At 69.5% G+C, this 55,664-nt stretch carries 55 protein-coding genes (1 of these 55 running past the window's edge); 25 read left to right on the top strand and 30 right to left on the bottom strand.

Features of this window, described 5'->3' with window-relative positions; translation table 11 throughout:
• On the top strand, positions 1-710 hold the 3' end of the coding sequence (locus BLW84_RS00275) for a Na+/H+ antiporter NhaC family protein (RefSeq protein ID WP_143060822.1). Its footprint begins 724 nt before the window's first position; only the last 710 of its 1,434 coding nucleotides appear in the window; its start codon lies beyond the left edge, outside the window; it ends in the stop codon at positions 708-710.
• A 17-nt stretch (positions 711-727) separates the two neighbouring features.
• Positions 728-2,290: an N-acyl-D-amino-acid deacylase family protein gene (locus BLW84_RS00270; RefSeq protein ID WP_093259936.1), complete on the top strand. Its 1,563-nt coding sequence runs from the start codon at positions 728-730 to the stop codon at positions 2,288-2,290.
• Here BLW84_RS00270 and BLW84_RS00265 read toward each other — a convergent pair whose 3' ends face one another.
• A complete protein-coding gene (locus BLW84_RS00265; protein ID WP_093259934.1) occupies positions 2,291-3,100 on the bottom strand; it encodes an SAM-dependent methyltransferase in 810 nt (269 codons plus the stop codon).
• Positions 3,101-3,194: 94 nt separating this feature from the next.
• Complete coding sequence (locus tag BLW84_RS00260) at positions 3,195-4,406, bottom strand: multidrug effflux MFS transporter (protein WP_245760842.1); 1,212 nt, start codon at positions 4,404-4,406, stop codon at positions 3,195-3,197.
• Between the two features lie 499 nt (positions 4,407-4,905).
• On the opposite strand from BLW84_RS00260, the gene BLW84_RS00255 reads away from it, so the two are divergent.
• Positions 4,906-5,187 carry a metal-sensitive transcriptional regulator gene (locus BLW84_RS00255; protein WP_093259932.1) on the top strand — a complete coding sequence of 94 codons (282 nt, stop codon included), beginning with the start codon at positions 4,906-4,908 and terminating at the stop codon, positions 5,185-5,187.
• A gap of 82 nt (positions 5,188-5,269) precedes the next feature.
• Here BLW84_RS00255 and BLW84_RS00250 read toward each other — a convergent pair whose 3' ends face one another.
• The 4 genes from BLW84_RS00250 to BLW84_RS00235 all read right to left on the bottom strand — a co-directional run bounded on the left by BLW84_RS00250 (position 5,270) and on the right by BLW84_RS00235 (position 6,932).
• Positions 5,270-5,890 carry a DUF305 domain-containing protein gene (locus tag BLW84_RS00250; RefSeq protein WP_093259930.1) on the bottom strand — a complete coding sequence of 207 codons (621 nt, stop codon included), beginning with the start codon at positions 5,888-5,890 and terminating at the stop codon, positions 5,270-5,272.
• Positions 5,891-5,970: 80 nt separating this feature from the next.
• Positions 5,971-6,330, bottom strand: coding sequence for a hypothetical protein (locus BLW84_RS00245; RefSeq protein ID WP_143060821.1), 360 nt, complete (start codon positions 6,328-6,330; stop codon positions 5,971-5,973).
• Positions 6,331-6,356: 26 nt separating this feature from the next.
• On the bottom strand, positions 6,357-6,638 hold the full coding sequence (locus BLW84_RS00240; RefSeq protein WP_093259926.1) for a metal-sensitive transcriptional regulator: 282 nt from the start codon (positions 6,636-6,638) through the stop codon (positions 6,357-6,359).
• A gap of 63 nt (positions 6,639-6,701) precedes the next feature.
• On the bottom strand, positions 6,702-6,932 hold the full coding sequence (locus tag BLW84_RS00235; protein WP_093259924.1) for a hypothetical protein: 231 nt from the start codon (positions 6,930-6,932) through the stop codon (positions 6,702-6,704).
• 144 nt (positions 6,933-7,076) lie between these two features.
• On the opposite strand from BLW84_RS00235, the gene BLW84_RS00230 reads away from it, so the two are divergent.
• Positions 7,077-7,595 carry a helix-turn-helix domain-containing protein gene (locus tag BLW84_RS00230; protein ID WP_177226185.1) on the top strand — a complete coding sequence of 173 codons (519 nt, stop codon included), beginning with the start codon at positions 7,077-7,079 and terminating at the stop codon, positions 7,593-7,595.
• Entirely contained in the window at positions 7,592-7,936 is a 345-nt protein-coding gene (locus BLW84_RS00225) for a HepT-like ribonuclease domain-containing protein (protein ID WP_093259920.1), read from the top strand. The genes BLW84_RS00230 and BLW84_RS00225 overlap by 4 nt, the downstream gene beginning before the upstream one ends.
• Positions 7,937-7,998: 62 nt before the next feature.
• Here BLW84_RS00225 and BLW84_RS00220 read toward each other — a convergent pair whose 3' ends face one another.
• Both BLW84_RS00220 and BLW84_RS00215 read right to left on the bottom strand, forming a co-directional pair.
• Complete coding sequence (locus tag BLW84_RS00220) at positions 7,999-8,757, bottom strand: SDR family NAD(P)-dependent oxidoreductase (protein WP_093259918.1); 759 nt, start codon at positions 8,755-8,757, stop codon at positions 7,999-8,001.
• Between the two features lie 68 nt (positions 8,758-8,825).
• The gene (locus BLW84_RS00215; RefSeq protein ID WP_093259916.1) at positions 8,826-9,401 is read right to left on the bottom strand and encodes a TetR/AcrR family transcriptional regulator; all 576 of its coding nucleotides are present in this window, start codon (positions 9,399-9,401) and stop codon (positions 8,826-8,828) included.
• Positions 9,402-9,535: 134 nt separating this feature from the next.
• On the opposite strand from BLW84_RS00215, the gene BLW84_RS00210 reads away from it, so the two are divergent.
• Together BLW84_RS00210 and BLW84_RS00205 are read left to right on the top strand one after the other, a co-directional pair.
• On the top strand, positions 9,536-10,459 hold the full coding sequence (locus BLW84_RS00210; RefSeq protein WP_093259914.1) for an oxygenase MpaB family protein: 924 nt from the start codon (positions 9,536-9,538) through the stop codon (positions 10,457-10,459).
• A 92-nt stretch (positions 10,460-10,551) separates the two neighbouring features.
• Positions 10,552-11,574: a PQQ-dependent sugar dehydrogenase gene (locus BLW84_RS00205; RefSeq protein WP_093259913.1), complete on the top strand. Its 1,023-nt coding sequence runs from the start codon at positions 10,552-10,554 to the stop codon at positions 11,572-11,574.
• A 126-nt stretch (positions 11,575-11,700) separates the two neighbouring features.
• Here the strand turns inward: BLW84_RS00205 and BLW84_RS00200 are convergent, their stop codons facing one another.
• Positions 11,701-12,171, bottom strand: coding sequence for a hypothetical protein (locus BLW84_RS00200; protein WP_245760841.1), 471 nt, complete (start codon positions 12,169-12,171; stop codon positions 11,701-11,703).
• Entirely contained in the window at positions 12,158-12,397 is a 240-nt protein-coding gene (locus BLW84_RS00195; RefSeq protein WP_093259911.1) for an HC3 family zinc finger protein, read from the bottom strand. The genes BLW84_RS00200 and BLW84_RS00195 overlap by 14 nt, the downstream gene beginning before the upstream one ends.
• Positions 12,398-12,480: 83 nt before the next feature.
• Here BLW84_RS00195 and BLW84_RS00190 point away from each other — a divergent pair, with 83 nt between their 5' ends.
• Positions 12,481-13,680, top strand: coding sequence for a helix-turn-helix domain-containing protein (locus BLW84_RS00190; RefSeq protein WP_093259909.1), 1,200 nt, complete (start codon positions 12,481-12,483; stop codon positions 13,678-13,680).
• Between the two features lie 85 nt (positions 13,681-13,765).
• Here BLW84_RS00190 and BLW84_RS00185 read toward each other — a convergent pair whose 3' ends face one another.
• The 6 genes from BLW84_RS00185 to BLW84_RS00160 all read right to left on the bottom strand — a co-directional run bounded on the left by BLW84_RS00185 (position 13,766) and on the right by BLW84_RS00160 (position 20,061).
• Positions 13,766-14,509, bottom strand: a complete 744-nt coding sequence (locus tag BLW84_RS00185) for a ThuA domain-containing protein (protein ID WP_093259907.1) — start codon at positions 14,507-14,509, stop codon at positions 13,766-13,768.
• Complete coding sequence (locus BLW84_RS00180; protein ID WP_093259905.1) at positions 14,506-15,591, bottom strand: Gfo/Idh/MocA family protein; 1,086 nt, start codon at positions 15,589-15,591, stop codon at positions 14,506-14,508. The genes BLW84_RS00185 and BLW84_RS00180 overlap by 4 nt, the downstream gene beginning before the upstream one ends.
• Positions 15,592-15,623: 32 nt before the next feature.
• On the bottom strand, positions 15,624-16,421 hold the full coding sequence (locus tag BLW84_RS00175; protein WP_177226211.1) for a carbohydrate ABC transporter permease: 798 nt from the start codon (positions 16,419-16,421) through the stop codon (positions 15,624-15,626).
• Positions 16,422-16,516: 95 nt separating this feature from the next.
• Entirely contained in the window at positions 16,517-17,437 is a 921-nt protein-coding gene (locus BLW84_RS00170) for a carbohydrate ABC transporter permease (protein WP_093259901.1), read from the bottom strand.
• A 9-nt stretch (positions 17,438-17,446) separates the two neighbouring features.
• Positions 17,447-18,730, bottom strand: coding sequence for an ABC transporter substrate-binding protein (locus BLW84_RS00165; protein WP_093259899.1), 1,284 nt, complete (start codon positions 18,728-18,730; stop codon positions 17,447-17,449).
• Between the two features lie 95 nt (positions 18,731-18,825).
• Entirely contained in the window at positions 18,826-20,061 is a 1,236-nt protein-coding gene (locus BLW84_RS00160) for an ROK family transcriptional regulator (RefSeq protein ID WP_093259896.1), read from the bottom strand.
• Positions 20,062-20,221: 160 nt separating this feature from the next.
• Here BLW84_RS00160 and BLW84_RS00155 point away from each other — a divergent pair, with 160 nt between their 5' ends.
• The 3 genes from BLW84_RS00155 to BLW84_RS00145 are packed head-to-tail and all read left to right on the top strand — an operon-like array spanning position 20,222 to position 23,074.
• The gene (locus BLW84_RS00155) at positions 20,222-21,352 is read left to right on the top strand and encodes a Gfo/Idh/MocA family protein (protein WP_093259894.1); all 1,131 of its coding nucleotides are present in this window, start codon (positions 20,222-20,224) and stop codon (positions 21,350-21,352) included.
• Positions 21,353-21,354: 2 nt separating this feature from the next.
• Complete coding sequence (locus BLW84_RS00150) at positions 21,355-22,275, top strand: sugar phosphate isomerase/epimerase family protein (RefSeq protein WP_093260485.1); 921 nt, start codon at positions 21,355-21,357, stop codon at positions 22,273-22,275.
• A 7-nt stretch (positions 22,276-22,282) separates the two neighbouring features.
• Positions 22,283-23,074 carry a sugar phosphate isomerase/epimerase family protein gene (locus BLW84_RS00145; protein ID WP_093259892.1) on the top strand — a complete coding sequence of 264 codons (792 nt, stop codon included), beginning with the start codon at positions 22,283-22,285 and terminating at the stop codon, positions 23,072-23,074.
• Positions 23,075-23,123: 49 nt separating this feature from the next.
• Here BLW84_RS00145 and BLW84_RS00140 read toward each other — a convergent pair whose 3' ends face one another.
• Together BLW84_RS00140 and BLW84_RS00135 are read right to left on the bottom strand one after the other, a co-directional pair.
• On the bottom strand, positions 23,124-24,281 hold the full coding sequence (locus BLW84_RS00140; protein WP_093259890.1) for a M20 family metallopeptidase: 1,158 nt from the start codon (positions 24,279-24,281) through the stop codon (positions 23,124-23,126).
• Between the two features lie 29 nt (positions 24,282-24,310).
• On the bottom strand, positions 24,311-25,813 hold the full coding sequence (locus tag BLW84_RS00135) for an AbgT family transporter (RefSeq protein ID WP_245760864.1): 1,503 nt from the start codon (positions 25,811-25,813) through the stop codon (positions 24,311-24,313).
• 158 nt (positions 25,814-25,971) lie between these two features.
• Here BLW84_RS00135 and BLW84_RS00130 point away from each other — a divergent pair, with 158 nt between their 5' ends.
• Entirely contained in the window at positions 25,972-26,991 is a 1,020-nt protein-coding gene (locus BLW84_RS00130; RefSeq protein ID WP_093259888.1) for an Lrp/AsnC family transcriptional regulator, read from the top strand.
• 162 nt (positions 26,992-27,153) lie between these two features.
• Here the strand turns inward: BLW84_RS00130 and BLW84_RS00125 are convergent, their stop codons facing one another.
• Positions 27,154-29,409 (bottom strand): ATP-binding protein, encoded by a 2,256-nt coding sequence (locus BLW84_RS00125; protein ID WP_093259886.1) that lies wholly within the window; start codon positions 29,407-29,409, stop codon positions 27,154-27,156.
• A 419-nt stretch (positions 29,410-29,828) separates the two neighbouring features.
• Between BLW84_RS00125 and BLW84_RS00120 the strand changes: the two genes are divergently transcribed.
• A complete protein-coding gene (locus BLW84_RS00120) occupies positions 29,829-30,488 on the top strand; it encodes a hypothetical protein (RefSeq protein WP_093259884.1) in 660 nt (219 codons plus the stop codon).
• Between the two features lie 186 nt (positions 30,489-30,674).
• On the opposite strand, the gene BLW84_RS00115 is transcribed toward BLW84_RS00120, so the two are convergent.
• A complete protein-coding gene (locus BLW84_RS00115) occupies positions 30,675-31,439 on the bottom strand; it encodes an SDR family NAD(P)-dependent oxidoreductase (RefSeq protein WP_093260481.1) in 765 nt (254 codons plus the stop codon).
• A gap of 60 nt (positions 31,440-31,499) precedes the next feature.
• On the bottom strand, positions 31,500-33,050 hold the full coding sequence (locus BLW84_RS00110) for a PucR family transcriptional regulator (protein WP_093259882.1): 1,551 nt from the start codon (positions 33,048-33,050) through the stop codon (positions 31,500-31,502).
• Positions 33,051-33,171: 121 nt separating this feature from the next.
• On the opposite strand from BLW84_RS00110, the gene BLW84_RS00105 reads away from it, so the two are divergent.
• The 3 genes from BLW84_RS00105 to BLW84_RS00095 all read left to right on the top strand — a co-directional run bounded on the left by BLW84_RS00105 (position 33,172) and on the right by BLW84_RS00095 (position 37,891).
• Positions 33,172-34,479 carry an MFS transporter gene (locus tag BLW84_RS00105; protein ID WP_093259879.1) on the top strand — a complete coding sequence of 436 codons (1,308 nt, stop codon included), beginning with the start codon at positions 33,172-33,174 and terminating at the stop codon, positions 34,477-34,479.
• 248 nt (positions 34,480-34,727) lie between these two features.
• Entirely contained in the window at positions 34,728-36,341 is a 1,614-nt protein-coding gene (locus tag BLW84_RS00100) for an amidohydrolase (RefSeq protein WP_093259877.1), read from the top strand.
• Positions 36,338-37,891 carry a zinc-binding metallopeptidase family protein gene (locus BLW84_RS00095; RefSeq protein ID WP_093259875.1) on the top strand — a complete coding sequence of 518 codons (1,554 nt, stop codon included), beginning with the start codon at positions 36,338-36,340 and terminating at the stop codon, positions 37,889-37,891. Before BLW84_RS00100 ends, BLW84_RS00095 begins: the two co-directional genes overlap by 4 nt.
• 4 nt (positions 37,892-37,895) lie before the next feature.
• Here the strand turns inward: BLW84_RS00095 and BLW84_RS00090 are convergent, their stop codons facing one another.
• The 3 genes from BLW84_RS00090 to BLW84_RS00080 all read right to left on the bottom strand — a co-directional run bounded on the left by BLW84_RS00090 (position 37,896) and on the right by BLW84_RS00080 (position 40,440).
• A complete protein-coding gene (locus BLW84_RS00090; RefSeq protein WP_093259873.1) occupies positions 37,896-38,699 on the bottom strand; it encodes an IclR family transcriptional regulator in 804 nt (267 codons plus the stop codon).
• Positions 38,700-38,833: 134 nt separating this feature from the next.
• Positions 38,834-39,580 carry an NAD-dependent epimerase/dehydratase family protein gene (locus BLW84_RS00085; RefSeq protein ID WP_245760863.1) on the bottom strand — a complete coding sequence of 249 codons (747 nt, stop codon included), beginning with the start codon at positions 39,578-39,580 and terminating at the stop codon, positions 38,834-38,836.
• Between the two features lie 71 nt (positions 39,581-39,651).
• Positions 39,652-40,440: an IclR family transcriptional regulator gene (locus tag BLW84_RS00080; protein WP_093259871.1), complete on the bottom strand. Its 789-nt coding sequence runs from the start codon at positions 40,438-40,440 to the stop codon at positions 39,652-39,654.
• A gap of 146 nt (positions 40,441-40,586) precedes the next feature.
• Here BLW84_RS00080 and BLW84_RS00075 point away from each other — a divergent pair, with 146 nt between their 5' ends.
• Together BLW84_RS00075 and BLW84_RS00070 are read left to right on the top strand one after the other, a co-directional pair.
• Positions 40,587-42,080: a sodium:solute symporter family protein gene (locus BLW84_RS00075; RefSeq protein ID WP_093259869.1), complete on the top strand. Its 1,494-nt coding sequence runs from the start codon at positions 40,587-40,589 to the stop codon at positions 42,078-42,080.
• Between the two features lie 144 nt (positions 42,081-42,224).
• Positions 42,225-43,364: a hypothetical protein gene (locus tag BLW84_RS00070; RefSeq protein WP_093259867.1), complete on the top strand. Its 1,140-nt coding sequence runs from the start codon at positions 42,225-42,227 to the stop codon at positions 43,362-43,364.
• 169 nt (positions 43,365-43,533) lie between these two features.
• On the opposite strand, the gene BLW84_RS00065 is transcribed toward BLW84_RS00070, so the two are convergent.
• Complete coding sequence (locus BLW84_RS00065) at positions 43,534-44,370, bottom strand: polysaccharide lyase (protein WP_245760840.1); 837 nt, start codon at positions 44,368-44,370, stop codon at positions 43,534-43,536.
• Positions 44,371-44,655: 285 nt separating this feature from the next.
• On the opposite strand from BLW84_RS00065, the gene BLW84_RS00060 reads away from it, so the two are divergent.
• The 5 genes from BLW84_RS00060 to BLW84_RS00040 all read left to right on the top strand — a co-directional run bounded on the left by BLW84_RS00060 (position 44,656) and on the right by BLW84_RS00040 (position 49,324).
• Complete coding sequence (locus BLW84_RS00060) at positions 44,656-44,859, top strand: hypothetical protein (protein ID WP_093259865.1); 204 nt, start codon at positions 44,656-44,658, stop codon at positions 44,857-44,859.
• 519 nt (positions 44,860-45,378) lie between these two features.
• Positions 45,379-47,880 (top strand): sensor histidine kinase, encoded by a 2,502-nt coding sequence (locus tag BLW84_RS00055; protein ID WP_143060820.1) that lies wholly within the window; start codon positions 45,379-45,381, stop codon positions 47,878-47,880.
• A 37-nt stretch (positions 47,881-47,917) separates the two neighbouring features.
• Positions 47,918-48,334, top strand: a complete 417-nt coding sequence (locus tag BLW84_RS00050; protein ID WP_093259861.1) for a roadblock/LC7 domain-containing protein — start codon at positions 47,918-47,920, stop codon at positions 48,332-48,334.
• A gap of 2 nt (positions 48,335-48,336) precedes the next feature.
• Positions 48,337-48,696: a DUF742 domain-containing protein gene (locus BLW84_RS00045; RefSeq protein WP_093259859.1), complete on the top strand. Its 360-nt coding sequence runs from the start codon at positions 48,337-48,339 to the stop codon at positions 48,694-48,696.
• Between the two features lie 79 nt (positions 48,697-48,775).
• Positions 48,776-49,324, top strand: a complete 549-nt coding sequence (locus BLW84_RS00040) for a GTP-binding protein (protein WP_245760862.1) — start codon at positions 48,776-48,778, stop codon at positions 49,322-49,324.
• A gap of 62 nt (positions 49,325-49,386) precedes the next feature.
• Here the strand turns inward: BLW84_RS00040 and BLW84_RS00035 are convergent, their stop codons facing one another.
• From BLW84_RS00035 to BLW84_RS00025, 3 genes are all read right to left on the bottom strand, one after another.
• Complete coding sequence (locus tag BLW84_RS00035; protein ID WP_093259854.1) at positions 49,387-50,763, bottom strand: tryptophanase; 1,377 nt, start codon at positions 50,761-50,763, stop codon at positions 49,387-49,389.
• 35 nt (positions 50,764-50,798) lie between these two features.
• Positions 50,799-51,779: a tryptophan dimethylallyltransferase family protein gene (locus BLW84_RS00030; RefSeq protein ID WP_245760839.1), complete on the bottom strand. Its 981-nt coding sequence runs from the start codon at positions 51,777-51,779 to the stop codon at positions 50,799-50,801.
• Positions 51,780-52,313: 534 nt separating this feature from the next.
• The gene (locus tag BLW84_RS00025; RefSeq protein WP_093259850.1) at positions 52,314-53,048 is read right to left on the bottom strand and encodes an SDR family NAD(P)-dependent oxidoreductase; all 735 of its coding nucleotides are present in this window, start codon (positions 53,046-53,048) and stop codon (positions 52,314-52,316) included.
• 85 nt (positions 53,049-53,133) lie between these two features.
• Between BLW84_RS00025 and BLW84_RS00020 the strand changes: the two genes are divergently transcribed.
• A complete protein-coding gene (locus BLW84_RS00020) occupies positions 53,134-53,628 on the top strand; it encodes a MarR family winged helix-turn-helix transcriptional regulator (protein ID WP_093259848.1) in 495 nt (164 codons plus the stop codon).
• Between the two features lie 7 nt (positions 53,629-53,635).
• Here the strand turns inward: BLW84_RS00020 and BLW84_RS00015 are convergent, their stop codons facing one another.
• Entirely contained in the window at positions 53,636-54,217 is a 582-nt protein-coding gene (locus tag BLW84_RS00015; RefSeq protein ID WP_093259846.1) for a peroxidase-related enzyme, read from the bottom strand.
• 111 nt (positions 54,218-54,328) lie between these two features.
• Here BLW84_RS00015 and BLW84_RS00010 point away from each other — a divergent pair, with 111 nt between their 5' ends.
• Positions 54,329-54,754, top strand: coding sequence for a hypothetical protein (locus BLW84_RS00010; protein ID WP_093259844.1), 426 nt, complete (start codon positions 54,329-54,331; stop codon positions 54,752-54,754).
• A 391-nt stretch (positions 54,755-55,145) separates the two neighbouring features.
• On the opposite strand, the gene BLW84_RS00005 is transcribed toward BLW84_RS00010, so the two are convergent.
• Positions 55,146-55,664 (bottom strand): HNH endonuclease signature motif containing protein (locus tag BLW84_RS00005; protein WP_143060819.1); only part of this gene is annotated, 519 nt, incomplete at its 5' end.

Below are 55,664 nucleotides of genomic sequence, written 5' to 3'. Positions count from 1 at the left end.
TCGTGCCGTGGATGCAGCGGCGCACCGAGGGCACCGGCGACGAGTACGACGCCGCCGATCTCGGGGCCACCGACGAGAAGCCGGTGCGTGGCAGCGGTCGCGCGACCGCTGCGTTCGGCATCGTCCTGGTCGCCAGCGTCGCGTACGCGATCGTCTCGGGCGCGGGCACCACCTTCCCGCTGCTCGCGCTGCCGGTGCTGGGCATCGTGGCCGGGCTGGCCGGCGGGCTCGGACCGGTGGAGATCGCCACCCAGATGTACCGGGGCGCGGCGCGGCTGGTGAACGTGTTCCTGCTGTTCTGGCTGCTGGCGGTGCTGTTCGCCGCGATCGACGAGCTGCAGCCGTTCCAGGTCGTCCTCGACACCTACGGCGCCGACCTGCGGGGCCTGCCGCCGTTCGTGTTCGCGTTGGTGATCGCCGCGCTCGGCTGGGTCGGCGTGCCCGGCGCCACCGCCGCGCAGGTGGTGTTGCTGGACAAGGTCTTCGGCGAGCTCGCGGCCAGCGTCGGCGTCACCACCGGCGCCTGGGTCGTGGTGCTGCTGTTCGCGTCCAAGGCGGACACCTACGGGCCGTTCCCCAACGCCAACATGGTCAGCGCGATGAGCCTGGCGCGTTCCACCAACCTGAAGAACACGCTGCTGACCGGCTTCGCGCTGCTCGTGCCGTGCTGCCTGATGTACGCCGCGATCCTGTTCTTCGAAACCAGCTGACCGGGAGAGGTTTCCCCATGTTCGACATCGTGATCAACGGCGGTGACCTCGTCGATGGGACCGGCGCGCCGCGCCGGCGCGGCAACGTGGGCGTCGTCGGCGACCGGATCGCCGAGGTCAGCACCGAGAAGCTGGCCGGGAAGCGGGAGATCGACGCCACCGGGCAGGTCGTCGCGCCGGGTTTCATCGACCTGCACTCGCACGCCGACTACACCCTCGAAGGACATCCCGGCGCCGCCACGCAGATCCACCAGGGCGTCACGACGCTGATCACCGGCAACTGCGGGCACTCGCCGTTCCCGTTCACCGACCTGGGCCTGATCCGCCGGGCGAGCATCATCGACGACCGCGCGCTGAGCTGGAACTGGCGCGACGCGGCCGGTTTCCGCGAGATCGTCGACGGCGCGGCCCTCAATGTCGGGCTCCAGGTCGGGCACAACGCGGTGCGCCTCGCGGTGCTCGGCGACGTCGACCGCGCACCGGACGAGGACGAGCTGGCACGGATGTGCGAGCTGGTGAAAACCGCCGCGCGGCAAGGAGTCGTGGGCTTCTCCACCGGCCTGATCTACGCGCCGGGGGTGTTCGCCGACGCCGCCGAGGTGCGCGCGCTGGTCGCCGCGGCGGCATCGGCCGGCCTGCTGTACTCGACGCACATGCGCAACGAGGCGGCGACGTTGCTCGACGCGGTGCGCGAAGCGATCAAGGCCGCGGAGCTTTCCGGTGCGCGGCTGGAGATCTCGCACCTCAAGGCGATGGGGCCGGAGAACCACGGCAAGGTCGCCGAAGCCCTCGCGCTCATCGATGCGGCACGCGGGCGGGGCGTGGACGTCGCCGCCGACGTCTACCCGTACACCGCCTCCAGCACCTCGCTGGTGTCCCGGCTGTCGGCGTGGGCGGTCGACGGCGGCAAGGACGCGCTCCTGGTGCGGCTCGCCGACGCCGCCGTCCGCGAGCGCATCGCCGCCGAGCTGCGCGCGAGGTTCGGCCGCGACATCGATCCGGAAGGCGTGATCATCGCCGACCTGCCGATCGGCGCGGAAAGCCCGCACATGGGGTTGTCGATCGCGGAGATCGGCCGGCGAGCGGGCACCGATCCCGCCGAGGCGGCGCTGCGGGTGCTGGAGGAGCACGCGGCGAACGTGGCGATCGTGAATCACGCGATGAGCGAGGCGGACGTCGAAACGGTGCTCCGGCATCCGCAGGTGTCGGTGGCCAGCGACGGCTGGACCCTGACCGAGCGGGGCGAGGGCCGTCCGCACCCGCGCAGCTTCGGCACGTACGCGCGGGTGCTCGGGCGCTATGTGCGCGAGCGCGGGGTGCTGACCGTCGAGGAGGCGGTGCGGAAGATGACCGCCCTGCCCGCCTCCCGCGCCCGGCTGACCGACCGGGGCGTGCTGGCGGCGGGCAAGGCCGCCGACATCGCCGTGTTCGATCCCGATGCGATCATCGACAACTCCACCTTCGAGCAGCCGTGGCGACTGGCGACGGGCTGTTCGACGGTGCTGGTCAACGGCGTGCCGGCGCTGCTCGACGGCAGTGCGACCGGCCGTCGCGGCGGAGCGGTGCTGTCGCCGGAGTGATCAGGGCTTGCGGCCGACGCCGGCGAGGCCGGTGAAGCGCTCAGGGTGCTCGTCGACGTCCGCCTCGGCGGCCGGACGCCACAGCGGCAGCGGCACGACGCCCGGCTCCAGCAGGTCGAAGCCCGCGAAGAACGCCTTGACGTCGGCCTTGTGGCGCATGGTCATCGGGGTCGCCGTGCGCTGGCGGTAGAGGTCTTCGTGGGACGACGCCACGTCGGGCCGGCCCTCGGGGGCCGCGTGCGAGAGGACCAGGAAGCTGCCGGGCGCGAGCGCGTCCCGGTACCTGGCGACGATCTCGTACGGCCGGGCCTCGTCGCCGACGAAGTGCAGCACCGCGACCATCATCAGCGCCACCGGCCGGCTGAGGTCGAGCTGTTCGGCGACCTCGGGGGAGTCGAGCACCGCCCCCGGGTCGCGCAGGTCCGCGCGGATGATCGAGGCATTCGGGTTGTCCCGCAGCAAGTTCTTGCTGTAGGCCACCGCGACCGGATCGGTGTCCACGTAGACCACCTGGGAGCCCGGCGCCGCCTGCTGGGCGACCTCGTGCACGTTGCCGACCGTCGGGATGCCCGAACCGAGGTCGAGGAACTGGCGGATGCCCTGGTCCGCGCAGTGCTGGACGGCCCGCCGCAGGAACGCGCGGTTGGCCTGCATGATCAGCGGCAGCTCCGGCCACATCCGGATGGCCTCCTCGGCCATCTGGCGGTCGATCGCGAAGTTGTGGTTGCCGCCGAGGTAGTAGTCGTAGACCCGAGCCGCGTTGGGCTTCTCGAGATCGATGCTCTCCGGTTCGGTCGGCGTCTGCGGCATCCGGTCCTCCTCACGGCTGGGTGATGACTCCCATCGCCCAGCCGTGATGCTAGCCCCGTCCGTTATGTCCTGTCTCCAAGGGCGGCCGCGGAGATCACGCCACGGCTTCGGCGCCCCGGTCGAGCTTGACCACCACGCCGAGGGCCACCAGGGCGACCGCCGCGCCGCCGGTCATGGTGATCGCCATCGCCGGGCCGTCGTTGCCGAGGACGCCGACCAGCGGCGCGATCAGCGCGCCGAGGCCGAACTGCCCGGCGCCGAGCAGCGCGGCGGCTGTCCCGGCGGCCTCGCCGTGCCGGGACAGCGCGAGCGCCGGGGCGTTCGGCAGCACGAAGCCCATCGCGCCCAGCACCAGCCACAGCGGCACGATGAACCCGTACAGCCCGCCGGTCCCGGTGGTGGTCAGCGCTGTGAGCACCAGGCCGGCGACGGTCGCGGCCATCAGCGCGCCGGTGACGATCTGCTTCGGCGTGTACCGGTTGAGCAGCACGACGTTGAACTGGGACGCCCCGATGAGCGCCACCGCGCCGACGCCGAAGACCAGCCCGAACGCCTGCTGGTTCAGGCCGAACTGCTCTTGCAGCACGAACGACGAACCGGAGATGTAGGAGAACAGCGCCGACATCGCCAGCGCCGCAACGATCGCCAGCAGCACGAAGTCGCGGTCGGTGAGCAGCGTCCGGTAGGTGCGCAGCACCGGCCGGAACTGCGCGACCTGGCGGCGCTCCGGCGGCAGCGTCTCCTTCAGCGCGAACACGGCGACGGCCAGCAGGCCCGCGCCGATGATCGCCAGCGCGCCGAACACGCCGCGCCACGACCCGGCCAGCAGGATGGCGCCGCCCAGCGTCGGCGCGAGGATCGGCGCCACGCCCATCACCAGCATCAGGCGGGACATCGCGGTGGCCGCGGCGCGCCCGGAGAACAGGTCGCGCACCACGGCCAGCGCGACGACCATCGTGGCGGCCGCACCGACGCCCTGGAGCGCGCGCAGGACGCCCAGGACCGCCACGTTCGGCGCGAAGAGGCAGGCCACCGACGCCACGATGTGCACGGCAGTGCCCGCGATCAGCGGGATTCGCCGGCCGACGATGTCGGAGAACGGCCCGATCAGCAGCTGGCCGAGGCCGAGCCCGAGCAGCGTGCCGGTGAGGGTGAGCTGCACGGTGGATGCGGAGGCCTGCAGGTCGTTGCCGATCGCCGGCAGTGCCGGCAGGTACATGTCGATGGTCAGGGGGCCGAGGGCGATGAGCGCCCCCAGCACGAGGATCACCCGGAATCGCTCGAATCCGGTCGGCTCTTCGGTCACCGGGCGCGCACGGTGTGCCTCCGGTGGGCTCTGCACCGCAACGTTGTCCATCATTGCCTTTCGAATTCACCGCGGAAGATTTTGGGGAATCTGACGCGGGCTTCAGCGATCACGCCGATCCATTTGTTCCCGCTGTCGCGACGAATTCACTGTGATGCGGGCTACATCGGTCGTGATCAGTGCAGAAGTCGTTGTCCTGTGCCGGATTTCGACCGATTTATGTTAACGTGGCTAAATATCCATTGTGGACGGAAATGCGATTGGGAAAAATGTCAAATGAATTTCCAGGGGCGAAACGGTGTCATAATGCGGGGGCGCTCCGGCGCCGATTTCGCGCGAAACCGACATCCGGGAAGGGTTGATCGAGCAAGAGTCACTTGATCGATCGCGTACCCGGCCAACGGGTCGAGTGTGCACAGTGGACGGTCTCGTCGAGGCGTCCGCTCCACTACCGGTCGGGGGTACTCTCTAGTCCGGACCGGCGGCGATGGGAGCGGCGATGCACGGATACACCGGGGACAAGGACAACTACCTGAAGCGCCTGGCGCGCATCGAGGGGCAGGTCCGCGGCCTGGCCCGGATGATCGAGGAGGACAAGTACTGCATCGACATCCTCACGCAGATCTCCGCGGCCACCAAGGGTCTGCAGGCGGTGTCGCTGCGGCTGCTGGACGAGCACCTCAAGCACTGCGTCGCCGAGGCGCTGTCCGAGGGCGGGAAGAACGCCGACGAGAAGGTGCGCGAGGCGAGCGAGGCGATCGCGCGGCTGGTCAAGTCCTGACCCGAGCCGCCGCCGCGCCGAAGTCGAGTGGTGGGCGAGGGGCACCCGCGACCGGGTCGCGGGTGCCCCTCGCTTCGAGTGGTCAGCCCTGGGAGAGCAGACCGCGCATGGTGTCGATCTCGGCTTGCTGGGTCTCGATGATCTGCTGCGCCATCTGCTTCGCGGCCGGGAACTGACCGCTGTCGAGCTCGGTGCGGGCCATGGTGACCGCGCCCTCGTGGTGCTTGATCATCAGCGTCAGGAACTGCCGGTCGAACTCCGCGCCGCGGGCCTGTTCGAGCTGCTGCATCTCGGTGCCCGACATCATGCCGCCCATGTCGCCGTGACCCATGGCGCCGTGGTCCATGCCGGGCATGGATGCCGGGGCGCCCCAGTCGCGCAGCCAGCCGGTGAGCGTCTGGATCTCCGGGCCCTGCGCGGCTTCGATCTGCCGGGCGAGGTTCTTGACCTCCTCGGACTGGGCCCGCTCCGGTGCCAGGCGCGACATCTCGATCGCCTGCTCGTGGTGCGGGATCATGCCCTGCGCGAACGTGACGTCGGCGGCGTTGTTCGCCGCCTGCGGGCTGGCCCCGGGCTGGGTGGCGCTGGTCGGCGCCGAGTGGCCGGGCATGTTGCTCATGTCGTCACCGCCGCCGCAGCCGGCCAGGACGGCCGCCGCCGCGACCGCGCCGATGGCAGCGGTGAGCACGCGCGTGCGCTTCATGGTGTTGTCCTCGTCTTTCGTGAGCTGAAAAAGGGCGTGCGAAAGCAGGCCACGTGGATCCGTGGCCGCTCAACTGCCGATCAGCGCCGAAGCACGCACAACACCGCTAACCGCCGGGGTACCGGGGTCGGCGGGCGGAAGAGGGTGAACGCCGTTATCGCGAGTGGCTTCGGGTTCTCCGCCGAGGCGCTGGCGATGCGGTGCAGGAGGGGGAGCAGGAGCGCGATGAACCCGGCAGCGATCGCCAGGCACAGGTGCAGCAGGCCGTGGTCCGGCGCTGCGGGCGGTTCGCTGTGCTCGGTGGGCGTCGCGGAATGCATGGCCATCGAGGCCGACGGGTGTGACTGGTGGTGCTGCGCGGGCACGTGGTGCATCAGCACGACGCCGAGCGCGAGGACCACCAGTAGTCCCCATCGCACCAGCCCGGAACGCACCTGCACGACGCCAACCATACCCGGGCTGGGTTTCAGGACCTGACGAGCCGGGCGATCGCGTCGCTGGCCTCGCGGATCTTCTCGTCGGCCTGCCCGCCGCCGTCGGCCACCGCCTCGGCGACGCAGTGCTGGAGGTGCTCGTCCAACAGTCCCAGGGCCACCGCCTGCAGGGCCTTGGTGGTCGCCGAGACCTGGGTCAGCACGTCGATGCAGTACTCGTCGTTGTCGATCATCCGGGCCAGGCCGCGCACCTGGCCCTCGATACGGCGCAGTCGCTTGGCGTAGTCGTCCTTGTTCTGGGTGTAGCCGTGCATCGCGACCTCCTCGGGATCCTCGCCTCCGTTATACCCCCAGGGGGTAATGGTGGCAAGGCGGCATCAGAGGAAGCCGTCGGTCCTGACCGGATCCTTGGCGGACTCCGGGTCGCGGCGCTCGGTGCGCCGCAGCCACAGCACCCCGCCGAGCTGCACCAGCGTGGCGGCGCCGGTCATCACGGCGGCGATGACGGCGAACGACGGCCACTCGTAGATGAAGCCGAGCACCACGGCGGCGACGAAGAAAAGCGCGGTGCGCACCAGCAGCACGCTGAGCCGACTCTTGTTGATCACTCCGGGAACCTTCCTGCAGACGACCGCCCCCCGCGAGTGTAGGCGGCCCGATATGTCCGGCCGTGCCCCGCGTGAGCTCGGGGAGCATCGACTGGGCTGGGTGAAGGCGACGATCTCATAGTCAATGCGTGATAGGATGACCTCATGAGGGCAAGTCCCGGAGAAATGATTCGAGAAGCCCGCCGTCAGGCCCGGTTGTCGCAAACCGATCTGGCCCGGCGTTCCGGGGTTGCCCAGTCTGTGATCAGTGCTTACGAGGCCGACCGCCGTGAACCGGGTCTTCATATGCTGGTGAAGCTCATCGAAGCCACTGGGCACGCGCTTTCGATCGAGCTGGTTTCCCCGCCGGCGAACTGCCTCGGTCTCCCCGATACCAGGCTTGGGCGGCGGTTGCGCCGGAATCGTCGCGCCGTGCTCGGAATGGCGGATCGCCGAGGAGCGCACAACGTGCGCGTGTTCGGCAGCGTCGCGCGAGGTCAGGACAACACGGCCAGCGACATCGACCTGCTCGTCGATCTGGACGACGGGGTTGGCCTCGTGTCGCTGGCGGGGCTGCAAAGGGAGCTAGCGGAGTTGCTCGGCGTCGATGTGGACGTGGTGCCGGCTTCGTCGCTGAAGCCGGCGATTCGCGACGAGGTCATGGCGGAGGCGATCGAGCTATGAGCCGTCGAGACGACAAGCGCCTCGAAGACATCCTGGCGGCTGCAGCCGCCATCGCGGATCACACTCGCCGGGGTGGCCTGGAGGACGGTCTCGTGTTCGATGCCGCTCGGATTCGCCTCATCGAGATCGGTGAAGCGGTCAAGGCGATCGACTCCGATCTGCTGAAGCGCGAACCCGATATTCCGTGGGCCGACGTGGCCGGGATGCGCAACCATCTCGCCCACCGGTACTTCGACACCGCCCACTCGATCCTGCAGTCGACGATCGAGCAAGACCTGCCGCCTCTGGTAGCAGCGGCTGATCGGCTTCTCGCTCATGTCAACGCGCAGGGGACGTTCTGAGCGGGCCTCCAGGCTGCGGATCCGCGGCTCGATGAGCTGCCCGGCGGACGGCCCGTGCCGCGTCAGGCGCTGGCGCCGCCGTCGATGACGAGGTCGTGGCCGACCGTGAAGCCGGATTCGGGGGCGGCCAGCCAGAGCACCGCCGCGGCCGCTTCCGCCAGCGTGCCCACCCGGCCGATGGGTTGCGTCGTCTTCGCCCGCTCCGCGCGGTCCGCCTCGGTTTCGCCCGGCAGCAGGGACATGGTTGTTTCGATCGGGCCCGGGCTGATGGCGTTGATCCGGATGCCCTCGCCGATGTACTCCAGCGCCGCCGTGCGGGTCAGCGCGCTCACCGCCGCCTTGGTCGCCGCGTACGCCCCGGTTCCCGGGAGTCGCCGGTGCGCTCCGAGGTTGGAGGCGGTGTTCACGATGACTCCGCCGCCGTGCTCGCGCATGTGGGCGATCTCGTGCTTCATCGACAGCCAGACCCCGGTGACGTTGATGGCCAGCTGCCTGTCCCAGTCCTGCTCGTCGATGTCGGCGACCGGGCCGGCGGCGAGGACGCCTGCGTTGTTGAACGCCACGTGCAGGCCGCCGTGGCGTTCCACCGCCGTCGCGACGAGGCGCGCGACGTCGTCGGAGTTCGAGACGTCGGCGGTGACCGCGCTGCCCTGGCCGCCCGACGCCTCGATGAGCTCGACCGTCTCGGCCAGCGGCTCCGGGTTGCGGCCGGCGACTACGACGGTGGCGCCTTCGCGCGCGAAGGCCAGGGCCGTGGCCCGGCCGATTCCGGAGCCGCCGCCGGTGACGAGGGCGACCTTGCCGGTGAAGCGGGATGTCATGATGTCCTTCTTTTTGGATCGATCGGTCTTGAATCCGGGCGCGCGAAACCGCTGCGCGTCCGGAGGTTTCAGTGGAGCGAGGCCATGACCTGCTCGGCGGCGTCGCGCAGGCGCCCGGGATCGGGGTCGGTCCGGCCGAGCACCCGGATTCCCTGCAGCACGACCAGGATGAGTCGCGCCGCGGCGCGGGGATCGCAGCTCTCCGGGACTTCGCCCTGCGCGCGAGCCCGCGTCAGCGCCGAGGTCAGGGAGGTTTCCAGTACGTCCCAGCTGGAATGGACGCCGCGTGCCACCTGACGGTCGTGCGGCGCCAGCTCGACCGCCGCGTTGACCACCATGCAGCCGCGCCCGTCGGCCAGCGTCTCGGCGATGTAGGAGTCCAGCAGCTCGCGCAGCGCGGGCAGCGCCGGGCCCGGCTGCGACAGTCGTTCCACGACCTTGGGATCCCGGGACTGGAGATACCGGTCGAGGGCCTTCAGGTAGAGCTCGCGCTTGCCGCCGTAGGTGGCGTAGATGCTCGCCCGCGCGATCCCCAGGTGTGCGACGAGATCCGCCATGGAGGTCGCCTCGTACCCGCGCTCCCAGAACAGCTCCAGTGCGCGCTGGAGCACCGCGTCCGGATCGAATTCTTTGGTCCTCGCCACGGCCGGAACGCTACCCGATTCAAGAATGATCGGTCAAATATGACCTGCCATCCCGGGCCCGGAAGGGACGATTGACGGCCCGCCGGGGCCGCCATATTTTGAATACAGGTGTCCTCAGTTTTGAAGGGAGCACCATGTCCGAGCCGACCCCGCTGGGGCCCGATTCCCTGATGTGGCGCTACTTCGGCGACTGGCGCGGGCTGCTGCTGGCGCTGTGGGCCGGGTCGATGCAGAACATGCACCCGCAGCTCGGCGCGGGCGTCGAGGAGCACTCGCGGTTCTTCGACGAGCGCTGGGAACGGCTCTACCGGTCGCTGTACCCGATCGGCGGCGTGCTCTACGACGGCCCGCGCGCCCAGGAAACGGCCCGCCAGGTGCGCGGCTACCACGACACGATCAAGGGCGTCGACAAGCACGGCCGGCCCTACCACGCGCTGAACCCCGACACCTACTTCTGGGCGCACTCGACGTTCCTGGTGATGCCGATCCTGATCAACGAGCACTTCGGCAAGCCCCTCACCGAGGTGCAGAAGGAGCAGATCTACGCCGAAGGCGTGCAGTGGTACCGGCTCTACGGCATGAGCATGCGCCCGGTGCCGCCGGATTGGGCGAGCTTCCGGCGCTATTGGGACCACATGTGCCGAAACGTGTTGGAGGACAACAAGGCCACCCGCGACGTGCTCGACATCGCGCGCATCGGCAAGCCGCCCACCATGAAGTGGCTGCCGGATCCGCTGTGGAAGCTGGCCCGCATCCCGATCAGCCGCGGCTTCGGCTGGCTCACCGTCGGCGTCTACGATCCCGCGATCCGCGAAAAGCTCGGCTATCGCTGGACTTCCCGCGACGCGCGGCTGCTGCGCGTGCTCGGCCGCGCGCTGGGCCTGGCCTGGAAGCTGGTCCCGTTCGACCTCCGCTACCACCCGCGAGCCCGCGCCGGATGGCGCCGCGAGCGCGGCGAAATCCCCGCAGACGCGCCGCTGGTCGAAACCCCGCCCCACAACCTCCCGCCGCCCGACCGGCGCGACGACCCGAAGCACTATTCGCCGGCGATTGGTTGATACCTCCTCGTGGCGGTATTGCGCGCGGTCGGGGTTTGCTTGGATCGCTGTTGGTGATCCGCCGCCTCACCCCGACAGAAGGAGGCTGCGCGATGATCCGTCGTGCCAGTGCGCTAATCGCCTGCGCCGCAGCAGTGGCGCTGGTGTTCCCGCCGACCGCCTCGGCCGCCGAGGCCACCCCGGTCGCCACCGGGCTCGACATCCCCTGGGGCCTGGCGTTCCTGCCGGACGACTCGGCGCTGTTCACGCAGCGCGACACCGGGCAGATCATGTCCTTGAAGGACGGACAGGTCGCCGAGGTGCAGCGGATCGAGGACTCCCAGCCGACCGACGGCGAGGGCGGCCTGATGGGCATCGCCGCGTCGCCGGACTTCGCCTCGGACCAGACGGTCTTCGTCTTCTACAGCACCAGCGAGGACAACCGGATCGCCAAGCTGCGCCTCGGCGAGGCACCGCAGCCGATCCTGACCGGCATCAAGAAGAACCGGTTCCACAACGGCGGCCGGCTGGCCTTCGGCCCGGACGGGATGCTCTACGCCACCACCGGCGACGCCCAGGACCCGGACAACGCGCAGGACGTGAACTCGCTCAACGGCAAGATCCTGCGCATGACGACCGACGGGAAGCCCGCGCCGGACAACCCGTTCGGCTACTCGGTGGTCTACTCGATGGGCCACCGCAACCCGCAGGGTCTCGCCTGGGATTCGGCCGGCCGGCTGTTCTCGGCGGAGCTGGGCCAGAGCACCTGGGACGAGGTCAACCGCATCGAGGGCGGCAAGAACTACGGCTGGCCGGTGTGCGAGGGCACCTGCGGCAACGACGAGTACGTGGACCCGCTGGTCACCTGGAAGACGTCGGAGGCATCGCCCAGCGGCTTGGCCATCCACCAGGGCAACGTCTACGTCGCGGCGCTGCGCGGCCAGCGCCTGTGGCAGATCCCGCTCGCCGACGACGGCACCTTGGGCGAGCCGAAGGCGCTGTTCCAGGGCGAGTACGGCCGACTGCGCACGCCGGTCGCGGCCCCGGACGGCACCCTCTGGGTGACCACGTCCAACCAGGACAACAACGGCGAGCCCGGCCCGGACGACGACCAGATCCTCAGCGTCACCCCGTGACAACGAGACGAGGGGCCTGACCTCGGCAAGGTTCATGAGCAGCAGGTCGGTGTCGGTGGGGGCACCTTGGTGGGGAGTCGGCCAAGGTGCCCCCACCGCGTCTAGAGCTGCGGCAAGCCCTTAGCGTCAGCGCGCCCTGATTGTTGGTGGGTACGACGGTTCCGACGTCGGTAGCAATCGCTCGACGTCGTCGGCACGGCGTGGCAGTGGCGGCTCGGTGTGCGGCGTCGAGCGAATGGTGACCGGCCGCCGGAGATCAAGAGCCAGGAAGCACAGCGGATCAGGTTTCAGCACCGAGATCGGTGCATGAACATCGCCCGGAGTCGGCAGCGTCAGCACCGCACGCAGCGTCCACGCGGCGGGAGCGTGGTACTGCCACGACACCAGCACAGGAGCGAACACATCCGCTCCCGGCATCGTTGGTGTCCGGTAGGCCGTCGCATCGTCCTCTCCGCGCAGGATCACAACATCCGCGCAGGTGGGCCACAAGTGCGCATGAACGACCACCTCGGGGTCATCCTTCGGGCCGAACGCGTAGAACACCCCACCACGACGGCGCAGCTCGCGCAGCAGCTCATCAACTTCAGTGCAGTTCATCGGCCGCTCCCGGCATTGGAATCCCCGCGAGCTTGTGCGCCTCGATGTTGCAGCGAGGGCAGGTAACCCACAGCCACGCCTCGACCGATTCGTCGGAGAGAACCTGCGTGCCGCACAACGTGCTGATCCGCGTGCCCACCGGCCGGCCTCGATGGGGGCGCTCGTCGGCGGTCGCGTGCCGCGCGCCGTCACCCGGTTGCCAGCTGAACCGATGCGATCGGGACATCAACAATGTGATCACCTCCTGTGACATCATCGACACTATGAGTTACTAGTGATCTGGAGGGACAAGGAAGGGGCAATGCCGGTATGAACGCGGATGCGGGAGCGGGGGCCAGGATCGGTCGGCTCCGCAAGCTGGCCGGGTGGACCCAGGCGCAGCTGGCGGGGCGCATCTTCGTCTCGACGAGCTTGGTCAAGAAGGTCGAACAAGGAAGGACGTCGCCGAGCCCGGCCTTCGTCGCCGCTTGTGCGTCGGTGTTCGGGGTAGAGGTCCGCGAACTCTACGGCGTACAGGTCGCCGACAACATTTCCGGGCTCCACGGCGAAGCTTCGGGGATTTCCGAACTGCGGGAAGCACTTCAGTGCTTCAACGACCCGCAACCAGCGGAACCGGCCCTGAACCCGGAGAGCATCCGGAAGCAACTCGATCGAGCCGAGTCCTTTCGCAGGGCTCAGAAGTACGCCGAACTGGCGATGATTCTCCCGCAGGTGCTTCACCATCTCTTCGTGCACGTCGCCGAGACATCACCGACGACGTGGCAGGGTGAGCGGAACCGCGCCCTGCTGCACGACGCGTATCGGCTCGCCGCGACCGTCGGAGGCCGGTTTGATCACCCCGACATCGCCGCAACCGCCTCCGAGCGGCACGTGGTGCTCGCGACCGCGACCGGTGACCCGCTTCGGAGTGCGGTGTCCGACTGGCACCGGTCGACGCACTTCCTGCATAACGGCCACTACGCGGCTGGGCTGCGGTTGCTCGATCGCGCCCTGCGACACGTCGAGGATCAACGGCCCGACGCCGCAGCTCATGGCGTCGCGGCACAACTGCATCTCCGCGCAGCGGTCATGGCGGCGCGCAACGGTGACGGCGAACGCGCCGACGATCACATCCGGGAAGCGCGAACAAGAGTCTCCCTGGGCGCGGTGACGGCCCCGTACTACAACACCGATGCCAGCGAGCTCAACGTCGTGATCCACTGGTGCGCGGTTCCGGTGGAGCGCAACGACGGTACCGAGGCCGTGACTCGCGCCAGTCGCGTAGCCGTCGCGGACGCGACACGCCCGGAACGCGTGGGGCATCACCACATCGACCAAGCACGTGCGTGGATGCTGCACGGCGACCGGGAAAAAGCGCTCGGAGAACTCAACATGGCGCGCCGGGTCTCACCCCATCACACCCGCATGCACCCGTCCGTGCGCGAGACCGTTCGTGCGCTCGCGACCGCCGACCGACGCGCCACGACTTCCCTCGCCGGATTTGCGCGCTGGGCCAGGATCCAGATCTGAGCCGACGCCAAGCGAGAGGTTCGGAAGCGAGGTCGAAGGCACCTTTCACCAAATACGTTGGTGAAAGGTGCCTTTCGTGCTCGATCTATTCCGCGAGGTACCAGTCGCGGGGTGGGTTGGAGACGCTGGGCGCCGTGCGCGGGATCTCGGGTTGGGCCGCCCAGCGGATGCCGTTGGCCAGGACTCGCCGGATCTCCGGTTGGTTGTACACCGGGTAGCGTTCGTCGCCGGGGCTGAAGTAGAAGATCCGGCCGCGGCCCCGGTTGAACGTCACGCCCGAGCGGAACACCTCTCCGCCCGTGAAGGAGCTGATGAAGATCAGCTCGTCCGGCGCCGGGATGTCGAAGAACTCTCCGTAGGTCTCCTGCTCGGGGATCACCAGCGGATTCGGCACGCCTTCGGCGATCGGGTGCGTCGGGTCGACCGTCCACACCACCTCGCGTTCGGCGGCGTTGCGCCAGCTCAGCGAGCAGGTGGTGCCGAGCAGCCGGGTGAAGATCTTGGAGAAGTGCCCGGAGTGCAGCACCAGCAGGCCCATCCCGCCGAGCACGTGCCGCTGCACCCGGTCGACCACCTCGTCGTCGACCCGCCCGTGCGCCTTGTGGCCCCACCACAGCAGCACGTCGGTGTCGGCCAGCACCTCCTCGGGCAGCCCGTGCTCCGGGTCGCTGAGCAGCGCGGTGCGCACCGTCGCGTCCGGCAGCTGCTCGCCGATCCCGGCGGCGATGGCGCCGTGGATGCCGCCGGGGTAGTACTCCGCCATCCCGGCAGGGTCCTCAGTGGACTCGTGGACGCCTTCGTTCCAGACGGTGATGCGAAGCGGACTCATGCGACCGTGATCTCCTTCTTCTCGGCGGCGGACTGGTAGCAGGCGTCGATCACCCGGGCGCGCTTCAGCGCGATCGAACCGTCGTTGGCGGCCCACTCGGCCGGGTTCCGCAGCACGCGGACGAAGTTCTCCACGACCCCGGCGTGCGCGCGGCCCGGCTCGGCGGGCGGGGTGTAGTCCGCGATCTCGCCGTCGACGTCCCGGTACACGCGCAGGTCGCCGACCTTGGCCTTGGTCGCGCCGGCGGCTCGCAGCTCGGCGCCGCCGTCGGTGCCCAGGACGCTGAAGTCGATCAGGTCGAGCGGATCCCGGAACGCCGCCCACGAGGTCTCCAGCACGAGCGTGCCGCCGCTCTCCAGGCGGAGGAACGCCGCCGCGAAGTCCTCGACCTCGAACTTCGAGTCGGCCTCGCTCTTGGCGCTCCACTTCATCTCGCCGATGTCGCGGTGCCCGAGCTCGGCGTAGGTGACCGCGCTGACCGAGGTCACGCGCGGCTCGCCGAGCAGGAACAGCGAGTAGTCGAGCACGTGCACGCCGATGTCGGCCAGCGGCCCGCCGCCGGACATCTCCTGGTTGGTGAACCAGCTGCCCAGCTTCGGGATGCCGCGCCGCCGCATCCAGGACGCCTTCGCGTAGTACGGGCGGCCCAGGTCGCCGCGGTGGATGATCTCGCCGAGGGCCTGGATGTCGCCGCGCAGCCGGTGGTTGAACACGATGTCCAGCACGCGACCCGCCGAGCGCGCGGCGTCCACCATCTGCTGGCCCTCGACTCCGTTGCGCGCCAGCGGTTTCTCGCTGAGCACGTGCAGGCCGCGCTTGAGCGCGGCGATGGCGATCGGCGCGTGCAGGAAGGTCGGGACGGCGATGCTGACCGCGTCCAGGCCCGGTACCTCGATGAGCTTCTCCCAGCTCTCGAACAGGTGCTTCGCGCCGTACTGCTCGCCGAGCGAGGCGAGCAGGTCCGCCTCCTGCCCGGCGATCGCCACGATCTCGACGTCCGGGAGCGCCTGGTAGGCGGCGAGCGCCTGCTGGCCGGCCCAGCCGATGCCGATGACTCCGACCCGAAGCGTGGGGTCACTCATGGGATGTGGCTCCTTCGTTGTATCAGGTGGATTCAGCCCTTGATGGCACCGGCGGTCAGGCCGGCGACGATGCGCTTCTGGAAGATCAGCACCACGACCAGCAGCGGGATGGTCACCAGCACCGAGGCCGCGCTGATGGTGCCGATCGGTTGCTCGAACTCGTTGGTGCCGGCGAAGAACGCGATGGCGACCGGGACGGTGCGCGCCGCCGGGGTGGAGGTGAGCGTGACGGCGAGCAGGAACTCGTTCCACACCGAGATGAACACCAGGATCGCCGTGGTGGCCAGGCCCGGTACCGCCAGCGGGAGGATGATCTTGCGGAACGCCTGGAACGGCGTGGCCCCGTCGATCAGCGCCGATTCCTCTAGTTCGAACGGGATTTCGCGGAAGAACGAGGTGAGCACGAAGATCGCCATCGGCAGCGCGAAGGTGAGCTTCGGGATGATCAGCCCGGCCAGCGTGTCGTAGAGGCCGATATCGCTCCAGATCTTGAACATCGGCGCGGCGATCGCGATGACCGGGAACGTGGTGACGGACAGGACGAGGCCCAGGATCAGGCCCTTGCGCGGCAGCTTCAGCCGCGCCAGCGCGTAGGCGGCGAACGACGCGAACAGCAGCGCCAGCGCCGTGGTGACGACGCCGACCAGCACCGAATTGCCCAGCGCGGTGAGGAAATTGCCGTTGTGGATGACGTCGAGGTAGTTCTGCAGCGACGGATCGGTGGGGTAGAGGCTGCCCGAGGACAGGTCGGCGCCGCTCTTCAGCGACGTGTTGATCAGCCAGTAGAACGGTACCAGCGAGCCCAGCATGACCAGCGCGACGAACACCATCGTCACCGGCCGCAACCGGTTCCGGTCCGCCCGCCCGCGCTGCCGGGGCGCGGGCCGTGGTGGGGCGGGTTTCGGGGTTTCGAGGACCATCGCCATCAGCTCTCCCTGGAGACGTCGCGGATGTTGCCCCCGGCGAAGCGGATGTACACCAGTGACACCACCATCACGGTGCAGAAGGTCAGGATGGACAGCGCCGAGCCCTGCCCGATCAGCCTGCCGTCGCGGAGTTCCTGGTAGGCGAGCATGGACATCGTCTGCGTCCCGTTGGCGCCCTTGGTGAGCACGAACGGCAGGTCGAAGATCCGCAACGCGTCCAGCAGCCGGAAGATCGCGGCGAGCGCGATCGCCGGGCGCAGCAGCGGCAGCGTGACGTGCCAGAACGCCTGCCATCGGCCGGCGCCGTCGAGGTCGGCGGCCTCGTAGACGTCGGCGGGGATGACCTGCAGGCCGGCCAGCACGAGCAGCGCCACGAACGGCGCGGTCTTCCAGACATCGGCGATGATGATGACCGCCATGGCGTAGCCCGGCTCGGCCAGCCACACCATGTCGCCGCCGGGCAGCCCCAGCCCGCGCAGGATCCCGGTCACCAGGCCGAGGTTCGACTCGAACATGGCCTGCCAGGTGATGGCGCTGACCACGGTGAGCACGGCGTAGGGGATGAGCAGCGTGGAGCGGAGCAGTCCCCGGCCGCGGAAGGCCATGTTGAGCAGCAGCGCCATCGCGACCCCGAGCACCACTTCCAGGCCCACCGAGACGAACGCGAACAGGAAAGTCTGCCCGAAGGCGTGCCACCACGCCGGGGAGACCAGCGCCTCCAGGTAGTTGCCCAGGCCGACGAACTTCGACAGGCCGGCCTGCCGCACGCTGTAGACGTTCAGCGAAAGCCAGATCGCGTAGCCGATCGGGACCGCCGCCACCAGGAACATGACGACCAGCGCGGGCGAGACCATCAGCACGGCGGTGCGCCGCTGCTGGTGGCCGACGCGTTGCTTCTTCGGCTTCGTCAGGGTGGTCATGTGACGCCCCTAGAAGGTTTCCTGGGCGGTCTTGATGTCCGCTGCCATCTTCTTTACCGCGGTCTCGACGTCGACCTGTCCGGCCAGCACGGGGTAGACGTTGCTGTTGATGGCCTTCGAGATCTGCGCGTACACCGGCGACTTCGGTCGCGGCTTGGCGCTGATCACGGACTGCTTCAGCTGCGTGATGAACGGGAGCGCGGCCTGCACCTCGGCGTCGTCGTAGGTGCTCGCCACGACGGGCGCCTGGGCGTGCTTGAGCGCCATCGTCTTCTGGAACTCCGGGCCGGTGGCGTGGTCGATGAACGCCACGGCCCCGCCGACGTTGTCGGAGGCGGCGGCGATGGCCCAGTTCCAGCCGCCCAGCACGGCCGACGGCTTGCTGTTCTCGTCGAACGCGGGCAGCGGCGCGACGGCGGTACCCGGGCCGGAGGCGGTCTGCTGGATCAGCTTGTACGCGCTGGGCCACTGGCGGAGGTAGCCTGCTGCGCCGGATTCGTAGACGCGTCGCGACGCGTCCTCGTCGTAGGTCAGCGAGCCGCGGTCGACGGCGCCGGAGCGCACCCCGTCGGCCATCAGGTTCAGCACCGCGCGGGTCTGCGGCGAGTCGATGGTGATGGTGCCGTTCTCGTCGAGCACGGAACCGCCCGCGGAGTACAGCATTTCGAGGAAGTTCACCGTGAGGCCCTCGTACTGCTTGGCCTGGATCTCGACCTTGTTCTGCGGGTCCAGCTTCGCCTGCTCGTACACCTGCTTCCAGGTGGCCGGCGGCGGCACCCGGTCGTTGCGGTAGAACACCAGGCCCGCGTTGGTGTAGAACGGCGTGGCCCAGTAGCGGTCCGCGTAGCGCGAGGTTTCCAATGTGGACGGGATGAAGCCGTCCTTGCGCTGTTCGACCAGCTTGGTCTGGTCCTGCACCCAGCCCTGCGCGGCCCACTCGCTGACCCAGGTGACGTCCATCAGGTAGACGTCGCACTCGGCCGAGCCGCCTTCGAGGCGCTGGATGGCCTGGGCCCGCGCGGCGTCGGTGTCCTGGCCGAGCTCGACGTAGCGTGCGGTGACGCCGGTTCCCTTGGCGTTGAAGGATTCCGTCAGCGTCTTGAACACCCCGGTGTCCCGGATGCCGCAGGCGGTCACCTCGCCCGCGGCGCCCTGCGCGGCGGCCGGTTCGACGACCTTCGCGTCGGGCGCCTGCTCGGCGGTCGGGCCGCCGGGCGATCCGCCCGCGCAGCCCGTGAGCGCGAGCACGGTGGTCACGGCGATTGCTTGGGACGCGGCGCTTCTCAGCCTCATCGATGATCATCTCCGCTTCGCGGTTCGGGACATCGGGATCGCGCGTCGGCGTCCCGGTTCCGGGGCAGAACTGCGGCGTGAGACGGCTCAAATAGTTAGCCGCGCGACTGCGGCGTGTCAAGCATCAGCCGGTAGATCCCGTCCGGCGACAGCACGTCCTCGATCGCGGCGACCACCGCGCCCGCGAGCCCGGCGGAGCGGCCCAGCGCGCTGTTGACCAGCGTCAGGTTCCGGGTGGCCAGCGGGAGCGCGCGCCGGTAGACGACGCCGCGGATACCGGCGAGCATGTCGTCGCCGGCGGCGGTGATGAGTCCACCGAGGACGATCCGCTTCGGGTTGTAGAAGTGCACCAGCATCGCCACCACCTCGCCGATCGTCGCGGCGGCCGAGCGGACCTGGCGCACGGCCGTCGCATCGCCGTCGCGCAGCAGCCGCGCGAGATCCTCGGTGCTCTGCGGGCCGCCGTTCTCGGTGCGCAGCGCCCGGATCACCGCCTCGGCCGACGCGACGGCCTCCACGCAGCCGACGTTGCCGCACTGGCAGACCACGTCGTCCGCGCCGGGCACCCGGATGTGCCCGATGTCGCCCGCCGCGCCGTCGGAGCCCCGGTGCAGCTCCCCGCCGGCGGACACGATGCCGCCGCCGATGCCGGTGCCGATCTTCAGGAACAGCAGGGGAGATTCCTCCGGCGGGAGGGCGCGGGCTTCGCCGAGGGCCATCAGGTTCACGTCGTTGTCCACCGACGCCGTGCAGCCGAACCGCTCGGCCATCGCGTCGCCGACCGGGAAGCCGTCCCAGCCGGGCATGATCGGCGGTCGCACCGGCATCCCCAGCCGCGGATCGACCGGCCCCGGTAAGCCCATCACCAGCGCCTTCACCTCGTCCCGCGCGATCCTGGAGTCGCCCAGCAGGTCGTGCAGGTGCTTGGTGAGCACGTCCAGCGAATGCTCCGGGCCGTCGGCGATGTCCAGCGCCACCTGCCGTTCGGCGAGCACGTCCTGGCCCAGATCGGCGACCGCCAGCCGGGTGCTGTGCACGCCGACGTCGGCGGCCAGCACGACCCCGGCGCGCGGCGCGATCGCCAGCCGGTGCGCGGGCCGGCCGCGCCCGCCGCTGCCCACCGGGCCGCGTTCGACGACCACACCCGTCGCGATCAACGCGTCGAGGTGGCTGTTGACCGTGGACCGAGCGAGGCCCGTGGCGCGCACCAGTTCGACCCGCGTTTCCGCTGCTCCCGACGCGATCAGCCGGGCCAGCCCGCTGTGCACCAGGTTGCCGTCGGCCCGCCCGGACGTCCTCGGCACCGCCAACCGGACCGGTTCCCACCCCATCGTCGCTGCTCCCGTCGTGGCACGCATTCGATTAATGACCGAAAAGAAAATAAATCACAGATATTGCCGACGTAAAGCCGGCGATCTAGTTTTGACCACGACGAAATTCGGGCGTGAGACACCCGCAGTTGTCAACAGTTCCAACCGAAGGAGGCTCCTCGTGAGCCCTGCACCTTCCGGGCGAGGCGTGGCGATCCTGGGCGCCGGGATGATCGGCGACGTGCACCGCCGCGCGGCGATCCTCGAGGGCGCCGAGGTGGTCGGCGTCCTGGCGTCGTCCCCGCAGCGTTCGCAGCAGGTGGCGGCGGGCTGGGGCGTGGCCGCGTACCAGGACCTCGCCGAGGTGCTGGCCGACGACCGCGTCGACGTGGTCCACGTGTGCACGCCGAACGCCACGCACGCGCCGTTCGCGGAGGCCGCCCTGCGCGCCGGAAAGCACGTGATCTGCGAGAAGCCGCTGGGCATTTCGACGGCGGAGGCCGAGCGGATGACCGCCGCGGCGGCGGAAAGCGGCCTGGTGGCGGCGGTTCCGTTCGTCTACCGCTACCACCCGGTGGTGCGGGAGATCCGCGCCCGGCGGCAGGCCGGCGAGTTCGGCGCCTGGAACCTGCTGCACGGCAGCTACCTGCAGGACTGGATGCTCTCGCCGGACGCGTCGAGCTGGCGGGTCGATCCGGGGCTCGGCGGGCCGTCGCGGGCGTTCGCCGACATCGGGTCGCACTGGTGCGACCTGGTCCAGTGGGTTTCCGGCGAGACGTTCACCGACGTGCTCGCCGAACTGTCCATTGTGGTCCCCACTCGCCCGGCGGCGGCCGGGCCGACCTTCGCCGGACCCACCGAGGTCGCCGGCGACCGGGTCGAGGTCAGCACCGAGGATTCGGCCGCGCTGCTGCTGCGCACCGCCGCCGGCGTGCTCGGCTCGGCGACGATCTCGCAGGTCGCCGCGGGCCGGAAGAACCGGCTGTGGTTCGAGCTGGACGGCGCGCTGGGCAGCGCCGTGTTCGACCAGGAGGAGCCCGAGCGGATCTGGCTCGGCGGCGCGGACGGCAACCGCATCCTGGTCCGCGACCCCGAGCACGGCTCGCCCGAGCAACGCCGGTTGTCGAAACTGCCCGCCGGGCACGCGCAGGGGTACGCGCAGTGCTTCGAAGCGTTCGTCGCGGACACCTACGCCGCGATCGACGGCGGCAGCCCGGAGGGGCTGCCCACGTTCGAGGACGGCCTGCGATCGGCCCGGCTGGTCGACGCCGTCCTCCGCTCCGCCCGCAACCGCTCCTGGACGAAGGTGTGATCATGCAGCTCGGAATGCTCACCGCGTGTCTTCCACAGTGGACGCTGGACCGGATCGCCGGCTGGGCCGCGCAGGCCGGGTACGAGGCGCTGGAAGTCGCCGTCTGGCCGGGCACCGGCGGCCGCGACTTCGAGGCCGCGCACCTGCCGGTGGCCGACTTCGGCCCCCGCGAGGCCGACGAGACACTCGCGCTGTTCGACAAGCACGGCCTGGCGCTGTCGGCGTTCGCCTACTACGAGAACAACCTCCACCCGGATCCGGTGCGGCGCGAGGAGATCCGCACGCACCTGAAGCACGCGATCGACGCGGCGCAGGCGCTCGGCGTGCCCTACGTCGGCACGTTCGTCGGCCGGGACTGGACGAAGCCGGTGGCCGACAACCTCGCCGAAGCGGAACGGGTGTTCCCGGAACTCGTCGAGTACGCGGGCGAGCGGGACGTGAAGATCATCGTCGAGAACTGCGTGATGGAGGGCTGGCATCCGGACGGATATCCCGGGAACCTGGCGTACTCGCCGGAGCTGTGGGAGTGGATGTTCGACCTCGGCCTGTACCTGAACTGGGATCCGTCGCACCTGACGTGGATCGGCATCGACCCGGTCGAGACCATCGCGCCCTACGTCGACCGCATCGTGCACGCCCAGGCCAAGGACGTGGAGCTGGACGCGGCGGCGCGGCAGCGCTACGGCTTCTTCGGCAAGGTGGACAAGGGCGGCAACCCCTGGGACATGGGCTGGTGGCGCTACCGGGTGCCGGGCCTGGGCCAGGTCGACTGGGCGCGCGTCGTGGACCGGCTCTACGAGCACGGCTTCACGGGCACGCTGTCGGTGGAGCACGAGGATCCGGTGTGGGGCGGCGACGGCGAGCGCATCACCCAGGGCCTGAACATCGCGCACCGGACCCTGCGCCCGCTGATCGTCGGCTGAGCCGGAGGTGGCCTTGCTTTCCGTGCAGCTCTACAGCGTCCGCGAACAACTGGCGACCGACCGGCAGGCGACCCTGGAACGGCTGGCCGAGATCGGCTTCCGCTACGTCGAGCCGTTCGGCCTCGGTTCCCCGGACAAGCCGTCGGCCGATCGCCTGGCCGAGGCCCGCGCCCTGCGCGCCGGCCTCGACGCGGCGGGCCTGGCGGTGTCGGCGGTGCACGCCGGACTGCCCGGCGACGTCGCGGAACTGGTGGAGGAGTGCGCGATCCTGGGCGCCGACACGGCGTTCGTCCCGCATCCGCGCCTGGTCCCCGGCTTCGGCGAGGAGACCTTCGCCGACCCGGCCCGGGTCGACGCCCTCGCCGGAGTCCTGACGGAGGCCGCCGAATCTGTCTCGGCCGACCTGCGCCTGGGCTACCACAACCACTGGTTCGAATGGGCCGAACTCCCGGACGGCACCACGGGTTACGACCGCTTCTGGTCCCGCGCGGGCGACGGCGTCCTCGCGGAACTCGACGTCTACTGGGCGGTCGCGGCGGGTGCCGATCCGGCGTCGGTCCTGGCGTCCCTGGGCTCCCGGGTGGTCGCGGTCCACCTCAAGGACGGCCCGGCCCTGCCCGGAGCGCCCCAGACGCCGATCGGCACGGGCGCGGTCGACATTGCCGAAGCGCTCCGGGATGCATCGGGAATCCGTTGGCACGTGGCCGAAATCGACTCCACCGAACAGGATCCGTTCGAGCTCCTCGCCACCAACGCCAACATCCTGGTGAACGAGGGCCATTCCCGCTGGGCCCGCTAGCGGCCGGTGCGGGCTTGGCGCTGACTGCCTGCGCCAAGCCCGCGACAACTCACGAAGCGTCGTCGGCGATTCGGCGCAGCAGTCCGGCGACGAGTGCGACTCGGTCCGGGATGTCGTCGACGATCACGTGCTCGTGCAGTGCGTGAGCGCCATCGCCGCTGGCGCCGAGCCCGTCGAGCACCGGAAGGCCAAGTGCGGAAACGAAGTTCGCGTCGCTGCCGCCTCCGACGCTGATCGGTTCGAGCGGCGCGCGCACAGACGCGGCGACTTCGTCGGCGAGGTCGAACAGCCGCCTGCTCTCCGGGGTGAGCCGCATGGGCGGGCGGCTCCACCTCCCTTCGACCTCCAGCCGCACTCGCGGGTCGCTGCCGCGGAGACCGGCGAAGACCGCGTCGATCCGGTCGGCCTCGGCCTGGTCGCTGATCCGGATGTCGATGAGGCAGCCGGCCTTGCCCGCGATGACGTTGCGGGCGGTGCCGCCGCTCATCGTGCCGACGTTGACCGTGGTGCCGCGCTCGTGGTCGGCTTCGCCGGCGAGCCGGTGGATGATCTCGGCGAGCGCGTGGACCGCGCTGGCACCGTCGGTGGCGTTGTTCCCAGAGTGGGCCTCCACACCGTGCGCGGTGACGGTGAAGATCCCGACACCCTTGCGCTCCGCCTTGACGTCCCAGCCGACGCCCGGTTCCAGCACCAGGGTCGCCAAGCAGTCCGGCGCCGCGCGTTCGATGTGGGGCCGGGACATCGGGCTGCCGAGCTCTTCGTCGCCGTTGAACATGAACCGGACGGTCGGGCACGGCAGGTCGAACGCGCGCAGCGCCAGCAGCGCCCAGACTCCGGTGACGAGGCCGGTTTTCATGTCGTAGATGCCCGGCCCGGTCGCCGTCCCGTCCTCCCGCACGGCGAACGGCCACCCATCCACAGTTCCCGCGGGCCACACGGTGTCGTAGTGGCCGATCATGAGCACGGGCGCTTCAGTGGAGCCGGCGTAGGTCACCTCCAGCAGGTCACCGTGCTCAGCGTGTTCGTGCCGCGTGAGCTGGGACGGTGCGCCGAGCCGGTCCCGCAACCACGTCGTGATCGAGTCGGCGGTCTTGTCCAGCAACGCTTTTTCGCTGCTAGGTGATTCTTGGTGCACCAGCATCGAAACATCACCGAGGAGATCATCCAACCGGTCGCGGCACCAAGTGGACAACGGCTTCGCGGACAAATCGTGCGCCTTCCTGCTTTGGGAGTGGTTCATCGGACGGGAACGCCGGGGCCGAGCGGGATGCCGAACGCGTACCAGGCCAGGAACATCAGGAGCCAGACGCACAGGTTGACGATCGCGAGCGGCAGCACGAGCGACATCAGGGTGCCGATCCCGGCGGACGGGCGGTAGCGGCGGATGAAGCCGAGCGCGATGACGAAGTAGGGGCTCATGGGCGTGACGCTGTTGGTGGGCGCGTCGGCGATGCGGAACAGGGCCTGGGTGGTCTCCGGGTGGATGTGCAGCAGCATCAGCATCGGAACGAGCACCGGAGCGACCAGCGCCCACATGGCCGAGCCGCTGGTGAGCAGCAGGTTCAGCACGCTGATCAGCAGCACCGCGCAGACGAAGATCACCACCGGCGGCGCGTCGATCGAATCCAGCACGCCGGCGCCGGAGATCGCGATGACCTGGCCGATGTTCGTCCACTTGAAGTACGCGAGGAACTGCGAGACCGCGAAGAACAGCACCAGCACCGGGACCAGTTCGCGAAGCCCCTGGCCCATCAGCTCCGGAAAGTCCTTGGCCGAGCTGATGGTCTTCACCGTCAGGCCGTAGACGGTGCCGACGATCATGAAGAACAGCATCATGACCACCGCGACGTTCTCCATCAGCGGGGAGTCCACGATGGAGCCGCCCTCGCCGCGCAGCGGCGAACCGCTCGGCAGCACGGCGAGCACCACTGCGATGACGTAGAGCGCCGCGGCGATCAGCGCCCGCTGCACCCCGGTGCGCTCGACGGCCGACAGGGACATGTCGGGCAACTCGTCGACATCGGTCAGCTCCGGCTCGACGGCGTTCATCGCAGCGACCCGGCGGGCGACGACGAGCTCGGTCACCACGGTGATCGAGACGGCCAGCAGCAGCGAGGATGCCAACGAGAAGTAGTAGTTGGACACCGGGGTGACCACGTAGTTCGGGTCGATGGTGTGCGCGGCCGACGTGGTCAGTCCGGCGAAGACCGCGTCCGATCCCTCGATCACCGGGCTGATGCTGCTGGCGCCGCCCACGGCGACGTAAGCCACGACCGCGCCGATGATCGGGCTGCGGCCCACGGCCCGGAACACGATCATGCCGAGCGGGATCATCACCACGAACGCGGCGTCCGACGCCACGTGGGCGAACATCGAGGTCAGTGCGACCGCGAAGGTGACGAGACCGGCCGGCACCCGGGCCAACGCGGCGCGCATCAGCGCCGCCAGCAGCCCGGTCTTGTCCGCGATGGCCACGCCGAGCATGACCACCACGATCAGCCCGAGCGGCGGGAAGTTCACGAAGTTCTTGATCAGATCGCCGAGCATCATCTGGACCCCGGCATCGGAGATCAGGCTCTTGACCCCGACCTCCTTGCCGTCCACCGGGGAGGTCGCGGAGACGCCGAGCGCGGCCAGCAGCCAGCTCGCCAGCACCACCAGCACGCTCAGGATCACGAAGAGCCAGAAGGGATGCGGCAGCTTGTTCCCGGCCCGATCCACCACATCGAGCACGCGCATCACCGACGACGTCACCGAACGTCGTCGCGTCGTAACCTCGTTCAAGGGCCCCTCCGCTATCATCAAACGGTGATTTGATCCAGCATCCAAACTTCAGATGCAGGCTTGTGTCAAGTAATCTATGGCGACGGGCAAACCGTTCAACTTGAGGTGAGGTTTTGCAAACACTGGACGACGCGGACCTTGATCTGGTGGCCGCGCTGCAGCTGACGCCCCGGGCGCCGCTGAACGCCGTTGCGGAGATCCTGGGCACCTCGGCCAGCACGGTCGGCCGGCGAATCCAGCGGCTGCAGGAGAGTCGGCTCCTGCGCTTCATCTCCACCGTGCACTGGTCACTGATCCTCACCGCCAACCCCTACGTGGTGTGGATCAAGTGCGAGCCAGGCATGACCTCCGGCGTCGCGGCAGCGATCCAGGAGGTACCGGAGGCTCAGTCCATCATGATCATCAGTGGTGACGCGGATATCTACTGCACCATCTACCCACTGGCGGGAACGGACCTGCGCCGCCTGCTGACCCACACCTTGCCCGCCATCCCGGGCATCGCGTCCATCGAGTCGCACCTCGTGCTGCGCACGGCGCGCCAGGCCGTGGCGTGGCACCTGAACCGGCTCACCGGCGAGCAAACCGCTGCGCTGCGAGAGCACGCCGACGCCGACCCCAGCTCCCCACCGGAGAGCGTCGGGCCGCTCAACGAAGCCGAGTTCAACACGCTGCGCCTGCTCGTCGACGACGGCCGGATCACCGCGGCGCAAGCCGCCCGCGAGCTCGACGTCAGCCGCTCGACCGCGTACCGGCTGATCCAATCGGTGCTGGAAGCAGGTGCCGCCCGCCCCCGGGTGGAGATCGAACCGGCGGTCCTCGGCTTCCGGCTCACGGCGCTGATCACCCTCGAGGTCCAACCGCAGCACATCCCCGCCGTGCTGGCCGCGCTGAGCGCGGAGCCGTCCGGGCGGTTCACGGTGATGACGGCCGGACCGGCATCGATCACCCACCACGCGGTGTTCCGCGACGAAGACCACCTGTCCCGGTTCGTCACGGAAGACATCGGCGCGCTACCCGGCATCAACGGCCTGAACATGTCGACGGCACTCGCGGTCCTGCGTCGCCAATGGATCGACCGCGACAACGACGTGCTCCTCGGAGACCGAGTGCACGACTTCCTGTCGCGCCCCTGAACTATGCCCGAGATGGCCGCGATCGGCCGTGGTCGGCGAAGGCCATGAAGGCTGGCCGGGCGCGGCGGTTGACCGCGTGGTGGCGCGTCGGGGATGGTCCAGCCATTGCGAGCCGTGATCGTGAACCTGGCGGTGCGTCCTGTGCGGGGATTCCGGTGTCCCTCACCCTCGTTGCTGCTCCCAGAACAATGCGGCGATCCGGCCGCGCGACGTGAAGCCCAATTTCGTGAGGATGTGCTCGATGTGGCTTTCCGCCGTCCGTCGCTTGATCGCCAAGTGCGCTGCGATTTCCTTATTTGACAACCCCTGGGCGACGAGCTGGGCGACTTCTCGTTCTCGCGGCGTCAGGAGCGTGTGGATTCCCGCCGCGCTCTCTGCCTGAGAACCGGACACCGCCGCTGTCTTCTCATTCAGCGCACGAACGACGATCTCGTCAACCGTGTGGTCTGCGCCGCGTTGATAGGAGGCTTCGAACGTTTTGTCTCCGACGGCCCGGCGAGCATGCGCCTCGCACTGATCGTGCCAGTCCAGGTAGTGGTGGAAGCCCAGGAGGTACTCGCCGAGCGGCCGCCAGAGCTTGTGACTCGCGGCCAGCAGCTCGGCGGCGCGTTCGCCATTTCCGTTCCTGGCCTCCACCCAAGCCAGGGCCTCGACGCAGAGTGCGATGTTGAGCGGATCGCTGAGGGACCGCTCGATTCGCAGGCACTCTCGCAGGTGGTCGGTCATGTGCTGCAGATCGCCCTGCGTCCACCGGATGACCGCCAGGATCCACAGCATCCACGACCGGCTCCACTGTTCGCCGTGTGCCCGGCAGAGCTTCTCGCATTCCTGGCAGAGGGTGAGGCCGCGATCGGCGTCCCCAGTCAGACACCGGGCGAGCGCGAGCCGGAAGAGAGCCGTGGCCAGGTGGGTGCTCGGCCTGCCGAGTGCCCGCTCCTGAGACAATGCCTGCTCCAGCAGGGGCACCGCCTGGGTCAGATTGTTTGATACGAGTTCAGCATGTCCCGAAAGCTGCGCTGCGTGAGCCAGTGCCGCGCGGTCATCCAGTGCACGCGCCAGGCGTGAGCATTCGTTCAGCATGCTCAAGGCAGCGCCCGTGTCGCCTTGTCGGATGGCGAGATAGCCATTGGTCCACAGCGCCTTGGTGCGTTCTTGGCTCGGCTGCAAGTCGAGGGTGAGTGCCCGGTCGAGCCACTCCCGGCCTTCCTGGGGCGAGCTGCAGGCGACCCAGTAAAACCACAGGGCGCCGGCCATCCGCAGCCCGGCTCTGGCTTCCCCTGGTTCGGTGAGGCAGTACTCCAGCGCTGCCCACAGGCTGGCCTGGTCGAGTTGCAAGCGGGAGAACCACTGCAGCTGGTGAGGACCGAACCAGTTGGCGTCGGCCTGTTCGACCAGGTTCAGGTAGTAGTCTCGGTGCTTGCGGCGCAGCGCGGCCAGAGCACCGTTTGTGCCGAGCTGCTCGTGCCCGAAATCGCGGATCGTGGAGAGAAACCGATACCGGGAGCCAACATGGTGCTGTTCTCGGATCAGAATTGACTTTTCCACCAACCCCACGACACCCATGAACACTTCGTCAGGCGACAGGCCGTCATCCGCGCACACCTGTTGTGCGGCCTCGATGTCGAACTCGCCCGGGAAAACGGATAGTCGTGACCACAGCACCTGTTCTTGCTGGGTGCACAGGTCGAAACTCCACTCCACGGCCGCCCGTAGCGTCTGGTGGCGCGACAAGCCGGCACGTTTTCCCTCCGTCAACAGTCGGTAGCGGTCCTTTAACCGGACAAGGATTTGCTCCACCGACAGTGCTCGGATGAGGACCGCGGCCAGCTCGATCGCGAGTGGAAGACCATCCAATCGGCCGCACAACCGAGCCACCGTCTGCTCATTGTCCGGACCGAGCGTGAATTCTGGATTTACCGCCGAGGCGCGATCTTCAAACAATTTCAGCGCCTCGTACTCCCGAGCCGTGCCCTGTACCAGGGTGTTGTCGGTCGGCACGGACATCGGCGGTACCTGCCAGATGTGCTCACCGCCGATCATTAGCGGTTCGCGGCTGGTTGCAAGAACATGCAGTTTCGGTGCAGCTTCGAGCAGGGTGGCGACGAGATAGCCGCAGGCATCACGCAAGTGCTCGCAGTTGTCCAACACCAGTAGCAATTGCTTGTCTGCGAGGTGGTCAACAAGCACATCTTCAGGTGCACGAGCCGTGCGATCGCGCAACTGGAGGCTCGATGCCACTGCGCGAGCCACTAGCGAGTCGTCGTCCAGCTCTGCAAGCTTGACCAGCCAGACACCGTCCGGGAAAGCCCGCCGCAGGTCCTCCGCAAGACGCAACGCCAAACGCGACTTTCCTACACCGCCGGGCCCGGTCAGTGTCACGAGCCGGGCCCTCGACAGCAGCCCCTTGACTTCGGCCATTGCTCGACAGCGCCCAACAAAACTGCTCGGGTCGCCAGCGAAGTCACCGATCCGTCGGCTTGCCATCCTTATCATCAGGCTCATTCGATTCAGAGACTGCTCTCAGTATATACGGCTCCCTCCCGGCGGCTGGGATAGCGACCCGGTTCGCTCCGGTGGAGACACAACGTCAGGAGTGATGTAATCCGTCCTGTGGGACTGAGGATCGGCAGCGGTGCGCGGCGGCCGGTACCTCGGCCGGTCACGGTCTCTACGAGGCTGCCAAGCCCCGCAGTCTGCCCCATCGGTCTGCTTCCTGTCGCGCCCCTGACCGCCGCCCGGTGGTCGTGAGTGTTCGTTCCGGTTCTTACCGGAACAAGCACTCACGACTGGTAGGTTCGGTCGCCGGAACGATCGGGGGCCGGTGGACAGCGGGGCACGTGGCGAACAACAAGCGGAAGAAGCAGAAGCGCGGCCCTCTCGGCCGGACGGCCACAGCTCCGGCCCGGCCGATCCCGGAGCCTGACGAGGTTTCCGAAGAGCGTTCGTCCAACCCGAAGCCGCCATGGCTCGTTCTTGTCCTGGCGTTCGGCTGCTTTGCCGTCATCAAGCCCGAAATCTGGCTGACGTGGTCGCGGGACCAGGCACCGGCGTGGGCCCAAACCGGCGCGCTCGCGGTCGGTCTCGCCTCGATCTGGCTGATCCTGCGCGGCCTGTGCGCCACGCAGTGGCTCGGCGCGTCCCGCGTCCGGCCGACCTCGAAGCTTCGCTCCACCGGCCAGCTGGTCGAACTGATGCTGTCGCGAACCGCGATCTGCACCCTGACCGGAACGTTCCTGGCCCTGATGGTCGCCGGCCGAGCGGAAGCGGCGGGAGTCAAGGTAACGAGCCTGATCAGCGACCTGGCTACGGTCGGAGCACTGGTCGGTCTCGCATCCTGCGCACCGCGCAGCGTGATCCAGAGCATCCGGACCTTCAAACTCCTCAAGGAGAACGACCGCCGCAACTGGGTCCGAGCCCACCTGACGCTGGCGATCGTCGACCTGATGGTCCTCTTCGAGCTCTGGAACCTGATCCGCTCGGTGCTGTTCAACAAGTGAGAGGCACCCGTGTCGGTTTACTCGATCGGGGATGGGGCGGCGCGCGTGGGGTGTTTCGGGCCGCTTGGCGCTGATGATGATCCGCATGGTTGAGAACGGGATTGGCAAGGTAGCACCGGTTGCGCAAGTCGGAATGACGACCGCGGTCGGCGGCGCGGGGGGCCGCCGCCGACCGCGGCAGGCAGCTCACTGCGCGGTGAAACCGCCGTCGATCGACAGGTTGGCACCCGTGATGAAGCTGGCCTCGTCGCTGAGCAGGAACGCGACGAACGCTGCGATCTCCTCGGGCTTGGAGACCCGGCCGATCGGGTGCAGACCAACGATCTGCGCTTCCCCTTCCGGAGTCGCGCCCATGGTGCTGCGAAACGCCGGGGTGTCCACCGCGCCGGAGGCGATCGCGTTGACGCGGATGCCCTGCGCGGCGTTCTCCAGCGCGACCGCCTTGGTCAGGCCCACAACGCCGTGCTTCGCCGCGGTGTAAGGCGAAACGCTGCCCATGCCGACCACGCCCAGGTTCGATGCGTTGTTGACGATCGCGCCGCCACCGGACGAGAGGATCGCCGGAACCTGGTGCTTCAGCCCGTAGAACACGCCACTCAGGTTGAGGTCGATCTCCGCGCGCCAGCTGTTGTCGTCGATGTCCTGCACCGCGCCGAAAGCGTTGACCGCGCCCGCGTTGTTGAACGCGCCGTCCAGCCGGCCGAACTCGTCCATGGCCGCGCGAACCAGCGCCGCGACCTCGCTCTCCACCGTCACATCGGTGGGCACGAACAGCGCCCGGCCCCCGGCGCCGCGGATGTCGGCGGCCAGCTGCTCGCCGACGTCCTTGCTCCGCGCGCCCAGGACCACCGCCGCGCCTTCGGCGGCCAGCCGCCGGCTCGTCGCTTCGCCGATCCCGGAGGTCGCCCCGGTCACCACGACCACTTTGGACTCGAAACGTGCCGTGTTCATCGCTTCCTCGATCATTTCGCCGTTTTCTCGGACGAACGCAATACTTCCGGCGAAAGCGGATCAGGTCTGGCGGTAATCGGCCGTTGTGTCCGGACGCTCCAGAGTGGTCGCGAGCCAGAGTTCCAGGCGGTCCTGGGGTTGGTCGAGGGAGCGGTTCGTGACGCGCTCGGCGGTGCGCAGGCGGGAGCGCAGCGTGTTGCGGTGGATGTCGAGCTTTCGCGCCGCCGCCTCCAGGTTCTGGCCCTCGTCCAGGAACGTCCGCACGCATTCCACGAGGCTCGGGGTTCCCGTCCGGCGGCGCTCGTCCTGGCGGCGCAGCGGTTCCAGAGCCGAGTCGACGAAGCGTTCCACCGCCGGTCCGTCGAAGACCCCTTGGAACAGGGCGCTAGCGGCGAGCTCGTCGGCGTGCCGGTAGGTGCCTTCGGCGCGGGAAAGCGCAGTCGTGGCACGGAAGATCGTCGCGGGCAGCTCGGTTCGGTCCCGGGCGGTCGCTGCGCCCGCGCGAACCTGCCCGGCCCGCGCGTTCAGCCGCTCGGCCAGCGCTCGGCCGGCCTTGGGGTTCGCGTCGGGGAGGACGGCGACCAGCGCTTCCGGCAGCGGGCAGACCACCAGCCGTTCCTCCAGCGACGTGTCGTCGATGACCTCGGCGAGGGTGTCCAGCACGATGCGCGCCAGCTTCGGCGGCTCGGCGCCCTCGGCGCGCAGCGCCACCACTTCGTAGGGCGGGGGCGGCAGGGGACAGGCGTCCTCCAGCCGGTCCCAGAGCGTCGCCGAGTTCTCCTCCAGCGCGGCGGCGAAGATCGCGGCGCGCTGCTGGTGGGTCTTCGCGCGCGCCGAGCGAACGCCTTCGACGCCGACGCCGACGAGGTTGGCCGCGTGGTTGGCGAGGATCCGCACGTGCGCGGCGACCGGCGGCGCGGACGCCACCGCGAGCCAGCCGCTCGGGCTGCCCGAGATGCCGGTGCTCGCCACGTGGATCTCCCGGTCGCCGAAGGTCGTTCCGAGCGCTCCGCGCGTGTCGCGCCGCACGGCCGCGCGCACCGCCTCGTGCCAGTCGCGACGCTCCGGCGGCTCCGCCGCGCGCATGTGACCGGCCGAGTCGAGCAGCAGCACCTCGCCGCCGGTGCCGGCGGCGAGCTCGCGCACGATCCCGGCGGGCCCGGAGCGCAGCGCCGCCCGCGCCATCGCGTCCTGCGCCTTGAGCGCCTGCCGCTCCTGGTGGGATCGGTGGTCGGCGTACCACTGGGCGACGGCCTCGGTGATCGCGATGAACGGCGTGCTCTCGATGGCCGCCACCACCGGGAAGTCGCATTCGTCGGCGGCCTCCAGGACCGCGGGCGGCAGTTCCGTGCGGATCTCGCCGGGCGGGAAGCCGAGGCCCGCGCACCCCGCGTCGGCCAGCCGCCGCACGTAGTCGCGCTGGCCCCGCGGGTCGTCCGGCAGGCCGAGCCCGACGGTCAGCACGAGCTCGGCGCCGCGCAGCCACGGCACCGGGTCGGTCAGCTCGATGACGTGCGCCCAGCGCACCTCCCGATGCAGCCCGCCCGCCCCGGCCAGCAGGCGCAGGTCGAGTCCCGGCAGGCCCAGCACATCCGCCATCCGCAGCGCCATAGATCAACCCTTGTGCGAATCGCCCAACTCAGACGGCGAAAGTGTACGGTTCGCCCAGGGTGTTTTTCCTCCCGCGGTCCTACAGTCGCTGCACTCGCTCCCAGCGCCGACGGAGGACTTCATGAGCGATTCGACCGCTTCACCGCGAATGGCCGTCCGGGCCGCGTTCGCATCGTTCGTGGGCACGACCATCGAGTGGTACGACTTCTACGTCTACGCCACGGCAGCCTCGCTGGTTCTCGGCAAGCTGTTCTTCCCGACCGACGCCGACCCGTTCGTGGGCATGATGGCCTCGTTCGCGGTGCTGGCCGTCGGGTTCTTCGCCCGGCCGCTCGGCGGCATCGTGTTCGGGCACTTCGGTGACCGGGTCGGCCGCAAGTCCGCGCTGGTCACCACACTGTTGATCATGGGCTCGGTGACGTTCCTGGTGGGCCTGATGCCCACCTACGACACCATCGGGCCGTTCGCGCCGATCGCGCTCGTGGTGCTGCGGTTCATCCAGGGCCTCGCGGTCGGCGGCGAGTGGGGCGGCGCGGCGCTGATCGCGGTCGAGCACGCACCGGAGCACCGCAAGACCTTCTTCGGTTCCTTCCCGCAGATCGGCAACTCCGCCGGGGCGCTGCTGGCCACCGGCGCGTTCAGCATCGTGTCGGCCTTCGGTGAGGAGGCGCTGCTGAGCTGGGCGTGGCGGATCCCGTTCCTCGCGTCGGCGGTGCTGGTGCTGGTGGGGCTGGTGATCCGGCTGCGGGTGGAGGAGTCCCCGGTGTTCGCCGAGGCCCTGCGGGAACAGGACACCTCGAACGAGGCGCCGGTCAAGGAGGTGCTGCGGACCTCGTGGCGGTCGGTGCTGATGGGCATCGGCGCGCTGCCGGTCGCCGTCGGCGGCTACTACATCGTCACGACGTTCCTGCTCGCCTACGCCACCACGCCGGAGATCGGCGTGTCCGAGACGGTGATGCTCAACGCGCTGAGCGCGGCGGCGTTCCTGGAGATCGTCGCGACGCTGATCACCTCCTGGTTCGGCGACCGCGTCGGCGCCCGGCGGATCGTGATCGGCGGGCTGATCGCGGTGGCCGTGCTGGCCGCGCCGCAGTTCCTGGTGGTGCCCAGCGGGAACGTCGCGCTGATCGTCGTGCTGCTGCTGGTGATGCGTCTCGGCATGTCCGGCACCTACGGCCCGCTGCCCAAGATCATGGCGGAGATGTTCGAGCCACGCGTCCGCTACACCGGCATCTCGCTGTCGTACCAGATCGCCGGGGCGATCTTCGGCGGCCTGGCGCCGATCGCCTGCACCGCGCTGCTGGCGGCGTTCGGCACGCCGATCCCGGTGGTGGTGCTGCTGGTGGCGATGTGCCTGGTCGCGATCGCCTGCACGGCCAAGGCGAAGCAGGTCGACGACGAACCCGCCGCCATCGCCCAGCGCGCCTGACGGCCTGTTTCCAGGCTCGTTTTGCGTGGCGGTGCGGGTGGCGGAACCTCAGACGCCGCCTGGTCTGTGGGAGCCCCGACTTACGTATGTCCAATACGCGGCATCGGGGCTGTCCTCGCCAGGCGACGTCTGAGAACCCGCGGCGGTGCAAGCGTCGTAGGTGGGCTAAGCGGCTGCGCCGCTTCAAGGCCAAAGATTCAATTCAAGCTCGAAAACGGGTCTCTTCCGAACGATTCGAAAGGTCAGCCGTGTCCACTTTGGTCATCACGCACGCCGACGTCCGCACCGTGGACGAGCGCCGGCCGCGCGCGGAGGCCGTTGCCATCCGCGACGGCAAGATCCTGCTCTGCGGCGCGGAATCCGAGGTCCGCGCCGCGGCGGGTCCCGGCGCGGTCGAGTTAGACGCCGGCGGCCGGACCGTGGTGCCCGGGTTCATCGACCCGCACAACCACCTGCTGTCCACCGCGGAGTCGCTGGCCGCGGTGAACGTGCGCAGCCCCGGGGTGTCCAGCGCGGCCGACCTGGTGGCGGCTATCGCGAAGGCTGCCGCGAGCGCCCCGGCGGGCCAGTGGATCCGGGCGTTCGGCATGGACGACGCGAAGTACCCGGAGGGCCGGGTCACCCGGGCCCAGCTGGACGAGGCGACCGGCGAGCACCCGGTGATCATCTACCACGTCTCCGGCCACCAGGCGGTCGTCAACAGCGCCGCGCTGAAGTGGCGCGGCATCGCCACCGACGTGGCCGACCCGGCGGGCGGCGCGTTCGTCCGCGACGAGGGCGGCCGGCTGACCGGGATGGTGCTGGACACCGCGATGGAGCTGCTGCTGCCGCTGGCCGCCGACATCGGCTGCCACGGCCCCAACTTCCACACCGACCTGCCGCACGAGCAGCTGCTCGGCTGGCTCGCCGACGCCCGCGACAGCTACCTGTCCGCCGGCGTCACCACGGTGTGCGACCCGCAGGTGTCGCGGCGCGAGATGCTGGTCTACCGGGCGGCGAAGGCCGCGGGCGCGCTGCCGCTGCGCACCGTCTGCATGCCGCTGTCGCACCAGCTCGACGGGCTCACCGCGCTCGGCCTCGCGGGCCCGTTCGGCGACGACTGGCTGCGGCTCGGGGCGATGAAGTTCTACTCCGACGGCAGCCTGCTCGGCGGCACCGCGCTGTTCCGCGAGCCGTACGGGGAGCGCGGCGAGTTCACCGGCAGCTCGTACTGGCAGCCGGAGCAGCTCACCGACCTGCTGCGCCGGGCGTCGGAGGCGGGCTGGCAGGTCGCGGTGCACACGCAGGGCGACCTCGCGATGCAGAACACCATCGACGGGCTCGTCGAGGCCGTGCGGGTGGCCGGCGACGACCCGCGGCCGCGCATCGAACACTGCGGCTACCCGACCCGGGAGCAGGTGCGGATGCTCGCCGATCTCGGCGCGGTGGCGGTGAACCAGCCGAACTTCCTCTACGACAGCGGCACCGACTTCGTGCGCCGCCTCGGCCCCGAGCGCGCGCACCGGCTGCAGCCCATCCGGGAGGAGCTGGACGCCGGCGTGGTGCCGGTGCTCTCCAGCGATTCGTTCGTCTCCAGCCTGCGTCCGATGGAGACCATCGCCAACGCGGTGTGCCGCCGCACCCGGGAGGGCGGTGAGATCGGCGCCGCGCAGGCGATGAGCCTGGACGAGGCGCTGCGCGCGCACACCCTCGACGCCGCCTACGCCCTGCGGATGGAGGACCGGCTCGGTTCGCTCGCGCCGGGCAAGCTCGCCGACCTCGTGGTGCTCGACCACGACCTGCGCACCACGGCGGACGAGGACCTGCGGAAGGTCGACGCGCACTGCACGATCCTCGACGGAGAGGTGGCGTACCGGGCATGAGCGACACCGCGAAAACGGCCGCGTGGAATTGGGTGGACCGCAACCGGTCCCGGTTGTCCGAGTGGCACGGCCGGATCTGGGAGCTGGCCGAGCCCGCGTGGCGGGAGTACCGCTCGGCGGCCTGGTACGTGGACCTGCTGCGGAGCGAGGGCTTCGAGGTCGAGGAAGGCAGCGGCGGAATGCCCACGGCGTTCTCCGCGACCTGGAGCAACGGCCCCGGCCCGACACTGCTGACCTACGCCGAGTACGACGCGGTGCCGGGCAACTGCCAAGCCGGCACGCCGCGCCCCGGGCCGCGGTCCGGCGTCAGCCCGCACGCGCCTGGGCACACCGACCCGCACTCGGCGTTGGGCATCAGCACCCTGGGAGCCGTCCTGGCGGCGAAGGAAGCGATGCAGCGCAACGGGATCGGCGGCACGATCCGCTACACCGGAGAACCGGCGGAGAAGGTGCAGGGCTCCAAGGTCGTGCACGGGCTGCGCGGCTACTACGACGACGTGGACGCGATCATCAGCTTCCACCCGTTCTACATGCTGCCGCTGTGCAACACGGTCCGGTGGGACACGCACTGCGGCGCGTACTACAGCCGCATCTACAGCTTCCGCTGCGACGAACCGGAAACCTGGGGCGTCGCCGATCCGGGCAGCCCGATCCCGGCGTCCCACTCGGCGGCCCGCGCGCCCGGCGCGAACGCCGCGCTGATGACGATGTACTCGCTGACGAAGTCCACACAGGACTCGATGGCCCCGGCGTTCGGCGGCTGGTCGCTGTCCGAGGCGATCCTGAGCGCGGGCAACGCCACCGCGGACAACCTCCCGGCGGGGATCGCCCAGATCCAGTACTCCTGGCGCTGCCCGGACATCGCCACGGCCGAGCAGGTGCTGCGGGTGCTCGACGCGAACGCGGAGGCCGCGGCCCGCACGGCGCACTGCAGCCTCGAAACCCGCTGGGTGTCGCGGAACCGGCCGGGCCTGGCCAACCACGCGATGGCGGAGGTGACCTACCGGAACCTGGCGCAGGTCGGGCCGCCGGCGTACGGCCCGGAGGCGGTCGAGGTGGCGCGCGAGGTACAGCGCTCGCTCGGCGTGGAGCCGACCGAGAACCCGCTGCTCGCCGAGTGCGCCCAGCTGATCGAGCCGGCCGAGGCGGAACGCCTGCTGCGCGAGAACATCCCGCCCGCGCAACGGAACTGGACGTCCGACGACTACGTCGAGATGACCCACTACGCCCCGACGGCCCGCCTCTACATCGCTCGCCCGGCGCTGGCCCCGATCGACGGCCGCCCCACGCCGAGCTGGGCGATGAACGCCCTCGGCGGCATCCCGGCCACCATCGACCCGACGATCATCTGCGCGGCCAAGACGATCGCCGGAACGCTCCTGGACCTGGCCCGCAGTCCGGAGGTCCTGGCGGCGGCCAAGGCGGAGTTCGACGAACGCAGCGCGGACGCCCCGGAAGCGCTGCTGCCCAAGGACTTCGAGGCGCCGCACGACTACCCGTGGCCGGAGTACGTGACGACCGCCCGCGGCTCGGGCTGGCAGGGCGCCTGAAGGCTCAGCGGATGCCTTCGCGGCGGAGGCGTTGGGCGAGCTGCGCGGTGACCTTCACCAGGAGCTCGCCCACCTTCCGCGCTTTCGCGTCCGTCGTCTGCTCGATCGGCATCGAGCAGCTGATCGCGTCCGTGCCCGGGATCCGGTACGGCACCACCGCCGCCACGCAGCGGATGCCGGGCGTGCCCTCCTCGATTTCCGCCGCATAGCCGCGTTCCTGCGCCGTCGCGCACGCGTCGAGGACGTCGTCCAGCGACACCAGGGTGTTCGGCGTGAGCGCGGGGAGCGGGTCGGGGAGGAGCTCGGCCACCTCCTCGTGGGTCAGCTCCGCGAGCAGCGCCTTGCCCAGGGCGGTGGCGTGCGCGGGCAGCGTGCGGCCGATCTTGGACGTCAGGTACGTCGAGTTCGCCGACTCGCGGGTTTCCAGGTAGATCACCTGGTTTCCGATCAGGCGGGCGTAATGCGTGGTGAAGCCCGTCTGCTCGCGCAGCTCCTCCAGCGCTTCGGTGGCGTAGCGGATCGCCGGGTCGCGGTCGAGGTAGGCCGTGCCGCAGATCAGCGCGCGGACGCCGAGCCGGTACCGGGTGTTGCTGGAATCCGCCTCCAGCCAGCCCGCGTCGAGCAGGGTGCGCAGCAGCCCGTGCAGGCTGGAGCGCGGGAATCCGGTCTGGACGTGCAGATCGGACAGCGACAGCCAGGACGGTTGGGCGGCAAAGGTCTCGACCAGGTCGATCGCGCGGCGGGCGGACTTCACGCCGGCGGCGTCGGTACCGCCCGCCGTGCTGGAAACATCGGCCGGCTGAGGCATCGCGGCCTCCTCCTTCGCAGACGGCAGTGCCACGATCCTAGCCAGCCGAACGATCTGTTCGCATACATGAATACTGTTCACGCAGTCGGCCGGTTCCGGTGCACGGAGGATGACAGTTTCAATTGAAACTGCGGTCAGTTCGGCTCGCCGAGGGCAGCGGTGGTGAATGGGCCGCCCAGGTAGCGGGCCGAAGCGTCGGACGGAGTGGCCTCCGCGGCGAACTGCTCCGAGTCGTCCTGCGGGCGGTAGCCCAGTTCCTCCGCCTCGGCCAGGGAGCAGACCCCGCGGGTGTTGGCCGAGACGCCCCAGATCACGCGGTAGCCCGGCGACGGGTGGCCGAGGCACGCCTCGAAGAGGCGCCCCGCGTCGTCGGGGGAGAGCCACAGCGACAGGGCGCGCACGTCCGCCGGGCGCTCGAAGCAGTTGCCGATGCGGATGCAGATCACGTCGATGCCGAACCGGGAGTGGTACAGGCTGCCCAGCGCCTCGATCGCGGCCTTGCTCACCCCGTAGTAGGTGTCCGGCCGCGCGGGCGAATCCGCGGGCAGGCCGTCCGGCCCGGCGTCGGCGACCAGGCGGAACCCGGCGGCGTGGTTGCTGGAGGCCAGGATCACCCGGCCGACACCGGCTTTCCGGGCGGCTTCCAGCACGGTGTGCGTGCCGTCGATGTTGACCGCGAGCGTCTCCGCCCACGAGTTCTCCCGGCTGTGGCCGCCGAGGTGCACGATCGCGTCGACGCCTTCGCAGGCGGCGGCCATCACGTCCGGGTCGGTCAGCGTCCCGGTGACCGCCTCGACGGCTTCGCCGGGCTCCGCGGGCGGCAGCGGCGCGCGGTCGAGCAGCCGCAGGACGCGGCCCTCGCGGCGCAGCCGGGACCGCATGATGGTGCCGACGACCCCGGCCGCGCCGGTGATCAGAATGCGTTGCTGCAACGTGGCTTTCCCTTCTGCGTTCAGCGGATTCCGGCCCGGCGCAGGCGCTGGCCGAGTTCGACGGTGGTGCGCACCAGCAGCTCGGCGGCGTGCCGGACGTCGGCGTCGGTGGCCTGGTCGGTGGGCATCGAGCAGCTCATCGCGTCGGTGCCGGGGATGCGGTAGGGCACCACGGCGGCCACGCAGCGGATCCCCGCGGTGCCCTCCTCCAGTTCCGCGGCGAAGCCGCGATCGCGGATTAACGCGCATTCCGCGTGCAGGGTGGGGAGTTCGACGACGGTGTTCGGGGTGAGCGCGGGCAGCGGGCCGGCGCAGAGCGCGGCGACCTCGTCGCGGGTCAGCTCCGCCAGCAGTGCCTTGCCCAGGGCGGTGGCGTGCGCGGGCAGCGTGCGGCCGACGCGGGAGATCAGGTGCACCGAGCGCCGGGACTCCCGGCTTTCCAGGTAGACGACCTCGTTGCCGTTGCGGCGCGCGTAGTGCGTGGTGAACCCGGTCTGCTCGCGCACCTGCTCCATCGCCTCGGTCGCGTAGGGCACCACCGGGTCGCGGTCGAGGTAGGCGGTGCCGCAGATCAGCGTGCGGATGCCGAGCCGGTAGCGGGTTTCCGTGCGGTCGGCCTGCAGCCAGCCGGTTTCCAGCAGGGTGCGCAGCAGGCCGTGGAGGCTGGAGCGCGGGATGCCGGTGCGGGCGTGCAGTTCGGCCAGCGACAGCCAGGATTCGTGCCCGGCGAAGGTTTCCAGCAGCTCGATGGTGCGTCGCGCCGACTTCACCCCGGCCGAATCCGTGGCGGTGGCGATGCGGGCCGGCATGTCGACCTCCTCCCCGGGCGGCGCTCAGGCGCCGGTTGACATGTGATCGCGGTCATACTAGCGTCCTCCGGCAGATTTCCGATAGTCGAATAAATTCACAAACCCAGTATCCATTCAAGTATGTGAACGCCGGAGGGATCGGCCCAGTGCATGCTCTCGACTGGACAACGGTGTGCGGCTACTTCGGCCTGATGCTGGCTATCGGCTGGTGGTCGCACCGCAGGGTCAAAACAGACAAGGACTTCTTCATCGCCGGCGGCCGGATGCCGTGGTGGCTCGCCGGGATCTCGCACCACATGTCCGGCTACAGCGCCGTGCTGTTCGTCGCCTACGCGGGCGTGGCCTACACCGACGGCATCACGGTCTACTTCTGGGGATTCGCCAGCATCGGCATCGGCGTGGCCATCGGGGCGTGGCTGTTCGCGGCCCGCTGGAACCGGCTGCGCGCCCGCTTCGGCGTGGCGTCGCCGCTGGAATTCCTGGCCCGCCGCTACAACATCCCCACCCAGCAGGTGCTGGCCTGGAGCGGCTCGTCGCTGAAGGTCTTCGACGTCGCGGCCAAGTGGTTCGCGGTGGCGGTGCTGCTGCACTCCTTCGCCGGGCTGCCGCTGATCTGGGGCATCGTCATCACCGGCACCGTCACCCTGCTCTACTGCACGGCCGGCGGGCTGTGGGCCGACGCGCTGACCGACTTCGGCCAGTTCGTCATCCAGGCGGCGGCCGGGATCGTGATGATCTGGGCGGTGCTGGCCGAACTCGGCGGCGTCTCCGGGCTGTGGACGCTCTGGGACCGGCTGCCCGCGGGGCGCACGTCGCCGGTCACCGGGCAGTACACCACGGTGTTCCTGCTGGTGTACGTGCTGGTGAAGACGCTGGAGTACAACGGCGGGATGTGGAACCTGGCGCAGCGCTACATGGCCGCGCCCGACTCCCGCGCCGCCCGGCGCGGCGCGGTGCTCTCCGCCGCGCTGTACCTGGTCTGGCCGCTGGTGCTGATGTTCCCGATGTTCGCCGCGCCGCTGTTCGTGCCGGACCTCGCCGACCCGACCACCTCGTACGCGGCGATGACCCAGGCGCTGCTGCCGCCGGGCATGATCGGGCTGGTGCTGGCCGGGATGTTCTCCCACACCATGGCCATGGTCGCCTCGGACGCCAACGCGATCTCCTCGGTGATCACCCGCGACATGCTGCCGGTGCTGTGGCGGAAGGCGCGCGGGTTCGACGAGTTCCAGCGGCTGCGCACCGGCCGCATCGCCACCTTCGGCTTCATCGCGCTGAGCATGGTCGTGGCCACCCAGGCGGAGCACCTCGGCGGCGTGCTGTCCATCGTGGTCTCCTGGGTCGCCGCGCTGATGGGCCCGATCTCGGTGCCGCTGCTGCTGGGCATGCTCCCGTGGTTCCGGCGGTGCGGCTCGCGGGCGGCCATCGCGTCCTGGGCCGGCGGGCTGCTCACCTACGGCGTCCTCTACTACGGCCTCGACGCCGGACCCACCGCCACCGTCGCCACCCCGATCCTGGTGTCGCTGGCGCTGTACGTCGGTCTGGGCCTGGTCGCCTCGGAGCGCACCGAGCAGGTCGACGAGATGCTCGAAGCCCTGGACCAGGAGTCGCCCGCGGCCGCACCGGCGACCCCTCGATGACCCGGCCACCGCAACAGAAAGCGAGCCCGCGCATGTCCCTGGAAGGTTTGCTGGCCTTTCCGCTGACGACGTTCACCGCCGACCTGGAGCTCGACCTCGACGCCTACGCCGACCACCTGGACGCGCTGGCGGAGGTGGGCTGACGTGCACGTGACGGGTTACGGCTACCCGTGGGACGTGGGGCCGGAATTCGCCGACCGGGTGCGGGATCTCGGCGTCGACGAGGTCGCGGTCGCGGTGTCCTACCACAGCACGCGGGCCGCGACGCCGTGGTCGAAGCAGGGCGCCAGCGTCACCGCCCGGCACGCGGCGCTCTACCGGCCGATCCGCGACGGGTGGGGCGAGTTGCGGCCCGCGCCCGCCGACTGGGTCGATTCCGCCGACAGCGCCGGAGACGCGATCCGCGCGCTGGCGGCGGCCGGGATCCCGGCCGCCGCGTGGCTGGTGCTGACGCACAACTCCTTGCTGGGCACGAAGTTCCCCGAGTTCGCGGTGCAGAACTGCTTCGGGGAGACCTATCCCTGGGCGTTGTGCCCGGCGCAGGAGGAGGTGCGCGCGTTCGCCGCCCGGCTGACCGCGGAATCCTTAACAGAGCTGGATGTCCGTTCCGTCGTGCTGGAGGCGTGCGGGCAGCTCGGCGCGATCCACCAGCACCAGCACGAGAAGACCGACGCGGTGTGGTCGCCCGCTGCGGCCCGGCTGCTCTCGGTGTGCTGCTGTGCCGCGTGCGCCGCAGGTTGGGCCGAGCACGACGTGCTGCCGGAGGCCGCCCGCGCGTTGCTGCGGGAGGAGGTCCGGCGGCTCATCGCCGAAGGCGACCTCACCGCCACCGAGGACCGGCTGCCCGACGAGCTCCGCGCGGCGTTGCTGTCGACCCGGCAGCGGGCGACCGACCAGCTGCGGCAGGATGTGCTCAAGGCGATCGGCGGCGACCGCCGCGTGGTGCTGCACGGCGCGATCGATCCGTGGGTGACGGGAGCGCTGCCGGGGCTCACCCCGCAGGCCGCCCACGACGTCGACGCCGTCGTGCTGCCCTGCTGGGTGCCCGGCGCGGCGACCGTTGCGACCGTTGCCGCCGCGGCCGGCTCGATACCGGCCACAGCGGACGTCGGTGCCTACGTGACGGCGGCCGGGCCCGAAGTGCCCGACATCGCCGGGTACGTCCGGGAGCTGGGGCGGGCGGGCGCCACCGAACTGCACCTCTACCACCTCGGGCTGGCCGGGCCCGCCCGCTGGCCGGACCTGCGCCGCGCCGTCGAGCAGGCCCACGGCCGGCCGACGTGAGCCGGGAGGAGCAACCACGGTGCCCGGCCCAGGACGGGGTGGCGGTGTCCGGCGGCGCCGTCGTCGACGTCCCGGTGGCCGGTGCACGCGACCGGGGGCTCGTCCGACACCTGGCGGCGGGAACGAGCCCCCGTTTCGCGCATTCCGGAATTGCCGCGCGAATTGCGAATCAGCCCGCGCTCACCCGGAAATCGCGGAACTGCGCGTGCACATCCCGGCTCGGACCCCAAGAAGTGTCGTGACCGCCGAAGAACGTGGAGAAGAAGATTCCCGAGAACGGGATTCCGGCGACGTCCTGGATGCCCTGCTCGCGCAGCACCTCCTGGCCGTCGTACCGGATCGCGATGGTGCCACTGTTGCGGTCCACCGACTGCTCCACGGTGTGCCACTGCCCGTCGGCCTGCCACGCCCACGAGCCCAGTCCGACGTCCTTGCCGTAGCCGTCGCCCTGCGACGGGTCGTAGACGTACACCGTTGCCTTCGGCTCGTCGCTGCGGATCCGCCACATGTACCGGGTCGACCACGCGTCGCCGTGCTGGCCGCCGCTGGCCTGGCCGGGCGGCCCGCCGTAGAGGCCGGGCAGCTTCCCGCCGCGTTCGCCGAAGTCCCAGTCCTCGGGGAATCGCACCTGGTAGCTGAGGTTCAGGACCGCGGCGTCGGCCAGGTCGTCGCGGCCGATCGAGCGGAAGTCGGTGTAGAACTGCCCGCCGCCTTCGCTCGGGCAGTCACCGCACGACGGCGCGGACGAGCCCTTGCCGTAGAACACGTCGAGCTCCTCGCCCTGCGGCTGCATCCGGTCGAAGCCCCAGTCGCCCTCGGTGACGAAACCCCACTGCTGCTTCCAGGAATCGCCGGGGAAATCGGCGAATCCGCCGGTCCAGGGCTCGGCCGCCGGCGCATCGGCGCCGGGAGCCGCGGCCGCGGGCAGGGCGGCCAGCGCCAGCACTGCCGCCAGCGACAACCCGGCGAGACCGCTCATCCGCCGGAAAGCACGTCGTTTTCTCACGTCGTACACCTCGCATCCGATTCGATGTCGACCGGGCGGCGGTACGGCCTGCCGGGAGAATCCCGGCAATTGGAAAGCAGACACCAGAAACGGGCGATCGGTCAAGCCCGGAAACGGTTTCCGCCCCGAATTTCCGATGCTGTTCAAGAATGTGATCGCGGCATTGGCGATTTTTCCGCGCTGCGCCATCGTATTCGGCGTCGGCCGGTTTTCCCGGCAGTGGGCCGACCGCCGCCAGCCCCGCCGCACGGCCGGTTCCGACGTCGATTCCCAGCCCCCAGGAGGATGGATGTCGACCAGCGGACTGCGGCGGATTTCGGCGGTCACGGCCGGGCCGGCCCTCGCGGCCGGGACCGTCAGGTGCGCAACACCCGCGACGAGGGCGTGTACTTCCGGGCCACCAGCTCCGACAACGTCATCCAGCGCTCGTTCGTCCACGACACCGGCACCGAGCAGCCGCAGTTCGGCGAGGGCGTCTACTTCGGCTAGGCGGAGAGCAACTGGGACAAGTACGGTGACACGCCCGGGCAGCCGGACCGCAGCGACCGCAACCAGGCGCTGGACAACCGGCTGGGGCCCGCTGCCGCACGACAAGCGGTGCGGCGACCGGCGCAACGAGGTCTACCGGGACACACGGTGGTCAACGCCGGGGCGGGCTTCTCCGACGTGGAGCCGATCGGCTGACCGGCTGCTTCGCTGGCGGTCCCGGGTGCGGCCCGGGGCCGCCCTTCGCGTCCGTAGAGCACCGATCCGGTTACAGAAAAGGGCCGGTTCGGTGAACTTTCACGATCTGTACGCGATGTGCCCGGAATAACGACTAGAACGCGTGGCTCCGATCTCGATCGAGTGATCTTGATCCGATACAGTGCGTTCGCACCAGGGGGACACGGACGTGGAAGTGGAGAGGAGCGCCCCGCCGACACCACTGCGTCATGAAACGCGTCCGCACGACGTTCAGATCGGCTCGCCCGGGCGCGGGCGAGGACAAACGATGGAAAGTGCTTGGAAGTGACAACCCAAAACGAGTCTTTCGCACCCCCTGGAGAAGCGAGGAGACGCCGGGCGAAACGCTCCGACACCTCGATCCGCTCCCGGCTCACGTGGGCGGTCGCCATCCCGTGGGTCGTCGTCGGCGTCCTCTGGGTCGTCGGCTGCTCGCTGTTCGCCTTCGAGGCCATCTACACCCAGCAGGTCGCCGCCAGCGTCCGGCAGATGTCGCTGCCCGCGGTGACGGCCCTGGACCACGTGCAGCGGGAACGCCTGCGCAGCCTCGAAGTGATCACGCGGCCCGGCATCGGCAATGCCGAACTCGCTGCGCAGCAGAAGGAAACCGACGAGGCGCTGGCTGCCTTGCAGGTGGAGGCCAAGTCGGTCGTCGACTCGGCCCCGCTGGAAGTCCAGCAGCCGATGCGCGAGCTGACCGGCTACTTCGAGCGGCTGCCCGACCTCCGCTCCCGGATCTCCAGCGGCCAGGTCCCGGCCAACGAGGTCAACGGGTTCTACAACGGGCTCTTCGACACCGCCACCAGGCTGTTCGACGTCCAGTCCCGGATCGTGCCGGACCCCGAAACGCTGCAGGGCGGTCTCGCCGCGACCTCGCTGTTCCGGGCCTCCGACATGTTCTCCCGGGAGGCGGCGCTGGTCGGCACCGCGCTGACCGCCAATGAGCTGACGCCCGACCAGTACCGCCTGCTGGTGAACTACATCGACGCCCACCACACGACGATGGCGGTGAACGCCGACAGCATCCTGCCCAGCGTGCGGGCCGACTACCAGCGGCTGGTCGAAAGCCCGTCCTGGAAGCAGCTGGTCGACGCCGAGAACCGGATCATCGCCGGAGGCTCGTTCAAGGGCGGTAACCCGCCGGTGCGGCTGGACGACTGGCAGCGCATCACCAACGACGTCGGTGCCGGCATGTCCAGCCTGGTGTTCAAGCAGGCCGACGAGGTTTCGCAGGGCGGTGTCGCCAGCGGTACGGACACGCTGTGGAACGTGCTGTGGGGCAGCCTCGCCGCCCTCGCCGTCGCGGTCGTGTCGTTCATCTTCGCCCGCCGCGTCTACCGCACGGTCGTCGACGAGGCGCTGCTGACCCGGCTGCAGGACCTGCGCACCGAGTCGCTGGCGATGGCCGAGAAGCTGCCCGACGTCGTGCGCCGACTGCGCGACGGCGAGTCCGTCAACGTGGAAACCGAGATGGTCCCGCTGGCGCACTACGGCAGCGACGAGGTCGGCCAGGTGGCGCAAGCCATCCAGCTGTTCCAGGAGGAAGCGGTCCACGCGGCCGTCGGTGAAACCCGGGCCCGGCAGGGCGCGCGTGTGGTGTTCGTCGGCATGGCGCACCGAATCCAGCGGCTGCTGCGGCACATGCACGGCACCATCGACCAGCTGGAGCGCAACGAGGAGAACTCCGCACAGCTGGCGAAGCTGTTCGACCTGGACAACTCGACCACCCGCGCCCGGCGCACGGTCGAGAACCTGCTGGTCCTCGGTGACCAGCAGCCGGGCCGCCGGTGGAGCCGGCCGGTCGCGCTGATGGACGTGCTGCGCTCGTCGGTCTCCGAGATCGACCAGTACTCGCGCGTGGTCATCGGGCACGTCCCGGAGGTGATGGTCAACGGCTCCGCCGTCGGCGACGCGATTCACCTGATCTCCGAGCTGATCGACAACGCGACCGCGTTCTCGCCGCCGAACACCCAGGTGCACGTGGACGCCACCGCGGTGGCGCGCGGCGTCGCCGTCGACATCGCGGACCAGGGCCTCGGCATGGACCCGTCGACCCGCGACCGGGCCAACTCGATGATGTCCGAGCCGCCGGAGTTCGACCGGCTGGTGCTGGAGAACAACAAGGCCGAGCAGCTGGGCCTGTTCACCGCCGCGCGACTGGCGCACCGCCGCGAGATCGCCGTGGAGTTCGGCATCTCGGCCTACGGCGGAACCCGCGCCACGGTGCTGTTCCCGGACCGCATCCTGGAGGCCGACACGTCGGTCACCACGAGCAACGGCGGCGGCGCGTTCCCGCCGGTCAGCAACGGCGTCAGCGCCGCGATGAACGGCAACGGGAGTGGCGCAGGCCACATCAACAGTGGCGGCAAACACCAACTCGCCGAACCGGCGGTGGTGCCGCGGCCGCGAGAGTTGAGCTGGAATGGTGTCATGACCGACCAGCCCACCCAAGCGCAATCGGCACCGGAGCCGAAACCGGCTGAAACCACTTACGAGTGGCCCGCGTCGGAGCCGATCCCGCAAGCGAACCCAGCCATGACGCAGTTCGAGCCCCTGCCGCCGGAGCCGGCCCCGGCCCCGGCACCGATGCCTTCGTCGGAACGGCGGCGGGCCGCGGGTGGCCGTCCGCCGCTGCCCAAGCGCGTGCCGCAGACCCACCTCGCGGATGGGCTGCGGGACGACCCGGACCAGGAGGAGCAGGCCATCGTCGCCTCTCCGAGCAAGCTGGCGGGCTTCCGGCGGGCGTTCCGAGGCGGCTTCGGCGACACGCCCGACGACCGCTCGTGAGCAGACCAGACAAAAAGCAAGTGTGTGTGAGGTGGGCATGACCGAAACAGCTTCGAAACTGAGTTGGTTGCTGGACGACTTCGTGCAGGGCGTGCACGGCGCGGACCACGCCGTGGTGTTGTCCAACGACGGCTTGGTGATCGCCAAGTCGGCCGGGCTGGACCGCGACTCCGCCGACAAGCTGGCGGCCGCTTCGTCGAGCATGCGCAGCATCGGCAAGGGCGTCAGCAAGGACTTCGGCCGTGGCGTGGTGTCGCAGACGCACGTCGAGATGGAGCGCGGCTTCCTGTTCATCTCCGCCGCCGGTAACGGCGCCTGCCTGGCCGTGCTCAGCGCGTCCGAGGCGGACATCGAGCTGGTGGCCTACGAGATGGGCCGGCTGATCACCCGGGTCGGCACCTTCTTGTCGGCCGCTCCGCGGGAAATTCGCGGCGTGGCGGCGGAAAGGTTCTGACCGTGGACGAGGCGTGGTATGACGATGAGGCGGGCCCGATAGTCCGCCCGTACACGATCACGCGCGGTCGCACCCCCGGCAAGCACACGCGGCTCGACACGGCGACGCAGGTGATCACCGCCGAGCCGCGTCCGGAGGCACCGAGGCTGGAGCTGGCCCCCGAGCACCGGCTGATCCTGGACGCGTGCATGCGTCCGGTGTCGCTGGCGGAGCTGAGCGTCATGCTGACCCAGCCGCTGGGCGTGGTCCGGGTCCTGTGCGGCGACCTGCTCGACCATGGCGCCGTCTTCGTGCGCTCGCCTCGTACAGAAGTCAGCCGAGACATCTTGGAGCAGGTTTACCGTGGGCTTTGCAGACTCTAGATTGGCCGGAGGCCGGTCACCCCAGAACAGAGACGGCGGCTCGTCGTCCGACCGCGGCGGCGAGTCCACCGCGGCGCCGATTCCCGTGAAGCTGGTCGTCGCGGGCGGTTTCGGGGTGGGGAAGACGACCCTCGTCGGTGCGGTGAGCGAGATTCCGCCGCTGACCACCGAAGAGGAGATGACCGTCGCCAGCGAAGGCGTCGACGACCTCACCGGCGTCGAGCGCAAGGAGACCACCACGGTCGCGCTGGACTTCGGGCGCATCACCATCTCGGAAGAGATCGTGCTGTACCTGTTCGGCGCGCCGGGCCAGAACCGGTTCTGGCCACTGTGGAACGACCTGGCGCTCGGTGCGGTCGGCGCCGTCGTGCTGGTCGACACCCGGAAGCTGGAAGAGGCGTTCGCCTCGGTGGACTTCTTCGAGCGGCGCGGCATCCCGTTCGTGGTGGCGGTCAACATCTTCGACGACGCGTACCACTACGAGCCGGAGGAGGTGCGCGAGGCGCTGGTCATCCCATCGGAGGTGCCGATCGTGATCTGCGACGCCCGCGACCGCGAGCTCGCGAAGAACGCGCTGATCACGCTGGTGCGCCACGCGATCGACCGGGCGCCGGCGGACGTCGGCTGAGGTGTGCGGCGAAAAAGGGGCGTGGCCGGGATCTTCCCGGCCACGCCCCTTTTTTCGGTGTTTCAGACCGCGATCGGTTCGGTGCGGCAGCGGAAGTGCCGCAGCACCTGCGGCGCGTGGCTGATCCGGTAGCCCGGCACCCGCTCGGGGTTCTTGGCGATCGCGGCCAGGATTTCGGCCACGTACTCCAGGTGGCTGTGGTCGTAGACGCGGCGCGGCAGCGCCAGCCGGACGAGTTCGAACGGCGCCGGGGTGACCAGCTCGTTGTTCGAGTCCAGCTCGCCGAGGTACAGCGAACCCAGCTCGGCGGCGCGGATCCCGCCCTCCCGGTACAGCGCGCAGGCCAGCGAGTGGCCGGGGAAGTGCTGCGGCTGCAGGTGCGGCAGCAGGCGCCCCGCGTTGAGGTAGATGCCGTGCAGGCCGGACGGGCGCACCGTGTCCACCCCGGCTTCGCGCGCGCGGTCGGCCAGGAACGCGGCCTCCCGCTCGCGGTCGGCGAGGTAGTGCGGGTCCAGCACCTCGCGCAGGCCCTGGGCGAGCTGCTCCAGGGTGTGGCCGGTGAGGCCGCCGTAGGTGCGGAAGCCCTCGGTGGCGATGATGTCGACCTCGCACCGGTCGGCCAGCTCGGTGTCGTGCAGGCCGATGAACGCGCCTTCCGGTGACAGGCCGTCCTTCTTCAGGCTCGCCACCGCGCCGTCGGCGAGCTCGAACGCGCGCCGCGCCACGGCCCGCGGGCTCCACTGCTCGTAGCCGGGTTCCCGCTGGGTGACCAGCCAGGCGTTCTCGGCGAAGCGGGCGGCGTCGAGGATCAGCGGCACGCCGTGCGCGCGGGCGACCGCGCTGATCGCCTCCAGGTTGGCCATCGACACCGGCTGCCCGCCGCCGCCGTTGTTGGTGATGGTGACCAGGATCTGCCCGACGCGGTGGCCGTCCGGTCCGGCGAGGACGTTGCGAACCGCCTCGACGTCGATGTTGCCCTTGAACGGCAGGTCGGCGTCGAGGTCCTGCGCCTCCGGGCAGGGCAGGTCCCAGGCCGCGGCGCCCAGCCGCTCCACGTTGGCCCGGGTGGTGTCGAAGTGGGTGTTGCTGAGGCTGATCTTGCCGGGGCCGAGCAGCGCGGTGAACAGCACTCGCTCGGCGGCCCGGCCCTGGTGCACCGGCATCACGTGCCGGTACGGCACGATGTCGCGCACCGATTCGCGGAACCGGTAGTACGACTCCGCACCCGCGTACCGCTCGTCCGCCCGCTGCGCCCAGGCCTGCTGGTCGATCGACACCGCCCCGGTGCCGGAGTCGGACAGCAGGTCGATGCTGACCCGGTCGGCCTGGATGTTGAACGGGTTGTGCCCGGCGCGGTCCAGTTCTTGGATCCGCTGTTCCCGAGTGGTGATCGGGATCGGCCGCACGACGGCGGCGACGAATGGGCGGAGGTGCGGCATGTTGGCGTTGCTCCTAAGTGGATTCTCGGAGTGGGTTACCGGTCCTGCCGGGGCGTCCCGCCGTAGGCCTCCGAGGAGACGTACACGGTGGTCCCGGTCCGGTTCGGGCTCAGCCGGAGCGACACGTGCGCGAGCAGGCCCGCATCGTCCTCCAGCCGCCGATCCGTGACCGCGTCGATCACCTCGTCGACCACGGTCGGGTCGATGTGGTGCATGCGGAGGTGCTGCTGCACCCGTTCCCGCGCGACGGCGTCGTTGGGCACGTAGTCGCGGATCGGCAGGTAGAGACTGTAGTTGCTGGGCTTCTCCTGGTCTCCTTCGACGAAGGAGTAGCTGGAGATCAGCGGTCGCCCGGAGAAGACCTCGGTGCCGGGGGCGAGCACCGAGCACAGGTCGCGCACCAGAGCGGGATCGATGCAGGGCACGGCGGAGGCGGCGAACTCGGCATCGGTGGGCCGCGCGTCGTGCTGGCTGATGTAGAGCTTCACCCGCGACTGCGGGCTGTGGTCGAGGTCGACGGCGAAGAACGTCAGGCGGTCGAGCTCGCCGCGCCGCAGCGCGAACTTGTTGATCGTCGAGTAGGCCTCGGGCAGCCCGAGGCGGGCGAACGCCTCCTCCACCAGGTGCGGAGCCGACTCCGCGCCGCACACCTCGGGGTTGAAGTACACCTTGAACTTCGGCGCGCCCTCGGCGGTGAAGATCAGCGAGAACCACCACGAGAACTTGCCCTGCGGCTCGGCGCTGGAGAAGAGGTCCTGGACGGAGCGGAGCCGGTCCAGGGACAGCTCGTACCGGTCGGCCAGGGTGTCGATCAGGTCGCGGGCGGCCTGCAGGTTGGCGGCAGGCCCGGGGGCGGCGGGGATGGTCTCGGCGAGGATGCGGAGGTGCCGCGCGCCGTTGTCCTCGAACTGGACGGAGAACTCGACGGGGGTGTTGTCGTCGGCCACATCGGACGGCCACAGGGGAGGCTGGGACAGCGGCCTGGAGTTGGCGGCAGAGAGGACGTCGCCGAGCAAGCGGACGGGTTCGGTCGCGTCGATGCCGACCGTGCGACAGAGGTTCTGTAACTGGTATCTGGCTACTTCACCCAGTGTGGCACCGACAGCGCGCATTGGAACCCCGATCCGTGTACTTCGTGATAAGACAAGTCGGATTCAAGTGACGGCCGGTCACGATAATACGCCCGTTCCGGACTCGCCACCCCTCGCGGCGTGATCTTTCGCATCTCTTAATCCGCCGGACGGAACTCAGCGCAAATACGGAGCGTTACGGCAGCTCGTGGACACATCTCCGAGATCAACTTGTAATGAAACGAAGGTTCACTAAGCGGATTGAAACTGCTAGAGACTTCAATTGGAGATCTTGTTAATCACGGCCGGTAACTATTTCGAAGTTCATCGCGACTTGACTGTCCCGGAAGATTATGTTTACGGCCGGTTGGTTGGCCGGGTCAACAATGGACTGACGACAATGTCGACTACCTCGACGATGACACCGGCCGGATTCCGGGTCCGCCCCGGCGGGTGGCCGGCCCGCCGGGGAGGCCGGCGTCACCGGCCGAGGTGCATGCCGCCGCTGACGTGCAGGACCTGACCGGTGATGTGCGAGGCCTCGGCCGAGGCCAGGAACGCGATGAGCGCGGCGACCTCCTCGACGCGGCCGAGCCGGCCGTCGGCGGACCGCGAGGAGACGAACTCCCGGCGCGCGGCGGGGAAGTCGCCGCCGCGGAAGAAGTCGGTGCCTTCGGTCGGGCCGGGGGAGACGACGTTGGCGGTGATGCCGCGGGAGCCGAGCTGGAAGGCCAGTTCGGACGTCCAGGGCTCCAGTGTGGCCTTGACGGCGCCGTAGCTGCCCTGCCCGGATCGCGCGGTGACGGAGCCCAGGTTGACGATGCGGGCATCGTCGGCGAGCCGGGGCAGCAGGGCGTGCGTGACCAGCACGGCGCTGAGCACGTTCGCCTCGAAGTTGGCGGACCACGAGTCACGAACGGCCTTGAGGTCGTCCGCGGCCGGGGCGCCGTCGACGAGATCGGTGTTCCCGCCGGCGGCGTTGATCAGCACGTCGACCCGCTCGGGGAGCTCGCCCAGCGCGGCCTGCAGGGCGGCCGGATCGGTGGCGTCGACCGGCACCGCCCGGGAGTCGGGGCCGAGGTCGGCGACCGCGTCGGCCAGCTTCTCGGGGCGCCGCCCGAGTAGCACGACCTGATCGCCGGCGGCCACCAGGCGGGAGGCGACGGCGCGGCCGATCCCGGTCCCACCGCCGGTGATCACTGCATTGCGAGGCATGCTTCCTCCTAGTTCTTTAGATCTAAAGATAGGCCCGATGCTAGCTCTTCTTTAGACCTAAAGACAACCGATCTAGACTGGGCTCATGAGCAGCGACGCCGTGGACGAGATCGTCGACCAGTGGGCGCGAGAACGCCCGGGCATGCCCGTGGACTCCATCGGGGTGGTCGCCAGGATCCTGCGCATAGCCAAGCTGCTGACCGACGAGCGGCGCCGGGTGCTGGCCGAGCTGGGCATCGACAACGCGATCCTCGACCTGCTCGCCACGCTGCGCCGAGCCGGGGCGCCGTACCGGCTGAGCCCGGCCGAGATCGCGGAGAACTGCCTGGTCAGCGGAGGGGCGATCACGCAGCGCGTGGCCAGGGCGGAGGAGTCGGGCCTGGTGCGGTCGCAGCGGTCGGCGTCCGGCAAGCGGACGGTGACGGTGGAGCTGACGCCGCGAGGGCACCAGGCCATCGAGCGGAACATCGAGGTGCTGATCGGCCGGGAGCGGCAGCTGCTCGCCGGGATGCCGGCTGGCGACCAGCGGCAGCTGGAGGGGCTGTTGCGCGACCTGCTGGCCCAGATGAGCCGGGACTGAGGCGAGCTCACTTCTCCCGGGGCACGCGGCCCATCAGGAAGAACTCGTCGTTCGGGCGCAGCGCCATCAGGTGCGCCAGCCGGTTGGACATGGCGAAGAACGCGGTGATCGCGCCGATGTCCCAGATCTCGTCGTCGGACAACCCCGCAGCGCGGGCCGCGGCCAGCTCAGGCTCGCCGAAGCTCGCCGAATCCTGCGCGACGGACAGCGCGAGATCGACGATGGCCCGCTGTCGATCGCTCAGCGCGGCGCCCCACGGGTTCGCGGCCACCAAGTCGGCGATCTGGTCGTCCTTCGCCCGCACCCGGAGGATCGCGCCGTGCGCGACGACGCAGTACGTGCAGTGGTTGGCCGCCGAGGTGGCGACCACGACGAGTTCCCGTTCGGCCTTCGACAGGCTGGAGTCGCGTTCCATCAGCGCGTCGTGGTAGTCGCAGAACGCGCGGAGCTCGGCGGGCCGGTGGCCGAGCGCGAGGAACACGTTGGGCACGAACCCGGACTTCTCCGCGATGGCGCCGATCCGTTCCCGGAGGTCCTCTGGGAGGTCTGCCAACCGCACCGACCCGAACCTGCTGATCTCTTTGCCCATGCGGGCACGGTATTACTGCGGCGGCGAGCAGTCGATGGCGTCGGGGCTGATGTCGGACGGGCTCCGGTAGACTTCCCCGGCCAGGGGCGAAGAGTGGAAGCGAGAGTCTTGATGGCACGTGATGGGGACCGCAACGGTTCTTCGGGGGTTCTGGGCCGGATCGATCGGTTCGTCTGGATCCCCGTGGTGCCGATGCTGGTCCTGGCGCTGGTGACGACGCTCATCGGAGTGCCGCTGCTGGGTCTGATGCTGCTGATCGGCGCACTGGTGCTGGTGGGCTTCGACCTGTGGGTGAACAGCCGCCGCAAGGCCTACCGGCCGCGCCGCGAGCCGGAACCGCCCCGCCGCCGCGAGCCCGCCCGAGAGCCTGCCCGCAGGCCGGCGCGCCAGGCCCCGCCCCAGCGCGCGGCAGCCCCACGTGGAGGTACGGCCCGAAACGGTGCAACGCGCGTCGCCAACCAGCCGCGACGCAACCCAGGCCAGGGCTCCAGGCAGCAGCAGCGCCCCGCAGGTGGCCGTCCCGGCCCGCGTCGCTGACCGTCGCCCGCCCGGCTGTATCGGGGCTTCGGGCGTTCGGTGCCCAAGCTCCTGAACCTCGGCAGTGCGACGGTGTCGCTTGCTGTCCGCACAACAGGCGCGGACGACAGTGGAGATCATTTTCTCTATTGCGGTGACGAATGACCGGCCGTTGATCAAAGAGGAGTGCGCGGACGGCAAGATCGTCAAGACAACAGTGCCTGTCGGTCGTGCAAGAGCGTTGCGGTTCGAATTGATCACGATGTCGTTCCGATCTTCTCGTCACTATGTTCGAGCTACGGAGCGTTAAGGACTGTTGGGCGATCCGTTGCCGTTCTCGGCGTCATTGGCTCGAGCGGCGCACTAGTAGGACTCGAGCGTCAATCGCAACGACCTGAACTGAATCCGGGCGTCATGGATCGCCCGCCGGGCCCCGTGGTGCGGGGATGAGGTCCCGGAGGTGTTCGAGGTGCTGGGCGGGTAGTGCTCTGCCGCCTGGTCTTGGTGTTCGTTTGGGGTCCACTGTGGGCGGTGGAATGAACTCGGGTCTCCCATCGCACATGGCGATCTCCCATCGTTGGTTGTGGAGTGTGCGGTGGTGGTGTGCGCAGAGCATGACCATGTTGTCCAGATTGGTGGCGCCGCCGTCGGCCCAGTGCTGGACGTGGTGTGCTTCGGGTGTTCCCGGCGGTCGGTCACACCCGGGGAACGCGCAGACGCCGTCGCGTCGGAGTAGTGCGGTGCGGATGTGGGTGGGTGCGGTGCGTTTCGCCCTGCCGACGTCCAGTGGGAGGCTGTCGCCGTCGAGGGCGATGGGCAGTACCTCGGCGTCGCAGGCGATGCGGCGTGCGTTCTGCGCGGTGATGGCACGTTCGGTGTTCAGCGTGCCGGGCATGCCGTCCTCGTTGACGAACCCCAGGCCCCGCTTGAG

This window comes from Saccharopolyspora shandongensis, from assembly GCF_900106995.1.
Lineage (GTDB): Bacteria > Actinomycetota > Actinomycetes > Mycobacteriales > Pseudonocardiaceae > Saccharopolyspora > Saccharopolyspora shandongensis.
The sequence above is the reverse complement of the archived record's forward strand: the minus strand, read 5'-3'. Positions and strand labels throughout refer to the sequence as shown.

What these genes read in the sequence shown, in the direction of transcription:
- BLW84_RS00270 (WP_093259936.1), top strand. Translation starts at nt 728, where the DNA reads ATGTTCGACATCGTGATCAACGGCGGTGACCTCGTCGATGGGACCGGC.
- BLW84_RS00265 (WP_093259934.1), bottom strand. Translation starts at nt 3,100, where the DNA reads ATGCCGCAGACGCCGACCGAACCGGAGAGCATCGATCTCGAGAAGCCC.
- BLW84_RS00255 (WP_093259932.1), top strand. Translation starts at nt 4,906, where the DNA reads ATGCACGGATACACCGGGGACAAGGACAACTACCTGAAGCGCCTGGCG.
- BLW84_RS00250 (WP_093259930.1), bottom strand. Translation starts at nt 5,890, where the DNA reads ATGAAGCGCACGCGCGTGCTCACCGCTGCCATCGGCGCGGTCGCGGCG.
- BLW84_RS00240 (WP_093259926.1), bottom strand. Translation starts at nt 6,638, where the DNA reads ATGCACGGCTACACCCAGAACAAGGACGACTACGCCAAGCGACTGCGC.
- BLW84_RS00230 (WP_177226185.1), top strand. Translation starts at nt 7,077, where the DNA reads ATGAGGGCAAGTCCCGGAGAAATGATTCGAGAAGCCCGCCGTCAGGCC.
- BLW84_RS00225 (WP_093259920.1), top strand. Translation starts at nt 7,592, where the DNA reads ATGAGCCGTCGAGACGACAAGCGCCTCGAAGACATCCTGGCGGCTGCA.
- BLW84_RS00220 (WP_093259918.1), bottom strand. Translation starts at nt 8,757, where the DNA reads ATGACATCCCGCTTCACCGGCAAGGTCGCCCTCGTCACCGGCGGCGGC.
- BLW84_RS00210 (WP_093259914.1), top strand. Translation starts at nt 9,536, where the DNA reads ATGTCCGAGCCGACCCCGCTGGGGCCCGATTCCCTGATGTGGCGCTAC.
- BLW84_RS00205 (WP_093259913.1), top strand. Translation starts at nt 10,552, where the DNA reads ATGATCCGTCGTGCCAGTGCGCTAATCGCCTGCGCCGCAGCAGTGGCG.
- BLW84_RS00200 (WP_245760841.1), bottom strand. Translation starts at nt 12,171, where the DNA reads ATGAACTGCACTGAAGTTGATGAGCTGCTGCGCGAGCTGCGCCGTCGT.
- BLW84_RS00195 (WP_093259911.1), bottom strand. Translation starts at nt 12,397, where the DNA reads ATGTCCCGATCGCATCGGTTCAGCTGGCAACCGGGTGACGGCGCGCGG.
- BLW84_RS00190 (WP_093259909.1), top strand. Translation starts at nt 12,481, where the DNA reads ATGAACGCGGATGCGGGAGCGGGGGCCAGGATCGGTCGGCTCCGCAAG.
- BLW84_RS00185 (WP_093259907.1), bottom strand. Translation starts at nt 14,509, where the DNA reads ATGAGTCCGCTTCGCATCACCGTCTGGAACGAAGGCGTCCACGAGTCC.
- BLW84_RS00180 (WP_093259905.1), bottom strand. Translation starts at nt 15,591, where the DNA reads ATGAGTGACCCCACGCTTCGGGTCGGAGTCATCGGCATCGGCTGGGCC.
- BLW84_RS00175 (WP_177226211.1), bottom strand. Translation starts at nt 16,421, where the DNA reads ATGGTGTTCGTCGCGCTGGTCATGCTGGGCTCGCTGGTACCGTTCTAC.
- BLW84_RS00170 (WP_093259901.1), bottom strand. Translation starts at nt 17,437, where the DNA reads ATGACCACCCTGACGAAGCCGAAGAAGCAACGCGTCGGCCACCAGCAG.
- BLW84_RS00165 (WP_093259899.1), bottom strand. Translation starts at nt 18,730, where the DNA reads ATGAGGCTGAGAAGCGCCGCGTCCCAAGCAATCGCCGTGACCACCGTG.
- BLW84_RS00160 (WP_093259896.1), bottom strand. Translation starts at nt 20,061, where the DNA reads ATGGGGTGGGAACCGGTCCGGTTGGCGGTGCCGAGGACGTCCGGGCGG.
- BLW84_RS00150 (WP_093260485.1), top strand. Translation starts at nt 21,355, where the DNA reads ATGCAGCTCGGAATGCTCACCGCGTGTCTTCCACAGTGGACGCTGGAC.
- BLW84_RS00135 (WP_245760864.1), bottom strand. Translation starts at nt 25,813, where the DNA reads ATGCGCGTGCTCGATGTGGTGGATCGGGCCGGGAACAAGCTGCCGCAT.
- BLW84_RS00125 (WP_093259886.1), bottom strand. Translation starts at nt 29,409, where the DNA reads ATGGCCGAAGTCAAGGGGCTGCTGTCGAGGGCCCGGCTCGTGACACTG.
- BLW84_RS00115 (WP_093260481.1), bottom strand. Translation starts at nt 31,439, where the DNA reads ATGAACACGGCACGTTTCGAGTCCAAAGTGGTCGTGGTGACCGGGGCG.
- BLW84_RS00110 (WP_093259882.1), bottom strand. Translation starts at nt 33,050, where the DNA reads ATGGCGCTGCGGATGGCGGATGTGCTGGGCCTGCCGGGACTCGACCTG.
- BLW84_RS00105 (WP_093259879.1), top strand. Translation starts at nt 33,172, where the DNA reads ATGAGCGATTCGACCGCTTCACCGCGAATGGCCGTCCGGGCCGCGTTC.
- BLW84_RS00095 (WP_093259875.1), top strand. Translation starts at nt 36,338, where the DNA reads ATGAGCGACACCGCGAAAACGGCCGCGTGGAATTGGGTGGACCGCAAC.
- BLW84_RS00090 (WP_093259873.1), bottom strand. Translation starts at nt 38,699, where the DNA reads ATGCCTCAGCCGGCCGATGTTTCCAGCACGGCGGGCGGTACCGACGCC.
- BLW84_RS00085 (WP_245760863.1), bottom strand. Translation starts at nt 39,580, where the DNA reads ATGCGGTCCCGGCTGCGCCGCGAGGGCCGCGTCCTGCGGCTGCTCGAC.
- BLW84_RS00080 (WP_093259871.1), bottom strand. Translation starts at nt 40,440, where the DNA reads ATGCCGGCCCGCATCGCCACCGCCACGGATTCGGCCGGGGTGAAGTCG.
- BLW84_RS00060 (WP_093259865.1), top strand. Translation starts at nt 44,656, where the DNA reads ATGGATGTCGACCAGCGGACTGCGGCGGATTTCGGCGGTCACGGCCGG.
- BLW84_RS00050 (WP_093259861.1), top strand. Translation starts at nt 47,918, where the DNA reads ATGACCGAAACAGCTTCGAAACTGAGTTGGTTGCTGGACGACTTCGTG.
- BLW84_RS00035 (WP_093259854.1), bottom strand. Translation starts at nt 50,763, where the DNA reads ATGCCGCACCTCCGCCCATTCGTCGCCGCCGTCGTGCGGCCGATCCCG.
- BLW84_RS00025 (WP_093259850.1), bottom strand. Translation starts at nt 53,048, where the DNA reads ATGCCTCGCAATGCAGTGATCACCGGCGGTGGGACCGGGATCGGCCGC.
- BLW84_RS00020 (WP_093259848.1), top strand. Translation starts at nt 53,134, where the DNA reads ATGAGCAGCGACGCCGTGGACGAGATCGTCGACCAGTGGGCGCGAGAA.
- BLW84_RS00015 (WP_093259846.1), bottom strand. Translation starts at nt 54,217, where the DNA reads ATGGGCAAAGAGATCAGCAGGTTCGGGTCGGTGCGGTTGGCAGACCTC.
- BLW84_RS00010 (WP_093259844.1), top strand. Translation starts at nt 54,329, where the DNA reads ATGGCACGTGATGGGGACCGCAACGGTTCTTCGGGGGTTCTGGGCCGG.